Genomic DNA, 57,317 nt, shown 5'->3' on the forward strand with positions numbered 1-57,317 from the left:
CCGGGCCATTACCGACGAAGAGGTTGAACGCCTGTTCCAGTTGCTGGGTGACGGCAAGATCGACAACCACCAGAACTGGAAGGGGCGCTTCAAGGACAACTCCGACAAGATGCGCACCGGCTCCATCTACGACATGGCCGATGTGCTGAAGAGCCTGACGTTCCTGGCCAAGTCGAAGAGCCTGTCGTTCCGCGAAAAGCGCATGCTCGACCGCGCCAAGGCGCTGATCGTGTCGGAAATCTCCGAGGTGATGCGCACCACGGCGGCCGACATCGAGGAGCGGGTCAACACCGCGCTCGAGAAGTGCTTCGTCCAGAAGGCGCGCTCGGCGCAGCGGGCCGCGACCCGCGCGACCAAGGCGGCCCCGGCGAAAGCGGCGGCCCGCGTGACGCCCGTGGCAGCACCCGCTCGCCGCCAGGCGCGCGCGTCCTAGCACCGTATTGACGTTATACTGACGGCGGCATGAACATGTTCATTGCCGCCGTCAGGTCTGTACTCACCTACATCGTCGTCTCCCTTTACCTACTGATTGCCGGTCCCATCGGGCTCGGCATTGCCGTGCCCCTGAAACTGCAGGGCATGCTCTATTGGCTCGGCCACGTGGGCGTCGGGTTGGCGCTGGGCATGGCGGGCATTCGCTACCGCGTGACCGGCGCGGCCAAGGTGCCGGCCGGCCGTGCCGTCGTCTTCTGCTCGAACCACGAGAGCAACGTCGATCCGCCGGTGCTCTTCCGCGCCCTGCATCCGCGGCTGCACGTGCTGTTCAAGGCGGAACTGAAGAAGCTGCCGATCCTCGGCAAGGTGATGCTGGCCGGCGGGTTCGTGGCCGTGGAGCGGGAACGCCGCGAGGCGTCGATGGCCTCGATCGAGGTGGCCGCCGCGTCCATTCGCGAGGGCAACTCGTTCCTGATCTTCCCCGAAGGCACGCGCAGCCGCACGTCCGAACTCTTGCCATTCAAGAAGGGTGGCTTCATCATGGCCATCAAGGCGCAGGCGCCGATCGTCCCGGTGGCGATTTCCGGGGGGCGTGACGCCATGAAGAAGGGCAGTTGGTTCGTGCGGCCGGTGCTGTGCCGCATTCGCATTGGTGAGCCGATCGAGACGGCTGGGATGTCGGTCGACGATCGCGATGACGTGATCGAAGTCGTCCGGACGCGGATAAAGGACTTACTCAAGACATAGGAGCTCGTCGGTGGAACTCCTCGCCACTCTCGGACGCACGCTCGGGTTCTCCCTCGCCGCCGGCGTGAACCTCTACGCCACCGTGGCCGTGCTCGGCCTGGCCGCGCGCTATGGCTGGGTGCAGCTGCCTGAACAGTTCCAGGTCTTCAACCACCCCTGGGTCATCGGGATTGCGGGCGTGCTCTACGTGATCGAATTCGTGGCCGACAAGATCCCGTGGGTCGATTCGATCTGGGATTCGGTCCACACGGTGATCCGGCCGGTCGGCGGCGCCTTGATCGCGGTCGCCGCGCTGGGCGAAGCGTCGCCCGTCATGGTCGGCATGATCGCGTTGCTGGGCGGCAGCGCCGCCGCCGGCAGCCACATGACCAAGGCCGGCGCGCGCGTGGCCATCAACACCAGCCCGGAGCCGTTCACCAACTGGATTGCGAGCCTCGCGGAAGACGCGTTCGTGATCGGGCTGAGCCTGCTGACCTTGAAGTTCCCGCTGCTGGCGCTCCTGGTCAGCGTGACGATCGTCGTGATGATCGTGTGGCTGGCGCGCCGGATCTGGCATTGGCTAAGGCCCGCCACCGCCGCTCAAACGCCGTCCACCTAGCGCGCGCGTCCTAAGGCAGCCGCAGATTCCGCAGATTACGCAGATGTGAGGTCCGGCTCACACCGGCCTTCGGCCGGCAGCGATCACGACTACGACGCGCGGACAAGAGCTCCAGAACGCCGGGAAGAGTCGGCAGCAGCTCTTGTCCGCGCGTCGTAGTCGTGATCGCGTGACGCCAGGCGAAGCCTGGCGTCGTGAGCCGGACCGAGTCTCGCGGGCGCGCCTGCGCCGAACAGAATCGGCGTCATCTGCGTCATCTGCGGCCCTGGTTTCTGTGCCTTAGATCGCGGCGCGAAGCCGCGTCAGGATGGCGGCGGGTATACCGTCGAACTTCGCGCCTGTTTACCCGGGTGCCGGTCTTGACGCAATGTGGGACGAGAAGACAATCCGTGACGGGACCAGACGCAGTAAAGTGACGGGATGCGCATTCGGCTGACCGTGCTCGGCATGCTGGCAGCGTCGCTCGTCCTTGGCATCGCCCAGGAACGCCCACCCGACGGGCAATTACCGCGGTTTCGCGCCGGCGCGAACCTGGTCCGCGTTGACGCCTATGTGTCACTCGACGGCAAGGCGGTCACCGACCTCAAGCCGGAAGATCTCCTGGTGTTCGAGGATGACAAGCCGCAGCGCATCGAAGATTTCAAGCTGATCGAGGCACGCGTTCCGAATCCGCAATCGGAGCGGACCGATCCCACCAACGCCCGTGACATGCGCCAGGAAGCCAACGATGCGGCGCGCGTGTTCACGCTGTTCTTCGATCGGCCCCATGTCTCGCTGAGCGGTTCGTATCACGCGAAGAAGCCGATCGTCGAGACGCTCGACCGTGTGATTGGCCCGGACGATCTGGTCGGCGTCATGACGCCCGAGATGTCGCCGTCGGCCATCACCTACAGCCGCCGGACCTCGAGCATCGAGCGGATGGTCACCGACACCTGGCACTGGGGCGTCAAGGATCGGATTACCGCCGAGACACCGCGTGAGCGCGCGATCAGGGAATGCTATCCGGGCTCGTCGATCGCCGACGAGATGATCGCCCGGCTGCGGGAGCGCGACACGCTCGACGCGCTCGATCACCTCGTGACGCACCTCGAAGGCCTGCGCCCCGAGCGCAAGTTCGTGATGGTGTTCACGGAAGGCTGGCCGCTCTACAAGCAGAGCGACACGCTGGCGGCCGGCAATGCACCCAGCCCGGGAGGCGTGGGCATCGATCCGCGGACCGGCCGGGTTTCGGGTTCGACGCCGATCGATTCGTCGCGCGACGACAGCCGGTCGCTCGAGTCGTGCGATCGCGAGCGCGTGATGCTGGCGTTCATCGACCACGAGATGCAGTTCCGCGAACTGCTGCAGCGCGCCAACCGCGCCAACGTCAGTTTTTACCCCATTGACGCGCGTGGGCTGATCGTCTTCGACCAGCCCACCCGGTTCGACGTGCCGCCCAGCGTGGACGCGGCCTGGTTGCGCGACCGGCACGAGGACCTCCGCATGATGGCCACGCAGACCGACGGCGTCGCCGTGCTCGACAACACCAACGACATTGCCGGCGCGATGCAGAAGATCTTCGCCGACGTCGGTTCGTACTATCTGTTCAGCTACTACTCCTCCAATCCGAAGCTGGATGGCCGCTTCCGCCGGATCCGGGTCGAGGTGAAGCGCGACAACGTGGACGTACGCGCGCGTCCCGGGTACCTGGCGCCGACTGAAGCGGAGGCGCGTGCCGCCGGGGCGACACCGGAACGGCCAGCGGGTAGTCGCCCGGCACCGCCGCCGTCGGTCACCCGCGCGCTCGACGCCATTGCGCCAGGCCGCGGCAACCTGCCCGTCCGCATCCAGGCCGCCGGCGGCCGCGGACTGATCCGCGCCGTCGTCGAACTCGATGCGGCCACCGCCAAACTGCCGGAGTGGCTGACGGGTGGGACGCTGCGGTTGACCGTCGAGCCCGAGCGCGGCAGCGGTTCCACCCCCGGCTCGCCGCCGCAGACCATGACCGTGGCGATCGAGCCCGGCCAACGGAGCATTCCCGTGGACGCGACCAACTCGCCGCTGGTGGCCGGACGCTATTCGGTGCGCGCGGAGTTGACGCCGCGGGCCGGGCGCATGCCGATCCAGGTGACGACGTTCGTGACCGTGCCGCCCGACACGGCGGTGGTGGGCACGGGCGCCCTGGCCCTTCGCCGCGGCCCGAGCACGGGGTTGGCCTACGTGCCGACCGCCGACCCCCGCTTCCGCCGCACCGAACGGCTGCGCATCGAAGTCCCGCTGGCCGACGCCGCCATCGAGGGAACCGGCCGCATGCTGACGCGCGAAGGCGCGGCCATGCCGCTGGTGGTCACCTATTCCACTCGCGTGGACGACGCGACCAGGCAGGCGTTGGGCGTGGCGGAGGTGGTGCTGGCGCCGCTGGCGGCGGGCGAGTACGTGCTGGAACTATCGCTGAAGAAGCCCGGCACGCCCGAGATCATCACCTACGGATTCCGCCTCGTTCCGTAAAAGTGAAGCAGGTTCGCTTTACGACCCGCCGGTCGTGAACGTCAGCGTGAACGGCGCCATGGCGCCGCCGTCGGTACCCTTGATGCCCTCGAGGAATTCGATCTTCACCAGCCGGAACGGTTCCCATGGCTCGACCGGCTTGATCTCGAGCGCACGATTCTCCTTCGCGTAGGTGGCCGCGAACGCGAGGCTGTCCATCGACGTCGCCTTGGCGTAGGTGATGCGCACGTGGTCCTTCAGCGAGGCGGGATCCAGGTCGCGCGACAGCTGCATGCGGATGCGCTCGCCCAGGCGCACGTCGGTCTCGCCCTCGGCCGGCGCCGTGAACAGCACCTCGATCGCCGGCGGAGGCGGCGGGGCAATCTCCACTTCGGTCACTGACTCTGCCGGCGCCTGGGCCAACTCGATGGCGGTGCCCTCGAGCCACGTCAAGCCCTTCCCGGTCCGCACGGTGCCCTGCACCTTCACCCAGCGGCCCGAGTCGATGCGCTTGGCCGGATCGAAGTTGAACGTCTTGCCCTTCGGCTGCAGGCCCATCACCCACAACGCGGCATCGGTTGAGCGCAGCACGAACTGCCACTTCGCCGGCGCGGGCGCCTCCGGCAAGTCGCCGTAGAGATTGCGTCCGCGGAACTGCCCAAGAATCGTGATGCGCTGGCCTTCGAAGCGGGCGGGTTCCATCGCCACCGTGCGAAGCGGCGGGGCCGCGGCCGCCGCGGCCGGCGGCGGCGGGGTGGTGCCGCTCAGCAGGAGGATCAACTCTTCGCCCGGCCGCGGCCAGCGTTCCGGATACATCGTGCGCATGCGGTCGAGCAGGTTGAAGGGAATCAGGCGCGGGTCGTCCTGCGACATCCGGCCAACATCGAGGAACTGGCCACGAGCCTCGAGCTTGCCCTCCCGCGGCAACTCACGGGCGATCAGCCGGATGCTCGCCTCGTCGCTCGCGATGGTGGCGCTCTCCGGGCTGTCGGCCTTGACCGCGCCGACGACCATCACGGTTTGCTGGTGATAGAAGCCGGGATAGCTGCGCAGGGCGGCAAGCGTCGTCGCGCGCCGGGCCGCCGGCTGGGCCGCGGCCTGAGCGAACATCAGGATGCAGGCAATCGCAAGGGCGAAGGCAGGCCGTCGCATGGTCAAGTCCATGCTAGCAAATCACCAACTCACCAACTCACCAACTCACCAAATCAGCCGCCCCCCGCCCCCCGCCCTCAGACCTTGCGTTGCGCGAAGCGCGTCAGGATCACCGCGAGCCCCAGGAACAGCAGCGCGCCGGCGATCTGTCCAAACGCGTCTTCGCCGCGCAGTGCCGGCAGCATTTCGCCCACGACCTGGAACGGCCGCAACCAGTCGGCGCCGACCAGGATGGCGTAGAGGATGCCGGCGAGCGAGCCGCCGGCGATCAGGCCCGAGCTGAACAGCGTGCCGGAACTGAGGTCCGACTCGCTGGTTTCGCCGGTCTTACGCTCGACCCACCAGCGCACGAGACCACCGATGAAGATCGGCGCGGTGGTCGCAATCGGCAGGTAGGCGCCGACCGCGAACGACAGCGAGTGAATGCCGCACAACTCGAGCGTGACCGCCACGAAGACGCCCACCAGCACCAGGCCCCAGGGCAGGTTCTGCGACAGCAGGCCCTTGATCAGCGTGGCCATGAGTGTGGCCTGTGGCGCCGGCACGTCGGCCGAGCCGATGCCGAACACCTGGTGCATATAGAGCACCGTCATGCCGATGACGAAAGCCGAGGTGACGACGCCGATGGCCAGGCCCATCTGCTGGTAGATGGGGGTGGCGCCCACGATGTAGCCGGTCTTGAGGTCCTGTGACGTGTTGCCGGCGTTGGCGGCGGCAATGCAGACGATGGCGCCCACCGAGAGGGCGACCGGGCCGTAGACATCGCCGGTCCAGCCGAGCGCGACGAAGATCATGCAGGTGATGATCAGCGTGGCGATGGTCATGCCGGAGATGGGGTTCGACGAGGACCCGATGAGGCCGGTGATGCGGGACGAGACGGTCGCGAAGAAGAAGCCGAACAGGATGATCAACACCGACACCAGCACGTTGCCCTGGGTCGGCAGCCCCGGCGTCACCGCCAGGAAGATGGCCAGCAGCAACGAGCCGCCCAGCACGATCGCCATCGGCATGTCGCGCTCGGTGCGCAGTTGCTCGCCGCCCGCCCCCGTGCCGAAGCCCTTCAGCCCTTCGCGCGCCGACGAGATGATCGTCGGCAGGGTGCGGGCCAGCGTGATCAACCCGGCCGCCAGCACGGCGCCGGCGCCGATGTAGCGGATGTAGGCGCTCCAGATCTGCCCCGGGCTCATCTCCGAGATCAGGAACGGCAGGCCCGTCGCCGGGTTATTGGCGAAGTTCGGATGGATGGGCGGGAACGGCGTGGTGATGGCCGCGCCCAGCAGCGAGAGCAGCGGCAGCAGCACCAGCCACGACAGCACGCCGCCGGCGAACATGGTACCGGCGATGCGCGGGCCGATGACGTAGCCAACGCCCATGTACTCGGGCGAGATGTCCACGTTCAGCGTCGCATTCGGAAACTGGCTGGTGCGGGCCAGCGAGTGGCCAATCTCCTGCCGGAAGAGGTTGAAGGTCCACGACAGCGACTTCCACAACGCGCCGATGCCCAGGCCGCTGAACACCAGCGTCGCCAGTTGCCCGCCCCGCTCGCCGGCGACGAGGACCTCGGCGCAGGCCGTGCCTTCGGGGTAGGGCAGCACGCCGTGCTCCTTCACGATCAGGGCGCGGCGCAGCGGCACCATCATCAGGACGCCGAGAATGCCGCCGGCAAACGCCAGCATGGTGATTTGCGTGTAGCTGAAGAACTTGGGTCCGTCCGGCAGCAGGAAGATCAGCGCCGGAATGGTGAACACGACGCCGCCGGCCACCGATTCGCCGGCCGAGCCGATGGTCTGGACGATGTTGTTTTCGAGGATCGTCGAGCCGCCAAGCTTCTTGAGCACCGAAATGGCGAGCACCGCGATCGGAATCGACGCGCTCACGGTGAGGCCGGCGCGCAGGCCGAGGTACACGGTGGAGGCGCCGAAGAGCAAGCCGAACAGCACGCCCAGCACGATGGCTTTGGCGGTGAATTCGGCGGGGGACTGTGAGGCGGGAACGTAGGGCTGAAAGGCTTTCGACGGGTCGGCCATGGGCGGGATGATACTCGCTTCGCCGCGTGGATTGCGGTATTCTGCAAATTGCTTGTGAATTCACCGAACAAGCGGAGGGCGGCGGCCGAGCCGGTTTCCGAACTCACCACGAATCGGCTGTCCGTCTACCTCCGCTGCCTCAGTCAACTCGAGTCGGCCGGGGTCAACACCATTTCGTCGCAGGCGCTCGCCGAGCAGTTCCACCTGAACGCCGCGCAGATCCGCAAGGACCTCGCCTACTTCGGCGAGTTCGGCGTCCGTGGCGTCGGGTATTACGTCAAGGACCTCAAGCGCAACCTCCGCCAGATTCTCGGCCTCGATCGCAAGCTGCGCGTCGCCGTGATGGGCGCCGGCAATCTGGGCCTCGCCCTGGCCGACTACCCGGGCTTCAGGCGCGAGGGCTTCGAGATTGTCGCGATGTTCGACGTCGCCGACGCAAAAATCGGGGACGAATCGCGGAGCGGCGTCCCCATCAACGACCTGAAGGACCTCAAGAAGGTGGTGCGGAAGGAACACATCGACATTGCCGTGATTGCCGTGCCGGCCGAGTCGGCGCAGCACGTGCTCGACCAGGTGGTGGCGGCCGGCATCAAGGCGGTGTTGAACTTCTCGCCCGGATCGTTGAAAGTTCCCCCCGGGGTGAAGATGAAGGGCGTGGACCTGACCGTGTCGCTCGAAAGCCTGTCGTTCTACCTGGCGCAGGGCATTGATGGCGAAGAATAAGAAACCAGCCGCGCTGACGCATGTCGATGCGAAAGGGCGCATCCGCATGGTGGACGTGGGCGACAAGCCCGTCACGTCCCGCGAGGCGGTGGCGCGCGGGTCGATCGCGATGTCGGCCGTGGCGCGCAAGCTGATTCGCTCCGGTGCGGTGAAGAAAGGCGACCCGCTCCAGGCCGCCCGCCTGGCCGGCATCATGGCGGCGAAGAAGACCAGCGAGCTGATTCCGCTGTGCCATCCGCTGGTGTTGAGCCACGTCTCGATCGAACTCACGCCCACGCGCGCCGGCTATGCCATCGAAGGCCGGGTTCGCACGTCCGGTCAGACCGGCGTTGAGATGGAAGCGCTCACCGCCGTGTCGGTCGCCGCGCTCACGCTCTACGACATGGTCAAGGCGGTGGACAAGGCCATGACCATCAGCGACATCGAGCTCGTGGAAAAGCGGGGCGGCCGGTCCGGTCACTACGTGAGGAAGTCGAAGGCCTGACGGATTCCATGAGAATCCTCGTCTCCATCCAGCAGCCGGTCAGGCAGTGGCAGATCCCCGCTGAAGGCGTGGCCACCCTCCGTGCCCGGTTCCCGCACATCGAATTCATCTACGCCACCGCCGCCGACGAACGCGCCCGCGGTCTTGCCGACTGCGACGTCGCTTACACCTGGATCCTGACGGCGTCCGAGCTCGCCACCGCGACGAAGCTGCGCTGGCTGCATACCTCCGCCGTGGCGGTGGAAACGCTGTGCCTGCCCGAGCTGTTCGCCGGCGGCGTCACCGTCACCAACACGCGCGGCGTCCAGGCCATCCCGATTGCGGAGCACACCATGGCGGTCGTGCTCGCCCTGGCGAAGCAGCTTCCGCTCGTGCTCGAGCGCCAGCGAACCGCGCAATGGGCGCAGAACGAATTCATGGGACCGCGCCTGCCGTGGCTGTTGAGCGGCCGCACGCTCGGGCTGATCGGCGTCGGCACCATCGGCGCGGAGATCGCGAGCCGGGCCCGGGCCTTCGGCATGCGCGTCGTCGCCATGCGGCGGCGGGCCGGCCACCCAGGCGTGGCCGCGGTGGATCAGGTCTTCGGACCCGCACAGCTCGACGAACTGCTGCGGCAGACCGACGTGCTGGTGATTGCCGCGCCGCTCACGCCGCAGACGGTCGGACTGATCGGCGAGGCGCAACTGGCGCGACTGCCGAAGGGCGCGGTGGTCGTCAACGTCGGCCGCGCGAACATCATCGACACCGGCGCGCTGATCGCGGCGCTCCATTCGGGCCATCTGGGCGGGGCGTCGCTGGACGTGTATCCGCAGGAGCCGCTGCCGGCCGGGCATCCGCTGTGGACGTGCCCGAACGTCATCCTTACGCCCCACACCTCCGGCTTCCGGACGGGCCATTGGGAAGAAGTGGTCGATCTGTTCGCGCAGAACATCGAGCGCTTCGAACGGGGAGAGGCGCTGCGTTTCCGGGTCGAGCCGGAGCTGGGGTACTGAGGGGTCAGACCCCTCGGAACTGCTTGCTCGGGGTCAGACCCCTTGCGTCACCGCCGGCTCGGGATCAGACCCCGATTTCCGGCGGCGGTTCGATGTGAATGATGGCGTCCTTGATTTGCGGGAAGCGCGCCATCAACCGATCCTTCACCACGTGCGACAGCCGGTGCGCCTCGTCCAGGCGCATGTCGCGGTCCATCCAGACATGGAGATCGAGGAAGACGAAGTCGTTCGAGCCGCGCGTGCGGATGTGATGGCACCCGAACACCTCGGGCACGCTGCGCACGACCTCGCGAATCGCCTCTTCCGGAATGACGAAGCGGTCGGCCAGGATCCCAGACGTGGACTGGAAGATCTCCCAGCAGGCCAAGCCGATGAACGCCGCAATCACCAGCGCCGCCACCGGGTCGAGCCACAGGTAGCCCAACCGCACGCCAATCAACGCCGCGATCACCGCCGCCGACGTGAACAGATCGCTCGTCGTGTGATGGGCGTCGGCCATCAGCACTTCGCTCTCGAACCGGCGGCCCGCGGCCCGCTCGTAGATCACGACGCCGACGTTGACGAGAAACGTGCCGGCCATCACCACGAACGTCAGCGGCGTGATGATCGGCGCGCCGCCGGATTGCAGCCGCGCCACCGCTGCCGACAGCACTTCGAACAGCACCAGCAGCAGGAAGATGAGGATGCCGACCGACGCCATGGTCTCGAACTTGCGATGCCCGTACGGGTGGTCGTCGTCCGGCGGATGGCTGGCAATGCGCACGCCGACCAGGGCGACGACGTTCGAGGCGGTGTCGGTGAGGGAGTGAAAGCCGTCGGACAAGACGCTGACCGCGCCGGACGAGAGCCCGAGCGCGATCTTGGCCGCGGCTACGACCAGGTTAAGGAAGAAGACCCGCCAGAGGACTTGCGCGACCTGGCCGTAACGGGCCTGCACGATAACCGGAACTTAGAAGACGCGCGCCTGGGGAACCGGCCACCAGCGAATCTGGACCTTGCCGATGATGTACTTCTTGGGCACGAAGCCCCAGTGGCGGCTGTCGGAGCTGTTGTTCCGGTGGTCGCCCATCACGAAGTAGTAGCCCTCGGGAATGACCTGCGGGCCCCAGTCGTCGTGGCTGCGATATTCCGCGGGCACGAAGTCGTCGCGGACCGGCACGTCGTTGACGTAGACGCGGCCGTCCACCACGCGCACGGTGTCGCCCTCTTCGGCAATCACGCGCTTGACGAACGACTTGTCGGGGTTGAGCGGGTAGTACAGCATCACGATGTCGCCGCGCTGCGGCGCGGTGAGGCGATAGCGGAGCTTGTTGACGATCAGGCGATCCTGATCGGCGAGCGTGGGCGCCATGCTCTGGCCCTCGACGCGCGCCACCTGGAAACCGAACGTCACGATCAGGGTGGCGTAGACGGCGGCCGAGGCCAGGGTGCGGACCCAGGCAAAGAACTCGTCGCGCCACACCTCGAGCCGGCGCATCACCTGCGCCGCGTCCTGGTCGATGGCCAGCGGCAGCGGCGCCTGGGGTTCGAGCGCCTCGGTCACGACCATCGGCACCGGTGTCGTTTCATCGCCGGGGTCGGCGAACAACACTACAGCTTCAGGTAGTCCCGAAGACGGCGGGTCTGCGAACGGCTGACCGGAATTTCCGTCGCCTTCGCGTCTTTCATCCTCAGGATGTAGTTCCGGCTGAACCAAGGCACGATCTCCTTCACCTTGTTAATGTTGACCAGGTGCGAACGGTGCACGCGCCAGAACAGTTCCGGATCGAGCCTCGCGTGCAGCTCGTCCAGTGTTCGGTCGTTCGACGTCCCCGAGACCTGGCTTGTCACAATACTAATCGAATCCTCGACGAGCGACGCATGGATGATGTCGTCGGCCTGGACCAGCACGAACCGGTCCAGTACTTTGACGGCCACCTGGTCCCGGCGGTCTTTCTGGCCGGCCATCATTCGCACCAACCGGTCCAATTGGCCCGCCAGGGGCTCGGATTGGGCCTTCCGGCTGCGCGCGCGTCCTACCGCCGTCTCGAGCCGCCTCGCGTCAACCGGCTTCAGGAGGTAGTCCACGGCGTTCACCTCGAACGCCTCGATCGCGCGCTGGTCAAAGGCTGTGACGAAGATCACACCCGGTCCGGTTCCCCGGTCGAGCAGCCGCTTCGCCACCTCGAACCCGGTGAGCCCCGGCATCTGCACGTCGAGAAACACCACGTCGGGCGAATGCCGGGCGATTTCCTCGAGCGCTTCCACGCCGTTGGACGCCACCCCGACGACGTCCACGCCGTCCACCGCCTGCAGCAGGAAGCACAACTCGTCCCGCGCGAGCTGTTCATCGTCGGCGACGACGGCGGTCAGGGTGATGGATGTGGGTGTCATGCGGTAACTCGCTCCGCCGAGAGGTCGAGGGGAATCTCGACGCGCGCGCACGCGCCCTTGCCCGGGGAGCCGGTCAGCACCAGGCGGCCGGTGGTCCCATAGAGCACGCGCAGGCGTTCGTTGACGTTGCTCAGCCCGATGCCGCTCGACAGCGCGTGGGCCAGCCGCTCCTGGGAAATACCCAGGCCATCGTCGGCCACCTCGATGACGGCGGTGCCGCCGTTGCGCCAGCTGCGCAGCGTGATGGTGCCGGGGCCGACCTTGCGGGCGAAGCCGTGCTTGATGCAGTTTTCCACCAGCGGCTGGAGCAGGAGGCTGGGCACGATGATGTCGAGCGTATCAGGTGCGATGGCCTTGTGGACGGCGAGCCGCGTGCCGAAGCGGATGACCTCGATGTCCAGGTATTCGTCGATGGCGGCCAGTTCCTCGCGCAGGGTGACGAACTGCTGCTGGTTGCTCATCAGCTTGCGGAGCAGGCCCGACAACTTCTGGATCACCTGGCGGGCGGTTTCGGGCTGCGACCGGATCAGCGACGACACCGAGGCCAGGGTGTTGAACAGGAAGTGGGGGTTGATCTGGCTCTTGAGGGCCTCGACCTTCGCGGCCAGCAGCAGTTTCTCCTGCTCCTGCAGCCGATGCTCGATGCGGGCGTTGTTCCAGATCTTGATTGGCGTCGATACCGTGATGATGGTCGCGAGGTAGACCAGCAGCGAGAGCCAGGGCGACGGATCCGACAGCTGGAACAGACGCAACGGGTAGCGCGCCCCCACCGTTTGCCGGATGGCCTCGAGGCCGATGATCGCGAGCAGCAGGACGACCTGCCAGTTCACCTCGACGCGGCGAATCATGCGCCACACGTAGCGCGGGATGCTCAGCAGCTCGAACGGCGAGAAGCTCCAGATCTCTTCCTTCGGGCACGCCTCGCGCAGGCCGCCGCCGGCAAAACCGCAGCCCACGGCAAAGAACGGCGCGGCGTACTCACCGGCCGCCAGCGCCGGCATGGCCATGGCCAGGCCGACCAGCGCGCCGGTGTAGGGGCCGGCGATGAGCCCGGCGAGAAAGGCGCCTTCCAGCGTCAAGTCGGCGGCGTCGTAGTTGAGCAGCACACGGGCGGCGACGCCGGCGGTCAGCGGCACGCCCAGGCCGAGCGCGAAGATCAGCCGGTCCGGCCAGTTGCGCTGCTCGAAAATCAGGATGTGGCGGAAGCGCCGGTAGCGGGCGAGCATCGTCGCCAGCGCGGCCATGGCTGCGAGTTTGACGACCAGGGTCGTCAGCAGGAACTGCCCGGCGGAGAGAAATTTAGGGTCTTGCATGGGCGAACGTTCAGCGAAGAGCGCCCTCGAAATGGTATCATTTCCCCTATGATCGGTCCGCTCGCGAAAGGCTTTGCGCTCACTTTCAAGCACCTGTTCCGCCGTCCCATCACGGTGAACTATCCCGACCAGAAGGTCCCCATGTTTCCGCGGTATCGCGGCAAACAGGTCCTGATGCGCGACGAAGCCGGGCTGGAAAAGTGCGTGGCGTGCGGGTTGTGCGCGGTGGCGTGCCCGGCCGATGCCATTTACCTTGAAGCCGCGGAGAACGACGGCACGGTCATGGCGGGCCCGCGCTACGCGTCCACCTACCAGATTCACAAGACGCGCTGCATCTTCTGCGGCTACTGCGAAGAGGCCTGCCCGGTGTCGGCCATCTTTATGGGCAAGGACTACGAGCTGGCCGTCTACAGCAAAGACGACTTCATCTGGGACAAGACCGAGCTGCTTGTGCCCGCCGCGGCGGATCAAAAGGCGCCGATGCCGGCGCGCTAGGCTGCACCGGCAGCCTGCAGACCAGGCGGGGGCCGCCGGCGAACCCCGCCTCGGCAATTGCCGTCTGTAGAAGTGTTACCAACAGTGAAGCCCTTTCTTGAAGCGTTGGATGAGCGTGTGCTCGTGTGCGATGGCGCCATGGGCACGATGCTGTACGCGAAGGGCGTGTTCATCAATCGCTGCTTCGAGTCGCTGAACCAGACCCAGCCCGACATGGTGGTGGACGTCCACTGCGATTACCTGAAGGCGGGCGCCGACATCATCGAGACCAACACCTTCGGCGCCAACCGCATGAAGCTGCGCGGTTTCGGGCTCGGCGACCAGGTCCGCGATCTCAACCTCGCCGGCGCCACGCTCGCGCGGCGCGCGGTGGAGAAGTCGGGGCAACCCGCCTACGTGGCCGGCGCCATCGGCCCGCTCGGCGTGCGCATCGAGCCGTGGGGCAAGACCGGCCTCGATGAGGCCGAGGCCATGTTCCGTGAGCAGGCGCAGGCGCTGTTCGACGGCAAGGTGGACCTCTTCATTCTCGAGACCTTCCGCGACCTCAACGAGATCGGCGCGGCGATCGCGGCCGTGCGCAGCGTGTGCGACCTGCCGATCGTGGCGCAGATGACCACCGAGGAAGACGGCGCCAGCCTCGACGGCGCGCCGCCCGAGCAGTTCGCGCCCGACCTGATCGCGCGCGGCGCCAGCATCGTCGGCGTCAACTGCAGCGTCGGCCCGGCGCCGATGCTCGAGACCATCGAGCGCATCAGCGAGGTGACCGACGTGTGGCTGTCGGCGCAGCCCAACGCCGGCAGGCCGCGCGACATCGAGGGCCGCAACCTCTACCTGTGCTCGCCGGAATACATGGCGTCGTACGCGCGGCGGTTCATCGCCTCCGGCGTGCGGCTGGTGGGCGGCTGCTGCGGCACCACGCCGGAGCACATCCGCCAGATCGCGCTGGCGGCGAAGTCGCTGGCCCCGGGCCTGGCGCGGCACGCGGGCACCGCCGAGGTGCGGACGCCGGTGGCCAGCCAGCCCAACGCCCGCCCGGCCCTCCCGCGCGAGGCGAAGTCGGTGATGGGCCGCAAGCTCGCCAACGGCGGTTTCATCCGCGCCATCGAACTGGTGCCGCCCCGCGGCCATTCCGCCGACGCGGCGCTGGCCGACGCCACGCGCCTGGCCCGGCGCGGCGTCGACGTCGTCACCATTCCCGACGGCCCCCGCTCCGGAGCGCGCATGAGCGCGCTGTCGCTGGCCGTGCTCGTGCAGCAGCACGCGGCGGTGGAAGTGTTGCTGCAGTACTCGTGTCGCGATCGCAACCTGCTGGGCATCCAGTCGGATCTGCTTGGCGCGCACGCCATGGGCGTGCGGAACCTGCTCGGCATCACCGGCGATGTGCGAAGCCTTGGTGACATCCCCGATGCCACGGCGGTGTTCGACGTGGACTCGATCGGACTGACCAACGTCATTACTCGTCTCAACCATGGACTGGACATCGGCGGCCAGTCGATCGGCGAGCCGACGGCGTTCCATACCGGCGTGATGGTGAACCCGTCACGCGATCTCGACCGGGAAGTACGGCGGCTCGAATTCAAGGTGGAAGCCGGCGCCGAGTTCGCGGTGACCAGACCGGTGTTCGATGTGGCGGCCTTCGAACGGTTCCTGGCTCGCGTGGCGCCGCTGGGCGTGCCTATCATCGTCGGCATCTGGCCGTTTGAAAGCGCGCTCAATGCTGAATTCATGGCCAACGAAGTGCCCGGCGTAACCGTTCCGGATGCACTGGTGGAGCGGATGCGACGGACGACCAGCGCCGAGGCCGCGGCCGCGGAAGGCGTAAAAGTGGCGAGGGAACTCGTCGAAGCCATCAAGGGGATGGCCGCGGGCATCCAGATCTCGACGCCGTCGGGCCGGCTCGACGCCGCCCTCGACGTGCTCGACGTGGTATAGTCCGGACCGGTTGGAGCTGGTTGGAGAAAGTGTAAATATGGCCCTATTTGATACGGAGACTCGGCGTTCGGGCGACGCGGCCACCAGGGCGCTGTCGGTTACCACGGTCGAGACCGACTTCGTAGAAAAGGTCTACCAGAACATTGCCAAGGTGTACGACTACACCTACGGTCCCACCCTCCATCCCGGCCGACTCGAAGCCATCGAGAAGATGGCGATCCACCCCGGTACCAACGTGCTCGAAGTGGGCGTCGGCACCGGCATCAACCTGTCCCTGTATCCGCGCACCTGCCGCGTCACCGGTATCGACCTGTCGAGCCGCATGCTCGAACGGGCGCAGGAGCGCATCGACAACAAGGGTCTGCATCACTGCGAAGTCGCCGAAATGGACGCCACCAAGCTGACGTTCGCCGACAACTCCTTCGACGTCGTCTACGCACCCTACGTGATCAGCGTGGTGCCGGACCCGGTCGCGGTCGCGCGCGAGATGTACCGCGTGTGCCGTCCCGGCGGCCGCGTCATCATCCTCAACCACTTCAAGAGCGCGAACCCGATCATGGGCCGCATCGAAAGGGCGATCTCGCCGATGACCGTGCACATCGGCTTCACCGCCGACCTCGACATGCATGCATTCCTGGCCCAGGCCGACCTGCGCCCGGTGTCGATCGAGAAGGTGAACGTCCCGAAGATGTGGTCGCTCATCACGGTCGTCAAGAACTAGTTGCCACCACCCGTTACACCCGAGCCCGGCTGGACCTCGGTCCAGCCGTTCCCGCAACTCGATCCCCATTCATTTCTCGTCGCCAACCCGTCCGGCGAAAGCGTGCGCATTGCCTACTTTCGCGGTCCCGAGCCCGGCGTGCTCTACGCGAAGGCCTGGTTCGGCCGCGAGACGCAGGGCCCGCCGGGCTACGTCCACGGCGGCGCGATGGCGGCGGTGCTTGACGAGAGCATGGGCGGCGCCTGCTGGATGAACGGCCACCCCACGGTGGCCGCGAAGATCTCGGTGTCGTTCCTGGAAATGCTGCGGCTGGAGTCGGAGACGACCGTCGAGGCCCGGGTCGACCGGACGGACGGGCGCAAGATCTACGTCAGCGCCAAGCTGATCGATGCGTCGGGCACTGTCGTCGCCGAATCCGACGGGCTCTTCATCGTCCTGCGCGAAGATCAACTGAAATCGATGTAAGGAGTTCAGAAGATCAGAAGAAACGAATTGGTTTCTTCTGATCTCCTAATCTCCTGTCAATTCAGTTATCAGTCGTGCCGCAATCTCTGCCCCATTAGTCGCCGGTTTCTCCTGTGGAGCCGGCTGTGCGAGCAGCGCATCGAGATGCGGCCCCCAGGCACCCCCAAACAGAGCAGCCTGATCGATGAACGCCGCCCGCAGGAAGCGGGGCATGGCCGTCACCAGCACGTCGTACTCGGCGAACTGTCCGCGTGACGTGTAGAGCAGGGCGGTCTCGTTCGCCAGGCACTCCGAGATGATGCCGTAACCGGGCTTGGTGACGACCACGTCCGCGGCGCGCACCAGGTCTTCGTAGCGGAGGCCGCGCGCGTACAGCGCCGGCTCGTCGACATCGCCCGGCAGCAGGATGCGGTATCCGGCCAGTTGCCTGAGCGCCTCCACGTTCAAGCCGTCAAGGCCGTAGCCGCCGAACGACACCAGCACCAAGCGTTCACCGTGCGGCAGGCCGAGCGCCTCGCGGGCTGCCGCGGGATCGCGTTCGGAACGCCGCGCGACGAAGGGGATATTGACGACGGCCGGCATGGTGGCGAAGCCGCCCGACATCGGCAGCCGCAGGGCGAGGGTGGTGTCGGCGTAGACCCGCCCGATCGCGTCCGCGAGATCGGCGCCGCCCTCGTAGCCGGCATAGATCCAGTCCCAGGTGAAGTTGCCGAACGCCACGCCCGGAATGCCGGCGGCGCTGGCCGCGGCGATGCCGAGCGGCGGGATGTCGGCGACGACCAGCGTGGCGCCGGCGCGGCCCAGCCACGCGGCCTCGGCGGCCACGCGATCCGAAAAAGCGGCCATGAACTGCCGCCCGCGCTCGATGGTCGCGCGCGCGTCCGGCCGGAGGCTGTCAACCTGGACCACGCCGGTATCGCACTGAGCCGGCTCGAGCGTGACACCCGGCCTGACCGTGCGCTGCACCAGCCACGGCGCCACGTCCGAGCGAATGATGACGCGGAGGTCCGGCCGCCGATCGGCCAGCGCGTTGATCACCTCGATCGAGCGCGAAGCGTGGCCGAATCCGTGTCCCGATATGTAGAAAGCGATGGTCACAGACAGGCATTATCTTGTGATCTCGTGAGGTGGTGATCTGGTGATCTGATCGGCAGATCTGGTGATCTGGTGATTTGGAGGCCGCCGGACCGCGGCCAGGATCACCACATAGATCAACCGATCGCCCGCTCACCAGATCAACCGCTCGCTCACCAGATCACCACCTCACGAGATCACAAGATCGGGGCTACAATAACCGTGTGGCATTCGACGAGCGAGCATTCTTCAGCGAGCGGCCCGAAACGCGCCCGGCGAAGTACCCGTGCCCGCGCTGCAAGCGGATCAACGAGTACAGCATCCGCTGGGTGAAGCGCACCAAGAAGGGCGCGCCGCAGAACGCCGACGACCGGGCGAAGTTCGACAAGTTGCGCGATCACCTGCTGCGCCTGGACGATGAGGTGACGTGCAAGACCTGTGGGAAGAAGTTCGAGATCCCGTCGATGCATTCGATGATGTTCATCGATCAGCTCGACGGCCTGCCGAAGGACGAAGAGGCCGACGAGGCTGAAGCGACCCAGGCGCCGGGCAAGCCCATGGACGCCACGACCAAGGCGGCGTTGCCGGCCCGCTTCACGCGGCCGACCAAAGGCTGGCGCGGCTAGGCCACAGATTGAACGCAGATTGCGCAGGCCGGGCTCCTGGCTACCAGACCCCGGGCACCAGTCGCGACCGCACCTGGCGTTGGTAGGCGCGGTACTTCTCACCAAACGCCTGCACGAGTGAGGCTTCCTCCAGCGGAATCGCCACGACCAGGTAGGCGGAACTGACCACCGCGAACAGCAGCCGGCTGCAGGTCATCTCCGGCGTGCCGAACACAATCAGCAGCCAGCCGAAATAGATCGGATGCCGGACCAGGCCGAATGGGCCGGTCACCTTGAACTCCACCGGCTGGTCGCGACGCGCCTGCCGCACGCCGGCCAGCTCCCACACCCCGATGATCCCTGAGGCGCGTTCGGTCAGCGCGAGCCCGGCCAATTGGACGCCAAAGCCCAGCCACTGCAGCGGCCCCTCGAGCGCCCATGCGATTCCCGGCAGCGGCCGCCACAGCCAGCACACGGCGATGAAGAGCAGGCTGGCGATCCAGACGTAGACGCTGCGCTCGAGCTCCGGCGACACGATCCGGCTGATCCAGGCCTTGGCGCCGGTCCGCGCCATCACGCTGTGGTGCAACGCGAAGATGGTGAAGAGCGTGACGTCGAAGAGCACCGCGGGCCAGATCGGCGCGCCGGTCGCCGGCGCCGGGAGGCGAAGGAGGTTGCCGTAGACCACGACGAACGAGAGGAGCGACGCGGCGAACAAGAGCGCGCCGATCCACGCGAACATTGTGCGCACGAACAGTATTATGGTCGGAACCATTCAGAACGGTTCAGAACGATTCGGATAGGTTCAGAAAGGTTCAGTGAACTCACCACGAGTTGCCATTACCGGCATCGGAGCCGTTTCGGCGTTTGGCGTCGGGCGCGAGGTGTTTTGGGATGCGATCCGCCGGGGCCAAAGCGGCACGCGGGCCATCACCGAGTTCGACGTCTCCTCGTATCCCTGCCAGGTGGCGGCCCCGGTTCCGCCGGTGGACATGACCGCGGCCGAGCCGCTGGCCGGCGAGCGCGGGCCGCGGGACTCGCGCGCCGATCCCAAGCGCTACTCCCGCGCCGCGCTGTTCGGCGTGGTGGCGGCTCGTGAGGCCTGGAACGACGCCGGTCTCGCGTTTGGCCAGGCCAACGCCGGCGTGATCATCGGCAGCGGCGGCGGCGGCATCGACGTGGGCGAGCGTCAATACCAGGATTTCTTCACCACCGGCGGCAAGAACGTCACGCCCTACGCGATTGCCGTCGGCATTTGCGGCATGGTCTCGAGCGAGATCTCGATTGCGCTGGGCGTGCGCGGCATCAGCCACGTGCTGTCCACCGGCTGCACCAGTTCCACCGACGCCCTTGGTTACGCCTGCATGCTGCTGCGCCAGGGCGACTGCGACGTGCTGCTGTCGGGCGGCACCGACGGCTGCGTGCTGCCGGGCATGATCTTCGGCTTCTCCCGCATGCGCGCCGTCTCGACGCACTACAACGATCGCGGCGCCGAGGCGTCGCGGCCGTTCGATCGCGGACGCGACGGCTTCGTGCTGGGCGAGGGCGCGTGGATGCTGACGCTGGAGCTGGAGGACCGCGCCCGCGCCCGCGGCGCCACCGTCTACGCCACGATCGACGGCTACGCATCGACGTGCGACGCCTACCACCGCGTCCAGATGGATCCGGACGGCGAACAGATTGTCCACTGCATGCGCCAGGCGATCGAGCGATCCGGGCGCGCCGCCGAGGAGATCGGCTACATCAACTACCACGGCACCTCCACGGTGCTGAACGACGCCATCGAGGCGCGCTGCACGCGGCTGGCCTTCGGCGCGCTGGCCGACCGCATTCCCGGGTCGTCCACCAAGTCGATGATCGGCCACCCGCAGGGCGCCAGCGGCGCCGCCGGCGTGGTCGCCACCGCACTGGCGCTGTCGCGCGGCTTCCTGCCGCCCACCATCAACCTCACCACTCCCGATCCGCAATGCGACCTGGACTTCATCCCGAACGAGGGCCGCGCCGCGCAGCCGGAGGCGGCGTTGTGCAACTGCCTCGGATTCGGATCGAAGAACAGCGCACTGGTCATCGGCCGCGCGCATGGATGACGTCGTCATCGTCGGCGGCGGTCCGGCGGGGGCGTTGGCGGCCCTCATCCTGGCGCGCGCCGGCGCGAGGGTCCGTGTGTTCGAGCGCGCGCGCTTTCCGAGGCACAAGCTGTGCGGCGACACCTTGAATCCCGGGGCGTTGGCGGTGTTGGCGCGGCACCTGGACGTCACCTGGCTGGCGGCGAACAGCAATGACATCCACGGCATGCTGATCACGGGCCCCGGCGGTATCGCGGTGCGGGCCGTGTACGGCGCCGGCATTGCCGGCCGCGCCGTGACGCGCCAGGTGTTCGACGAGTGGCTCCTGCGGCAGGCCGGGGAGGCGGGCGCGCACGTGGAAGAGGGCGGGGCCGTGAAAGGCGCGCTGGTCTCCGGCGGCCGGGTGAGCGGCGTGATCGCGATGTGCGGCGGCGGCGGGGAAGCGGCGCATGCGGGCCGCCTCGTCATTGCCGCCGACGGACGCCGGTCGACGCTGGCCTTTTCGCGCGGCCTGGCGCGCCAGCCGGCGCGTCCCCGGCGATGGGCGATCGGCGGTTACTTTACCGACGTCACTGGATGCGGCACCGTCGGCGAGATGCACGTGCGCCGGGGACACTACATCGGCGTGGCGCCGGTGCCGGGCGGCCTGACCAACGTCTGCGTGGTGATGCCGCATGCCACCGGTGACCAGCCCATCGGGCCCCCGGCGGAGGTGATTCGCACGCGGCTCGACGGCGATCCGTCACTGCGCGACCGGTTTGCCGCCGCACGCCTGGTGGGCGATCCGGTGATGCTGGGCCCCATGGCCATCGACACCGACACGGCCGGCGAGCCGGGCCTGCTGCTGGCCGGTGACGCCGCGGGATTCATCGACCCCATGACCGGGGATGGCATGCGCCTCGCCCTGGCGGGCGCCGAACTCGCCGCGGCCGCGGCGCTGGATGTGCTCGCCGGCCGGCTGTCGCCCGCCATCGCGCACCTGGAACTGACGCGCCGCCGCCGCGCGGCCTTCGCCTCGAAGTGGCGATTCAACCGGACCTTGCGGACGCTGGTGGCCTCGCCACGGGGTGTTTCGGCGGCCGCCGTCGCGGCGCGGGCGGTGCCGTCGCTGTTTGCCGGGATCATCCGTTACGCGGGAGACTGTCCATCGTGACGCCAACCCCAGCGACCGCGATTGCCGTGCTCACCGTCGTGGCCGCGTTCCTGATGATGGGCGGCGAGCTGGTGCTGTCGGTGTTCAACGAGCGCCAGTTGCGCGCGAAGGGCGCGGTGGAGCCGCCGGGTGATGTCATCGCGATCATGCGATGGACCTACCCCGCGTCGTTTGTGGCGATGGGCGTGGAAGGCGCGCTGGTCGGGCCGTCGCCCAGTTCCATCCTGTTGGGGGGGCTGGTGCTGTTCGGCCTCGCCAAGGCGCTCAAGGTCTGGGCCATCGCATCGCTCGGTCCGCGGTGGAGCTACCGCGTGCTGGTCCTGCCGGACGCGCCGCTGGTCACCTCCGGTCCGTACCGCTACCTGTCGCATCCCAATTACCTCGCCGTGGTCGGCGAGTTGGTGAGCGTCGCCTGCATCGTGGCCGCGCCGATCACCGGGGTCCTGGCGGCGATTGCATTCGGCCTGCTGATGCGCGCACGCATCCGCATCGAAGACCGCGCGCTAGGCAGAGTGGCCCCGCCGAAGCCATGACAGAATAGGCGCGTGAAACTGCCGAAGTGGGCGACGGCGCTCGACGTCCTCGCCGTCGTGATGGCCATCATCGCGCTGTCGGTCGTCGTGGCCGGCGGCTTCCGTCTCGTGATCTTCGGCACCCGGCTCTCGGTCACGGATTGGTGGCGTCCCGCGCTGTGGAGCGTGGTGGCGCTGGTCATTCGCCACGCCATCGTCCGGCATCAGCCGCTGCCGCAGCGCGTGGTGCAGGCGGTGGTCCGCTGGTGGCGCAATCCCGACACCAGAACCGTGCTGCCGATCCACCTGGCGACGCGCGGCGGCGTGCTCGCTGTCGGCTTCCTCGCGGTGATCCTGATCGGATTTCCGCCGGAGGCGGCCTCGCGCTGGCGCATCTACTCCAACGATTTTCTCGACCTGCCGGCACGGTGGGACGCCGGCTGGTACCTCGGCATTGCGATGGAGGGGTATCGCTACCTCCCCAACGCGCCGGCCGACGTCCAGCAGAACATCGCGTTCTTCCCGGCGTTCCCCATGACCGTGCGGTACTTGTCCACGGTGCTCGGCCATCAGCCGTTGTGGACCGGCGTGGGCGTGTCGCTGGTCGCGTTCTTCCTGGCGCTCGGCTACTTCCTCCGGCTGGCGCGGGACGAACTGCGCGACGAGGACCAGGCGGTTACGGCCGTCATGCTGCTGGCGGCCTATCCGTTCGCGGTGTTCTTCAGCGCGGCCTATACCGAGGGGCTGTTCCTGCTGACGCTGGTCGGCGCCGTGTACCACTTCCGCCACGATCAGCTGTGGCGCGCGGCCGGGTGGGGATTCCTGTGCGGGCTGACGCGGCCCAACGGGTCGTTCCTGTCGATCGTGCTCGGCCTGATGGCCGTCGCCCCGGTGTGGGGGATGTGGCGTCCGGCTTCAGCCGGACCAGGCCCTTCAGATGAAACAACCGGCTGGCCCCGCGTCGGCAAGCGGCTGCTGTCGGCGTCCGCGCCCGGCTTCGGGATGCTGGCGTTCTCCGCCTACATCTACCAGCTCACCGGCCATCCCTTCCGCTGGACCATGCAGAATGCGGCGTGGGGCCGGGTGTATCGCGGCCTCGACTCGCTGGTGTCGGATCGCGTGGACTTCATCGCCAACAACGGCCTCTACAACTACGCCTCCACCCAGACGATTGACTTCTTCTATCTGCTCGCCGTGTTGTTCGCGCTCGGGTCCGTCTGGCCGGTGTATCGCCGGTTCGGCCTCCCGTACGCGGTGCTGCTGCTGGTGAACGTGCTGCCGCCGATGGCGGCGGGCGGTTTGCTGTCGATGGGCCGCGTCACGTCGGTGCTGTTTCCGGCGTTCCTGTGGATGGGCGGCGCCATCCCGGCCCGGCACCGCACGGCGTGGATCGCCTGCTTCGCGTGCCTGCAGGGATTTGTCGCGGTGATGTTCTTCACCTGGCGCCCGCTGTTCTAGCTAGACCGACGTAATCCACTGGCGCACCACCGCTTGAATCGCGGCCTCGTGCGCCCTCACGTCTTCGACCCCGGCGAAGTTGACCAGCGCCCGGTCCCTGGCCAGCCACTTGATGAGGCCCTGCGGATCGTCGATCTGGAACGACGGCCGCTCGCGAACCTTCGCGCCCACGTGCAGGATGATGCCGATGCCGTCTTTCTCGCGGAGGTGCGTGGTGGCGAAATACTCCGTGGTGCGAAAGCTCGGCGCATTCCACTTCACGCCCTCGGCGATCGAGGGATCGGCGCCGCAGATGATCTGACGCAGCAACTCGATGGCCGCCTTGTGCGGATGCTCCAGGCGCGTCATGAACTGATCAACGGCCTCCGAGGTGTCGGCAGCAATTGCTGTGCGAGCGGGTCGCGGCACAGATGTCGTCATGCCAGTTCCTCGGCAGCCGCCAGTTGCGGCCAGATGTCTCCAACTGTGAATCGCATCGCCCCTCCATGCTAGACGGAATCCGCCTCCGGCCTGCACGCCGCTTCGGGCGTCCAAATCACATGCGCGGAGGCTATACTCGACCCAAGACCATGTCTCGCCGCGTTTGGCTGCTCCTGGCTTCGGTCGTGCTAACCATTGGGCTCGCGCCGTTCGTCACGGCCGAGCAGGCGTCAAACGTCGCGGCGGCACGGGCCAACGCCGAGAAGTCATGGCGCGGCGGCCGTCTCGACGAGATCGAGAAGTTCGCCGACGCCTTCCCGAAAGACGAAACCCTCGCCGTGCTGCGCGCCAGGGCCGGCGCCGCGCGCGGCGACTACCTGCGCGCCGAGTCGGTGCTGCAGCCGTTTGCGGCGGCCAACCCAGCCGGCGACGCCGCCCTCGAAGCCGGCTTGCTCCAGCAATTAATGGGCCGCCGGGTCGAGGCGCGCCGATCCCTCCAGCTGGTGATGATGGGTGACCAGCGCACGCCCACCGCGCGCGACCACGTGCGCGCCGCCCGTGCCGCCCGCGCCCTCGGACGGTTCGACGATGCCAACGCGTTCTTCCGCGACGCCGACGGGCTGACGCCCAACGACGCGGCGATCAACACGGAGTGGGGCGACCTGTTCGTCGAGAAATACAACAACAAGGACGCCGCCCGGTCGTTCCAGGAGGCGTTGAAGGCCGACCCCGTGTACGGTCCGGCGCTGCTCGGCATGGCCCGCGCGCTGGCCGACCAGAATCCGGCACAGGCGGCGGCGCTGGCCGAGCAGGCGCTCAAGCTGAATCCGCTCGACTTCGGGGCGCACCTGTTCCTCGCCGACATGGCGATCTACCAGGACAAGAAGAAGGACGCGCTGGCGTCGATCGATCGCGTGCTGGCGGTGAACCCGAAACACCTCGAAGCCCTGTCGATGCAGGCGGCTCTCGCCTATGTCGATGGCCGCGACCAGGACTATCAGGCCGCGCTCGCGGCGGCGCTCAAGATCCATCCCACCTACGGCGAGATCCATCGCGTGGTCGGGTCGATGACCGCGCACTACTACCGCTTCGACGAGGCGGCCGAGCACGTGCGCAAGGCGATTGCCCTCGACCGCGACAACGTCCGCGCCTACGCCGACCTGGGCGCGCACCTGATGCGGACCGGCGACGAACGCAACGCCCGCCGCGCGCTGGAAACCGCCTTCAAGGTCGATCCCTGGAACGTCGTCACGTTCAACCTGCTCGCGCTGCTCGACACGCTCGAACCCTTCGACACCGTGCGCGAAGGCGACATGGTCATTCGCCTCCATCCGGACGAAGCGGCGGTGTTGCGGCAGTACGTGCCGCAGCTCGCCAAGGAGGCGATGGCGTCGTTGAGCAAGCAGTGGGAGTTCACGCCCAAGGGCCCCATCCTGATCGAGATGTTCCCGAAGCACGACGACTTCGCGGTGCGGACGCTCGGCCTGCCCGGCATGATCGGCGCTCTCGGCGCCTGCTTCGGCCGCGTCGTCACCGTCGACTCGCCGAAGGCGCGCGACCCCGGCACCTTCAACTGGGCCGAGACGCTGTGGCACGAGATCGCCCACGTCATCACCCTGCAGCTGTCCGACAACCGCCTGCCACGGTGGCTGAGCGAAGGCGCGTCCGTGTACGAAGAGCGCCGCGCCCGCCCGGAGTGGGGCCGCGAGATGGACATCCCGTTCGCGCGGGCGATGGATCGCGGCAAGTTGATCAAGCTGCGCGACCTCAACTCCGGATTCAGCAACCCGGAAACCATCTCGCTCTCGTATTACCAGGCCTCGCTGGTCGTCGAGCACATCGCCGACGTCTATGGCCAGGCGAAGCTGCGCGCGCTGGTACGGGCGTACGCCGACGGCTCCGACACGGAGGCCGCGATTCGCAAGGCGCTCGGCGTGGAGATTGACGCGCTGCAGACCACGTTCGATCGCTTTCTCGAACAGCGGTATGCGGGGATGCGCACGGCGCTCGCCGTTCCCGAAGGGCTGACGGCGGACATGCCGCTCGATGCGGTGAAGTCGGTCGCCTCCGCCCACCCGGGCAGCTATGCCGCGCAGATGGCTCTCGGCGAGGCGCTGACGGAAGGGAATCCCGACGGCGCCATTGCCGCCTTCGAACGCGCCGCGCAACTGATCCCGAACGTGACCGGCGAAGACAGCCCGTACGCGCTGATTGCGGCGGTCGCCCTCAAGAAGGGCGACAAGGCCCGCGCCGCCACTGCCCTCGAGACGCTGACCGGCAAGGGGCAGACCGACATTGTCTCGGCGCGGCTGATGTCCACGCTGGTCGATGGCGCGCGCGAGCCGGCGCGGATGCAAGTGGCCCTCAAGCGCGTGGTCGCCGTCGACCCGTTCGATGCCGCATCGCATTCGATACTGGGCCGGATCGACCTGAACGCGAAGCGCGTGGACGAGGCCATCCGGATGTTCCGCGTCGCGCTGGCGGCCAAGCCGCTCGACCGCGCCAGCGCGCACGCCGACCTGGCCGAGGCGCTCGCCGAGGCCGGTCAGCGCGATGAGGCCAAAAAGCAGGCGCTGGCCGCGCTCGAGATCGCGCCGACGTTCACACGGGCGCAGGATCTGCTCCTGAGGCTCGCACAAGGAAGTCGTTGATGCGCCAGCCCCGATGGGTCCTCGCTGTTGCCGCGCTCGTGGGAATGGTGTGGGTCGCATCCGAGGTGAGCGCGCAGATTCCGGTCATTGGCGGCGACAAGTTCCAGGGATTGAAGTGGACCTTCGTCCGCATCAAGTACGGCTCCTACGAAAACGAGGGCGCCGCGCGGAACTCGCAGTTGAGCTATTGGGACGACCCGTGGGCCATCGACGCGCCGGCGGCGGAGCAGAACCTGTCGCGCCGGATCAAGTCGGTGACCGCCATCGAGGTGGGCGAGCCGCTGGTCCTGACCCTGGACGACGAGAAGCTCTGGCAATACCCGTGGATCTACATCGTCGAGCCCAGCAACCTCGTGCTGTCGGAGAAAGAGGTGCCGATCCTCCGCGAGTTCCTGCTGCGCGGCGGCACGCTGACCCTCGACGACTTTCACGGCCCCTACGAATGGGACCTGACCATGCGCCAGCTGAAGCGCGTGTTTCCCGATCGCGAGATCGTCGAGATCGCGCCGCCCCATCCCATCTACAGCTGCTTCTACCGCATCGAGAAGTATCCGCAGATCCCCGGCCTCGGATCGTTCCTGAGCGGGCGGACCTGGGAAAAGGGCGGCTTCGTCGCGCGGCTGCGCGGCATCGTCGATGACGCCGGCCGGCCCATGGTGTTGATCAACTGGAACACCGACATGGGCGATGGCGTGGAGTGGTCGAACGCGCAGGAATACCAGGGCTACATCAAGTGGACCGCGCAGGCCTACCAGATGCTCATCAACGAAGTGATCTATTCGCTGACACACTGAGGTTTCATGAATCGCACGACGGACGTGGCCGTTGAAGGCCTGGCGGAACGCGTCGCCGGGAGCCGGCAGAAGATCCTAACGGAGTTACGCAAGGTGATCGTCGGCCAGGACGAGGTGGTCGACGAAGTGCTGATGGCGCTGTTCTGCGGCGGCCATTGCCTGATCACCGGCGTGCCCGGCCTGGCCAAGACGCTGCTGGTCAAGACGCTGGCGCAGATCCTGGACCTCAAGTTCAAGCGCATCCAGTTCACGCCGGACCTGATGCCAGCCGACATCACCGGCACCGAGGTGCTCGACGAAGAGAACGGGCACCGCGCCCTGCGCTTCGTGCACGGGCCGATCTTCGCGCAGATCATCCTGGCCGACGAGATCAACCGCACGCCGCCGAAGACGCAGGCGGCGTTGCTCGAGGCCATGCAGGAGTACCACGTCACGGCCGCGGGCCACACCTATCCGCTCGAGCGGCCGTTCTTCGTGCTGGCGACGCAGAATCCGATCGAGCTCGAAGGCACCTATCCGCTGCCGGAGGCGCAGCTCGATCGCTTCCTGTTCAACGTGGTGATGACCTATCTGTCGGAAGACGACGAGGTGCAGGTGGTGACCGACACCACGGGCACCAAGCGGGCGGAGCCGGCGAAGGTCCTCGACGGCGCCGAGATTCTCGCCATCCAGCACTACGTGCGGCAGGTGCTGGTCGCCGAAGACGTGGTCCGTTACGCGGTCCGCCTCGCCGACAGTTCGCGTCCGGGCCGTGGTGAAAAGCTCGACTTCATCGACAAGTGGGTGAAGTGGGGCGCCGGGCTGCGCGCTTCTCATGCCCTGGTGATTGGCGCCAAGGCGCGGGCGCTGCTTCACGGCCGCCATCACGTCTCGGTGAAGGACATCCAGGCGCTGGCCAAGCCCATCCTGCGGCATCGCGTGCTCCCGAACTTCTACGCCGAGGCCGAAGGCATCACGCCCGATCGCATTGTCGATCAGCTGGTGGCCGCCGTGCCGGTGCCCGCCAGCGGGTTGTAGGCCATGGCTGGGGCGGCGCGGTTCCTCGACCCGGCGATCGTGGCGCGGCTCGGCACGATTGACCTGAAGGCGCGAACCATCGTCGAAGGGTTCCTGACCGGATTGCATCGCAGTCCGTACAAGGGGTTCAGCGTCGAGTTTGCCGAGTATCGCCAGTACCTGCCCGGGGACGACCTGGCGACGCTGGACTGGAAGGTCTACGCGCGTTCCGATCGGCACTTCGTCAAGAAGTACGAAGAGGAGACCAACCTCACCTGCCACCTGCTGCTCGACGTCAGCGCGTCGATGGGCTACGCGTCGGGCTCCGTCACCAAGCTGCAATACGGGTCGTACCTGGCCGGGGCGCTCGCCTACCTGATGAACCGGCAGCGCGACGCGTTCGGGCTGATTGCGTTCGACGACAAGATTGCCTCGCTGGTGCCGGCCAACGCGCGCACCGGCCACCTGCGCGCGGTGCTGCTCGCGCTCGAGCGACTGCAGCTGGGCGCGCACACCAACGTCGCCAAGCCGTTGCACGACCTGGCGGCCGCGGTTCGCAAGCGTGGCCTCGTCGTGCTGGTCTCGGACTTGTTGGACGACCCGCAGCAGGTACTCGACGGCCTGAAGCACTTCCGCTATCGCGGTACCGACGTCGTCGTGTTTCACGTGCTCGACCCGTACGAACTAGAGTTCCCGTTCGAGCGAGCCGCGCGCTTTCGCGACATGGAAACGGCGGACGAAGTAGTGGCCGTGCCGGCCACGGTCCGCAAGGATTACATCGAGCGGATGCAGGCGATGATCGCGCACTACAAGCGCGAGCTGGGACTGGTCGGCATCGACTACTGCCTGCTCGACACGTCGCAGCCGCTCGAGCACGGGCTGATGGCGTACTTGATGACGCGCCGCAGAGTGATCTGATGTTCGGCATCTCGTTTCTCTCGCCGCTGTTCCTGATTGGCGCGCTGGCCGCGGCCGTGCCCATCCTGCTGCACCTGCTCCATCGCAAGACCGAAGTCGTGATCGATTTCCCGTCGGTGAGGCTGCTGACTCGCGCGCCCGTGCAGCAGCAGCGGCGGCGGCGGTTGCGGGAGCTGATCCTCCTGGCCCTGCGGGTGGCGGCGCTGATCCTGCTCGCCGTGTCGTTCGCGCGGCCCTACGTCGCGGGCGCGGTGGCGCCGCTGTCAGCGCCGGTGACCGTGGTCGCGCTCGATACCTCGATGAGCCTGTCGGCACCGGGCCAGTTCGCGAAGGCGCAGCAAGCCGCGTCGCAGGCCGTGGATGCCGCACCCGCGTCTCACGCCGTGGCGCTGATCACGTTTGCGGATTCCGCGTCGGTGGCCGTTCAGCCCACCTCCGACCGCGGAGCGGTGCGTGCCGCCATTGCCGCGGCGTCCGCCGGGCCCGGCGGCACTCGATACCGCACGGTACTCGCCAGCGCGAGCGAAGTGGTGGGCGCCCGCGAAGGGCGCGTGGTGATGGTCACGGACCTCCAGCAATCGGGGTGGGAAGCCAACGACGATGGCGGGCTGCCTGATGGCGTTGAGGTGACCGTGGTCGGCGTGGCCCCGCCGCGGACCAACCTCGCCGTGACGTCGGCGGTGCGCCGCGCCCGCATGGTGGCGGCGACGGTGCAGAACTACGGCAGCGAAGAGGCGAGCGCCGCGGTGCGGCTGGTGGTTGAGGGCAAGGAAGTGGCGCGGGCGAACGTGACGATGGCGCCGCTGGCGGCGGCCGACGCCGAGTTACCGGGCGCCTTCGGAAGTGGCGGCGCCGCGCAGGTGGTGATCGACGATGTGGATGGCTACCAGCCTGACAACACCCGCTACGTCGTGCTGGACCCGCGCCCGTCGGTGTCGATTGCCGCGCTGGTCGCCGATCCGACGGGAGCAACCGGCGGCATCTATGTGGAACGGGCGCTGTCGGTGGCCGGTGACGGCCGTGAGTTTGCCGTCACGGTGGCCGATGGCCGCGTGCTGTCGAAATGGACCGCCGCCGAGATGGCGAACCATGCGGCCCTGGTCGTGCTGGGCACGCGCACGCTCGATCGCTCCGGGCGTGAGCTGGTGAAGACCTACCTTGCCGGCGGCGGCCAGGTGTTGCTTACCTTGGGGCCGGACGTCGATCCGGGGACCCTGGCCGACGTCATCGGCACCGACCTCGGCGTGGTGCCGGCACCGGTGCGCACGCCCGGCGCGACGCTGGTGGCCAGCGACAGCCGTCATCCCATCTTTCGCCCGTTTCTCATCCCATCGGGCGCCCTGGGCGACGTCCAGGTGGACCAGCACCGGCGTCTAAACGATCAGGCCGACCGGACCGTGCTGGCCCGACTGTCCGGCGGCGACGCGGCGCTCACGGAACAGGCGGTCGGGGAGGGGCGGTTGCTGGTGTTCACCTCGGACCTCGACAACCAATGGAGCCGCTTCCCGTTGCACCCGTCGTTTGTCCCGTTCGCGGTGGAAACGGCACGCTACCTGACGCGCGGACGGCAGCAGCGGCAGGAGTGGACGTTGCCGGAAGTGCCGGCGGGAGCGCCGCCGGCGCCGGGCGTGGTGGTGACCGGCGCGGGCGCCGCCGCTCGCGCGATGGTGGTCAACGTGGACGTGCGCGAATCGAGTCCCGCGGCCACCAGCGTTGACGAGTTCACGAAGAGCATCGTCAGGACCAACCGATCCGATGCGCGCGAGCCGATCAACGCGGCGCGGGAGGTCGAGGACCAGCAGCGATGGTGGCAGGTGGGCCTGCTCGTGATGCTGGTGGCTCTGGCTGGCGAAGCGCTCGTCGGGCGCCGCGCGGCGTGAGCTAGGATGGACACAGAGCAGCGCATGAGCGATCGCTTCGTCGAGCTTCGAACGATTCTCGCGGACGTGCGGGCGCGCTGGACGCGCCGCGCGCTCCTCAGCGCGTGGGCGCTCGGGGCCGCCACCGCCGCGTCGATGTTGCTCGTCGGCCTGCTGGCGGTGTGGCTGGTGGCGCGTGAGGGCCTGCCGCTGGTGCTGGCCGTGGGCGCCGTCACGATCGTCGCCGTCACCTCACTGGTCTTCGCGCTGCTGCCGCTGCGGCAGCCGCCCACCGACAAGCAGATGGCCCGCTTCATCGAGGAGCAGGCCGGCGGCCTGGACGACGTGCTGGTGACCGCGGTGGAGAAGGGCGGCCTCGGCTCCTCGCCGATCGGCGACCTGCTGGTCGCGGATGCCATCCGCGCCGCGCGCGCGCTGGACTTCGACGCCCTGGTCAGCCGTGACACGCGGCGGCGCGCCGCGGCCGGCGCCGCGCTGGCGAGCCTCGGGCTCCTCGCGGCCGCGGGTGTCTTCGCGCCATCGGCGGGCCGTGCCGCCGACGTGGTGGGCGCGTACCTGTTTCCCAAGCACTATGCGATCGCGGTGGTCCCTGGCTCCACCAAGGTCAGGGCCGGGCAGCCGCTCACCGTGGTGGCGCGGATTCCGGGCCTCGACGGCGGCCTCATCCCGTCCATCACCGTGGGTGAGGGCGACGCGGCACGCTCCGCGCGGATGTCGCCCGGCGCGGCGTCCGGCGAATTCACCATCACCCTGAACAACATCGAAACGTCGTTCCCGTATTCGGTGTCCCTTGGCGCCGCGCACTCCGATGCGTTCCAGGTGGACGTGATCCGGCCGGTTCGCGTGGCGCGGGTGGACGTGCGCTACGAGTATCCGAACGGCGTCGGCCTGCCGCCGCAGACGGAGGAAGACAGCGGCGACATCTACGCGCCGGCGGGGACCAGGGCACACCTCACCATTACCACCGACAAGCCCGTGAAGCAGGGACAGCTCGCACTCTCGGATGGCACCGCGGTGACGCTGTCTGGAAGCGACACGGTGTTGTCGGCCGAGCTGACGGTGGCGAAGGACGGCTCGTACCGCATTGCGCTCAAGGATGTTGACGACCTGTCGAGCGAGGGCACGGAGTATTTCATCCGCATGCTGAACGACCGGCCGCCCGACGTCCGCATCCTGCGCCCGGCCGGCGACAAGCAGGTGTCGCCGCTCGAAGAAGTGGCCATCGAGGCGCGCGCCGACGACGACTACGGCGTGCAGTCGCTGGAACTGGTGATCAAGACGTCCGGCGGAAAAGAGACCGTCGTCCCGCTCGGCCAGCCGATCACCGGCTCGGCGGCCGCCGGCGAGCACACGGTGTATCTCGAGGATCTGCGCGTGGCGCCCGGTGATTTCGTGACCTACCACGCGCGGGCGCGTGACGTCGGCCGCGGTCGCCGTTCGACCGAGGCGAGAAGCGACATCTTCTTCCTCGAGGTGAAGCCGTACGAAGAGGAATTCACGGCGTCGGAAAGCCAGGCCATGGGCGGCATGCAGGGCGAGCAGACCGGCCTCGAGGATCTGATTGCCCAGGAGAAGGACATCATCGCCGCCACCTGGAAGCTCGACGCCCGCGCCCGTCGCGCGCGTGATGCGCGATCGGCAGGCGACATCAGGACCGTCGCCGACGCCCAGACCGGCGTGAAGGAAAAGGCCGAATCGATTGCCGGCGACCTGTCGGCGGCCGCGTTTGCGCAGCAGCGGCGGCGGCGCGGCGCGCAGCCCGGCCTGACGCGGGCCGGCACCGACGACCCGATCGCCAAGGCCGTGGCAGCCATGGGCCGGGCCGTCACCGAACTCCAGCGCCTCAACACCGCGCAGTCGCTGCCCCACGAGGAAGACGCGCTCGGTAATTTGCTGAAGGCGCAGGCCGAGATTCGCCGGCGCCAGGTGGCCATGCAGCAGGCGCGCGGCGGCGGCGGCAACGGCAACCGCCAGACCCTCGACCTGTCGACGCTGTTCGAGCAGGAGCTGCGCAAGCGGCAGCAGACCAACTACGAGACGCCATCGACGAGCGACGCGCGCGCGGATGAGGCCAAGAAGGCTGACGACCCGCTGGCCGGCATCCGCGAGCTGGCCCGCCGCCAGGAAGCGTTGGCCCGGCAGCAGCGTGACCTGGCGAAGAACCAGGGCGCGCTGACCGCGGAAGAGATCAAGCGTCAGCTCGAACGGCTCACTCGGGACCAGAACGAGTTGCGCAAGCAGGCTGAGGAGTTGTCGCAGCAGCTGCAGCAGCAGTCACCGGCCGCTCGCAGCCCGGATTCGTCGCGGCAACAACAGCAGCAGGGCGGCGGCCAGAGCCAGGGCGCGCAGGGTGGGCAGGGGTCCCAGGCCGACAGCCAGAAGCTGCGCGAGATTTCCGAAGAGATGCGCAACGCCGAAGGTGACCTGCGCCGGCAGGATCCGCAGCAGGCCAGCGCGCGCGGGGATCGCGCCTCGCAGCAACTGCGCAACCTCGAGCAGCAGATGCAGGGCTCGCGTCCGGACGAGCGCCGCCGTGCTATTGGCGACCTGCAGATGGAGGCGCGGCAGCTCGCCGATGCCGAGCGGCGGCTGGGCAACGAAGCAACCAGAACAGCCCCTGGCAGCGCCGGGGAAGACGCCAGGCGCCGGCTGGCAGCCGAGCAGGAGCGGCTGGCGGATCGCACCGAGCGGCTGGGCGAGTCCGTGCGTCAGCTCGCGAAGGACGCGCCGGAGGCGGAAGCGGATGATCGCCAGGCCATGTCGGAGGCCGCGCGTGAACTCGTTCGCGGGAAGATCGCCGAACGCATGCGCCAGTCCGCGCAATCGATGCGACAGGCGCCGCCGGAGGGCGGCGACGGGCCCGGCAAGCCGGACGAACTCGCGCGCGTACTCGACAAGGTGGCCGAGCGTCTCGGTTCGGCTACCGGCGCGCAAGACAGCGAGGCCGCGAAGCTATCGGAGCAGTTGGCCCGCACCCAGGAATTGCGCGATCGGCTGAGCGAACTGCAGCGGACCATGGACACGTTGGCGCGGGCGGGCGAGTCGCGCGACGGCCAGCCGCAAGGGCAACCGGCCGGCGAGCGTGGTCAACAGGCGCAGCCAGGCCAGCAACCGGGCCAGCCGGGTGCTCAGGGACAGCCGGGTGCGAAAGGCCGCCAGGGCGCGAGCGGCCAGCCGGGGACGGCGGCAGGCGGTCGCGCCGAATCGGTGGCGCGTCTGCAGCGCGATGCCGACAACCAGATGCGCGAAGCGCAGAAGCTGGCCGAAGGCGTGCAGCGCGAGAACCCGGGCATGCCGCGCGGCACCACGCCGGAGCAATGGCAGCGCAGCGTGTCGGCGCCGGGCACCGAAGCGTTCAAGCAGGACTTCGCCAACTGGGAAACGCTCAAGAAGAACCTGCTGGTCGCGCTCGAGCGCACCGAGTCACAGTTGTCGGAACAGCTGCGCGCGCGCGAGAACAACGAGCGCTTGAACGCCGGCCGGCATGACGCGGTGTCCGAGACCTATCGGGCGCTGGTCGATCGCTACTACCAGTCGCTGGCCGCGCCGCGAAAGCCCAACCGGTAGGCAGGCCATTCCGGTGAAACGCCCATGAGGTTCGCGGTTCTCCTCCCCTGGTGGGGCTACGCGCTGGTGTTCGGCACCGCGCTGGTTCTCGCCTGGCTGGCCTACGCGCGCGTGCCGGTCGCGCTGACCCGTTCCATGCGCCTGCTGCTGGCCGGGTTGCGCGCACTCACGCTGATGCTGCTGATCGCGATCCTGCTGCGGCCCGTCGTGCTGGTGCCGCCGGCGGCCGCGCGCAACAGCCTGCTGCCCGTGCTCGTGGACGTGTCCCGTAGCATGCGGCTGACCGACGCTGATGGGCCGTCGCGGCTCGATCGCGCCCGCGAGATTGTCCGCGACCTCGAGGCGCGCCTCTCGGGCGAATACCGCCTCGAGGTCCTGACCTTCGGCGAAGCGCTCGCGCCCGGCCACATCGATCACATGGCCGCCACCGCCCGGCGCAGCGATCTCAGCGGCGCGCTGGCCGACCTCGCCGATCGGCATCGCCGCGATCGGGTGGCCGGCGTGATTGTGCTATCGGACGGTGGTGACACGGCGCCGCAGGAGCGAGACGCGTCCGCCCGCCTCGTGGACGCGCCGGTGCTCGCCGTGGGCATCGGCGCCACGGCGCCGCCGCGCGATCGCGAGGTCGGCAACCTCACCGCGGGAGAGCCCCTGCTGCCCGGCGCCTCGATCGACCTCAGCGTGTCGGCGACCAGCACCGGCTTCGGCAAGGACCCCGTTGAGCTCCGCGTCAGCGCCAATGGCCGCCCCATCGAGGTGAGACGCGTGAACCCGCCGGCCGACGGCGCGCCCATCCACGAAGTGTTCACCGTGTCGCCGGCGGCGGACGCGGCCACCGTCTACTCGGTCGAAATCCCGATGGCCGACGGCGAGCTGGCGGCCGAGAACAACCTGCGCAGCGTGCTGGTGCCCGCCCAAACCGGACGCCGCAAGATCCTGATCGTCGAAGGCGCCCCTGGCTACGAGCACACGTTTCTCAAGCGCGCCCTCGCCCAGGACCCGGGCCTCGACGTCGACGCGGTGGTGCGCAAGGGCCAGAGCGACGATGGCCGCGACACGTTCTACGTGCAGGCCGCGGCCGGCCGGGTGGCGGCGCTGGCCGGCGGCTACCCGTCGAAGCGGTCCGAGCTGTTCGCCTACGACGCGGTGATCTTCGGCAACATCGAGGCCGACTTCTTCACGCGCGATCAGCTGGAGTTGACCGCGGCCTTCGTCGCCGAACGGGGCGGCGGCCTGCTGGTGCTCGGCGCGCGGTCCTTCGATCGGCAAGGCTTGTCCGGCACGCCGCTCGAAGAGGTGCTGCCGATCGATCTGACTGATCGCCGCGCGAGCGTGGCGCTGGCCGCGAATACGTTCGCGCCGGCGCTGCCCAACACCGCGGCGTTGACGCCGGATGGCGCGCTGCATCCGGCGACCCGCCTGGCCGTGACGGAGGCGGACAGCCGGCAGCGGTGGGCGCAGCTGCCCGCGCTCGCGTCGGTCGCGCCGCTCGGCGGTCCGCGGCCGGGCGCCCAGGTGCTGGTGGTCGCGATGAGCGCGGGTGGGTCGCCGCAGCCGCTGATCGCCGCGCAGCGCTACGGACAGGGCCGGTCGATGGTATTTGCCGGCGAGGCGTCGTGGCGCTGGCGGATGCTGCGGCCGGCGACGGATCAGAGTTACGAGACGATCTGGCGGCAACTGGCCCGCTGGATCACGGCCGGCGCGGCGGCTCCGGTGTCGATTGCGGCGATGACGCCGACCGTGCCGGGCGTCACCGAACGGATCGCGGTCACGGTCAGGAACGGGGATTTCGCGCCGGTCGCCGACGCTGAAGTGTCGCTGGCCGTGACGGCGCCGAATGGCGAATCCAGGCTGCTGACGCCGGCGCTGCTGAGCCCGCAAGAAGGGCGCTACGCGGTGGCGGCCCGCTTCGACCAGCCGGGCGTGTATCGGCTCGATGCCACGGCGGCCCGCGCCGGCACCCGCATCGGCACCGCCTCGCGGCAGGTCCTGGTGGGCGGCGCGGATCTCGAGATGGCACAGCCGCGGTTGAACGAGGCGGTGTTGCGGCGGCTGGCCGCCGAAACCAGGGGCCGCTACCTGCCGGCCGCGGAAGCGGGCCGGTTGCCGGCGTTGCTCCGCGAATCCCGCGTTGACGCCGGCACGCCGGAGCAGCGCGACCTCTGGCACAATGGCTGGAGCCTGCTCGCCGTCATTGGCTTGCTCGCCGCCGAATGGGTATCACGCAGGAGAGCGGGACTGGCGTGACGCCGATGACGCAGACGAAGACACCAGGGCCGCAGATGACACAGATGGCACAGATCAAATACGGGTGGGTGCTTCTCGCCATGTTCGCCGTGCTGTGGCCGGTGTCAGCGGGTGCAGAAACTCGTTGGGCGGTAATCGTCTCGGGTGCGTCCGGCGGCGAGAAGTACGCGGAGCAGATGAAGGAGTGGCGCGACGGTTTGCGCTCTGCCATGGTCGACCGCTACGGCTTCAAGGCCGAGCACGTTCGCCTGCTGGTGGATGAAACCGCGGCCGCGGCGGAGAAGGGTTCAGCGGAGAACGTCCGCAAGGTGTTCGCCGACATCAAGAAGGGCGGGACCAGGGACGACTTCGTCCTGGTCGTCCTGCTCGGCCACGGCACCTACGACGGCGACGTCGCCAAGTTCAACCTGGTCGGCCCGGACCTGACGGCGAAGGACTGGACGGACCTGCTGGCCGGCGTCCAGGGCCGGCTGGCGGTGGTCAACACGACCGAGGCCAGCTTTCCGTTTCTCGAATCGCTCACGGCGAAGGGCCGCGTGGTGATCACCGCCACCGATTCGGCGGCGCAGAAATACGCCACGGTGTTCCCCGAGTACTTCGTGAAGGCGATGCGTGAAGCCTCGACCGACCTCGACAAGAACGGCCGCACCTCCATCTTCGAGGTGTTTGCCGCCGCCAGCGCCGCGGTGAAGCAGCACTACGAGCAGCGGGGTCAGCTCGCGACCGAGCGGGCGGTGATCGACGACAACGGCGACGGCAAGGGCCGCGAGGCGAGCGCCGAGGGTCCTGACGGCGGCATCGCGCGCATCGCCTACCTGGACGCGGAGAATGCCGCCGAGAGCGCGACGCCGGAGATGGCGGCGTTGGTGAAGCGCCGCCGCACGCTCGAAGCGCAGGCCGAAGAGCACAAGCAGTTGAAGGGTGTCATGCCCGAGGCCGAGTGGAACGCGCAGTTCGAGAAACTGATGCTGGAACTGGCGCAGGTGTCGGCTGAGATACGAAAGAAATCATGATTTAGTGATCTGGTGAGTTGGTGACCTCGTGAGTTGCAGTCACGAGATCGCGAGATCTCCAAGTCACCAAATCAGAGCGTGTGAGTATCCCACCAGTCGACGTCCATCCGCTCGCGGCGGCGCATGGGGCGCACCAGCGCGAGGCCGCAGGCGAAGCCCGCCACGTGGGCCCAGAACGCCACCCCGCCTGAGACTTGGTTCGCCTGGACGATGGTCAGCGAGCCGAGGCCGCTCAGGAACTGCACCAGGAACCAGAATCCGAGAAAGAAACCGGCCGGCAGTTCGAACAGGATCGGCGGGAACGGGAAGAGCATCAGCACGCGCGAGTGCGGATAGAGCACGAGATACGCGCCCATCACGCCGGCAATCGCGCCGCTGGCGCCAATCATCGGCACGTTCGAGTCCGGGTAGAGCAGGGTTTGCGCGAGCGCCGCCACGAACCCGCAGAACAAATAGAACACGGCGTAGCGGCCGTGCCCCAGCCGGTCTTCGACGTTGTCGCCGAAAATCCACAGGAACAGCAGGTTGCCCGCGAGGTGGGCGACGCCGGCATGCACGAACATCGACGTGAACGCGTCGACGAACGAGAAGTGCGCCGGCACCAGCGCGAACGTGCCGACGAAGGCCGCGGCGGTCCGTTCCGGCAGCGCCGACTGGAACAGGAAGATGACGAGGTTGACGACGATCAATCCGATCGTGACGCCGGGCGTGGTGCGGGACGGAATGACGTCGCGAAGCGGAATCATCGCAGGGAGCCTTCAGCTAGAATAGCGAATAACGATGAAATGTCGCTCGTGCGGAGCGGAAATCGCGGCCAACGCGCTGATCTGCTACAAGTGCGGCGCCGCCACCGCGGAGCCGCGAATCACCCCACCCGCGTCGCGTCCGCGGCGCTCGCGGCTGCCCTGGGTGGGCCTCGTGCTGCTGGGCCTGGCCCTGGCCGCGGTCGCCCGCGAGGTCGCCTGCGGAAGCCTGTTATGATGAGGCGTTCGGGCCCCCGTGGCGGCGCCCGCTCGTCCCTATGGCAAATGCGCGGCTCGAAGTAAACGACGGCCTCGGCCAACGGATCGTCGCGATCACGAAGGCCCAGTTGCTGATCGGCCGGCGTACGGAAAGCGACCTCCGCCTGGTGGGCAGCGACGTCTCCCGCGAACACGCGGAGATCGTCGAAGTGGACGGCACGTGGGTGCTGCGCGACAAGGGCTCGCGCTACGGCACGTTCGTCAACGGCGAGTCGGTCACCGAGCACACCCTTGCGCATGGTGACAAGGTCCAGTTCGGCCGCGCCAGTGGCGCCGACGTCGTATTCCTGACCGGCGACGCGCCCGCGCACACCGACCGCTCGCACGCCAGCGCCGTCAACGACCTGCGGCAACTGGCCGCGCTGCTCGAAGGCCTGCGCGCCCTCGGCTCGGGCCGCGTGCTCGACGAGGTGCTCGCCCTGGTGCTCGATGCCGCCATCGACGTGGCCGGCGCCGAACGCGGTTTCATCATGCTGGCGGCCACCGGCCAGCCGCTCGAGATGAAGCTGGCGCGGGCCAAGGGCCGCATCACCCTGCCGGCGACCGGATTCAACACCAGCCGCAAGATTCCCGAAGAGGTGTTCGCCACCGGCGAACTCAAGATCGTCGCCGACCTCCTGGATGGCGACCTCGCCAACGTGCACATGGGCACCGTCGCGCTCGGCATCCGCCACGTCGCCTGCATTCCGCTCCGCATGGTCCGCTACCTGGACCGCGCCGACATGGCCAGCGAGACCAAGAACATCGGCGTGCTCTATCTCGACAGCCGCGAGAAGGGCAGCCTGCTGGCGCCGCACACCCGCACCGCGCTCGACACCCTGGCCACCGAGGCCGGCGTCGCCATTGAGAACGCGCGGCTCTACCGCGAGACCCTCGAGAAAGCCCGCATCGAGCACGAACTGAAGATCGCTGCGGAAATCCAGCGCGCGCTGCTGCCGGAGGGCACGCACTCCGGCTCGTTCTTCGAGGCCGCCGGCACCTCGCTCCAGGCCCGCTCGATTGGCGGCGACTTCTTCGACCTCATCGACACGCCCGACGGCATGTTCGGCTTCCTGGTCGGCGACGTCGCCGGCAAGGGGCCGGCCGCAGCCCTGCTCACCTCCAAGATCATGGGGATTTTCTCCGCGTTCGCATCGATTGGCGACGACCCGGCGCAGACCGTGGACGGCATCAACAAGGTGCTGACCCGCCGCCAGATCGACGCGCGGTACGCGACGCTGCTCTACGGCCAACTCGCCCCGACCGGCAAGCTGGTGTTCTGTAACGGTGGCCACAATCCGCCGTTCGTCTACGGCGTCGATGGCCTGAAGCGGATCGAGGCCGGCGGCATGCCGGTCGGCCTGTTCGATATGGCCCAGTACTCGGCCGACACGATCGACCTGAAGCCCGGCGACACCATGGTCCTTTATAGTGACGGCGTCACCGAGGCGCACAACGTCGCCGGCGAGGAGTTCGGCGAGCAGCGCATGGCCGAGGTGCTCGAGCGCCACCACCAGGAGCCCGCCACGGTCGTCCTCGAGAAGCTGATGGAAGCCGTCGGCGTGTTCGCGCTTGGCGCCGAGCAATACGACGACGTGACGGCGGTCATCGTGAAGTACACCGGCGCGTGATGACACAACGGGTTCGCCTGGCGGCCGGGCTGTGGGCCGTGCTCGCCATCGTCGTCTTCAACGTCACCTTCGACTGGCAGACGCGCGCGGCGGGCCATGCGTTTGCCAGCAGCCAGGTCCTCCGGCACGCCGGCGGCCTGCCGGTGACGACCATCAACGACGGCTTCCGGCCCATGGTGCGGTCGGCCGCGCGCCGGTCGGGCGTGTGGCTGGGTCTCATCCTCGGCTCCGGCATCGCCGCGACCGCCGTGGCCTCACGAGCGTCCAAGAAGTAGATGTTGGCTTCCCTGATTTACGACTGGAACAAGATCGGCGCGCCGGCGGTGCCCAAGCGCGTGATGCTGGACGACGAGACGCTGCGCGACGGCCTGCAGTCGCCGTCGGTGAAGACGCCGACCATCGGCCAGAAGATCACCATCCTGCACCTGATCGACCAGCTCGGCATCGACACGGCCGACATCGGCCTGCCGGGCGCCGGCCCGCACGTGGCGCAGGACGTCGAGCGCCTGGCGCGCGAGATTGTCGGGGCGCGGCTGAAGGTGCGCGCCAACTGCGCGGCGCGGACGACGATCAGCGACATCCGGCCGATCGCGGAGATCACGCAGCGCACCGGCCTGCCGATCGAGGTCGGCACCTTCATCGGCTCGTCGCCCATCCGCCAGTACACCGAAGGGTGGACGCTCGACTGGCTGCTCAAGAGCACCGAAGAGGCGATCAAGTTCGCCGTGGCCGAAGGCCTCGAGGTGATGTACGTCACCGAAGACACCACGCGCGCGGATCCGGAAACACTGAAGAAACTCTACGTCTGCGCGATTCGGTCCGGCGCCAAGCGCATTTGCCTGGCCGATACCGTGGGACATGCCACGCCGTGGGGCGCCAGCGCCGTGGTCAAGTTTGCCGCGCAGGTGATCAAGGACGAAGGCGCCGACGTCGGCATCGACTGGCACGGCCACCGCGACCGCGACCTGGCGATCGTCAACAGCATTGCCGCGCTCGAGGCCGGCGCCTCACGCGTGCACGCCGCCGCCCTGGGCATTGGCGAGCGCGTCGGCAACACGCCCATGGACCTGCTGCTGGTCAACCTCGTGTTGATGGGTTTCCTGCAGCGCGACCTGACGCCGCTGATGCCTTACTGCGCAGCGGTGTCGGCGGCCTGCGGCGTCCCCATTCCCGACAACTATCCGGTGGTGGGCAGGGACGCGTTCCGCACGGCCACCGGGGTGCACGCCGCGGCCGTGGTCAAGGCGTGGCGCAAGGGCGATCGCGAATTGATGGACGCGGTCTACTCGGCCATCCCCGCCAGCCTGGTCGGCCGGCACCAGGAGATCGAGGTCGGCCCGATGTCAGGGAAGTCGAACGTGTTGTTCTGGCTGGAGCAGCACGGCATCGTGGCCAGCGACCCGGTGGTCGATCGGGTCTTCGCGAAGGCTAAAGAGTCGACGACGGTGCTGACCGAAGCCGAGATCCTCGCTGAAGTGTACCGGTAGGCCGCGGAGGGGTCAGACCCCCTCGCTGTGTCTTGCTCGGGGTCAGACCCCTTTGAGCAAACGCTGTTCGATCTCGGGCAGCGCCGCGACCACCACCTCACCGACAATTTGCAGGCTGCGGGCGGACACCGCGTCGAGCGTGTCTTGCGCGGTGTGCCACGCCGGGTAATCGAGATCGATGAGGTCGAGCGACGGCACGCCGGCCTTCAGGAAGTGCAGGTGGTCGTCTTCGACCGCCATGGCCTCGCTGATGAAGCTGGCCTGGTGGCCGAGCCGCCGCGCCACCCCCCACACGATGTCGGTCAGCCACGGCGTCGAGTTGGTCTCGCGGCGGATGTTCAACTGGCGGTCGCCGATCATGTCGAGCAGGATCATCGCCCGCAGCGACTTCAGCGTGCCGGTCTTGCGCGCCACCTCCACGTAGTGGCGGCTGCCGTAGGTGTTGTCGGGGTCACGCCACTCGCCGGTGGCCTCCTCGCCGTCGAGGAACAGCAGTTCGATGGTGAAGGGGAGCTGCGGCCGGGCCTTGAGCACGCGCGCGAGCTCGAGCAGGGCCGCGGTGCTGGAGGCGCCGTCGCTGGCGCCCACGAACCGGAATTCCCTGAACAGCTTGGTGTCGAAGTGGCTGGCCAGCACGATGCGCTCGGCGCGCTGGCCGGGAATGGTCGCGATCAGGTTGACCATCTTGATCGGGCCAATCGGCGTGGTCGCGGTCCACGCCTGCTCGACGGCCTTGATGCCGATGGCGGCGAGCGTCCTGGTGATGTATTCGCGGTTCTTGAGGTTGCCGGCCGAGCCGGAAGGCCGCGGCCCGATCGCCACCTGCTGGCGCAGGTGTTCCCAGGCTTTGGAGCTGTCAAACGCAACGGCGCCCTGACCGTGCGCGCCGGACACGGCGAGCACCACCAGGGCGCCAATGGCAAGAGTCAGTCTTTGGATCACGAGATCACCAACTCACCAAATCACGAAATCATCGATTCGACATCGGGATGTACTCCCGCGTCGTGGCGCCCTCGTAGAGCTGCTTGGGGCGCGCGATCTTCGTCTCCGGGTCGAGCAGCATCTCTTCCCACTGCGCGACCCAGCCCACCGTGCGGGCAATCGCGAACAGCACCGCGAACATCTCCACCGGGAAGCCCATCGCCTGGTAGATGAGGCCGGAGTAGAAGTCGACATTCGGGTAGAGCTTGCGGCTGACGAAGTACTCGTCCTCGAGGGCAATCCGCTCCAGCTCGAGCGCGATCTCGAGCAGCGGGTTCTTGCCGGTGACCTCGAACACTTCGTACGCCGTCCGCTTGATGATCTTGGCGCGGGGGTCGTACGACTTGTAGACGCGGTGACCGAAGCCCATCAGGCGGCCTTCGCCGGCCTTGACCTTCTTGATGAAGGCGGGGATGTGGTCGACCGAGCCGATCTCCTTCAGCATGCGCAGCACGGCTTCGTTGGCGCCGCCGTGCAGCGGGCCGTAGAGGGCGGCGGCCGCCCCGGCCAGGGCCGAGAACGGATCGACGTTGGAGCTGCCGATGGCGCGCATGGCGCTGGTCGAACAGTTCTGCTCGTGATCGGCGTGCAGGATGAACAGCACGTCGAGCGCGCGCTCGAGCGCCGGGTCCGGCGCGTACTTCACCTCGGTCATCTTGAACAGCATGTTCAGGAAGTTGCCGGTGAAGCTGAGGTCGTTGTCGGGGTAGACGTAGGGCCGCCCGATGCTGTGGCGGTAGGCGTAGGCGGCAATCGTCGGCGTCTTCGCGATCAGGCGGCGAATCTGCTTCTGTCGCGACTCGGCGTTGAAGATCTGCTTGCCGTCCGGGTAGAACGTCGACATCGCGCCGACGGTGCTGATGAACACGCCCATCGGATGGGCGTCGTAGGTAAAGCCCTCCATGAACTTCTTGATGTTCTCGTGCACCATCGTGTGCATGGTGATGGAGTGCGTCCACGCGTCGAGCTGGCCCTTGGTGGGGAGCTCGCCGAACAGGATCAGGTATGCCGTCTCGAGGTAGGTGCTCTTCTCGGCGAGCTGTTCGATGGGGTATCCCCGGTACATCAGGATGCCCTTGTCGCCGTCGATGTACGTGATCTTGCTCTTGCAGGCGGCGGTGTTCATGAACGCCGGGTCATAGGTGCACAGCCCCGGGTCTTCGCCGCCGGTCGTGATCTTCTTCAGGTCGGTGGCGCGGATGGCGCCTTCGGTGATCGGGACTTCGTAGGTCTTCCCGGTCCGGTTGTCGGTAATGGAGAGCGTCTCAGGCATAGGGTGATCCGATTCATTCTAGATCACCCGCCGATTGCCGTCACGGACTGAGTGAGCCGGGCCGGGGTGGGGGCGGGCTTATTCGGTCTTGACGACCCCGGACATCGGGTGGCGGACGTCCTTGGCCGAGAGGATGAAGATGACGTCCTCGGCCACGTTGGTGGCATGGTCGCCAATGCGCTCCAGGTGGCGGGAAATCAGGATCAGGTCCAGGGCCGGCTCGATGGTGCCCGGGGCCTGCAGCATGTGGGTGAGCAGCTCGCGGAAGATCTGGGTCTTGAGGGAGTCCAGGGTGTCGTCTTTCCGCAGGACGGCCTCGGCGAGGGCCATGTCGCGGCGGACGAAGGCGTCCAGCGAGTCGCGCAGCATCTCCTGCGCCAGTTCGCCCATGCGCGGGATATCGATGAGCGGCTTGACCGGCGCGTGGCGCAGGTAGCGCTTGCCGGCCTCGGCGATGTTCACGGCCAGGTCGCCGACCCGCTCCAGGTCGGTGTTGATCTTGACGGCGGCCACGATCACGCGGAGGTCGGCGGCCATCGGCTGGTGCAGCGCCAGGAGCTTGAAGCAGCGGTCGTCCACTTCGATGTGGAGGTCGTTGATCGGCTGGTCGCCGCCGAGCACGGCGTCGAGCGCGTCGCCGTCGCGGTCCATCAGCCCGCGCACCGACTCGCGCACCCGCTCCTCGGCGAGGCCGCCCATGGCCAGCAGCCGCTGCTTGAGGGCGTCGAGGTCGTCCTGGAAGTGCCGAAACACGCGTTCCATCAGCCGCACCTGCCTGTGACGTAGTCTTCGGTCAGTTTCTCCGCCGGCGCCGTGAAGATCCGATCGGTCCGGTCGAACTCGACGAGCCGCCCGAGCCAGAAGAACGCGGTGAAGTCCGACACCCGCGCCGCCTGCTGCATGTTATGCGTGACGATGACGATCGTGTACTTTTTCTTGAGCTCGTAGATCAGCTCCTCGATGCGCTGGGTGGCGATCGGGTCGAGGGCCGACGCCGGTTCGTCCATCAGCAGGATCTCCGGGCGGATGGCCAGGGCGCGGGCAATGCACAGCCGCTGCTGCTGGCCGCCCGACAGGGCGAGCGCCGATTCGTGCAACCGGTCCTTGACCTCATCCCAGATCGCCGCCTGGCGCAGGCTTTCTTCGACGCGATCCGACATCTCGGCCTTGGACTTCACCAGGCCGTTGATGTGCAGCCCGTAGGCGACGTTCTCGAAGATCGACTTCGGAAACGGGTTGGACTTCTGGAACACCATGCCGACCCGGCGCCGCAACAGGACGACGTCAACCCCCGCGTCGTAGATGGATTCGCCGTCGATCTGGACGCGGCCCTCGACGCGGGTGGCCGGGATGATGTCGTTCATCCGGTTGAGCGTGCGGAGGAAGGTGCTCTTGCCGCAGCCCGACGGCCCGATGAACGCCGTCACCAGGTTGGCGCGGATCTGGATGGTGATGCCGTCGAGCGCCCGCTTCGGCCCGTAGTAGAAGTTCAGGCCCTCGACGTCGATCTTCACCGGCGCTTCGAGCGAGGCGGCGGTTTGCCCGGGCCGGCTGGCGACGCTGGCCAGGCTGGCGGGCACGGTGCTGTTGGCCACGCTCATACGCGCCCCCGGCGCTGGTGCCGATCGCGGACGATAATGGCAATCGCGTTCATCGACAGGAGCAGCACCATCAGCACAAGGATACCAGCGGCGGCGTTCGCCTTGAATTCGGGTTGTGGCCGCGACACCCAGTTGAAGACCTGGATGGGCAGCACCGTGAACTTCGACCAGATGCCGTCAGGCGCAAACGGGATGTAGGTGAGTGCGCCGATCGTGATGAGCGGCGCCGTCTCGCCGATGGCGCGCGACAAGGCCAGGATGAGCCCGGTCAGCACGCCCGGCAGGGCCATGGGCAGCACCTGGTGCCAGATGGTCTGCCACTTGGTGGCGCCGAGGGCATACGAGCCTTCGCGAATCGAGCTGGGTACCGTGCGCAGGGCCTCGCGGGTGGACATGATCACCACCGGCAGCGCCAGCAGCGCCAGGGTCGCCGCGCCGGCCATCACGCTTTGCCCCATCCCCATCAGCCGGACGAAGAGGCCGAGGCCGAGCAGGCCGTAGATGATCGAGGGCACGGCCGCGAGGTTGGAGATGTTGAGCTCGATGAAGCCCGCCATCCGGCTGTGCGAGCCGTACTCCTCGAGGTAGAGGGCCGCGGCGACGCCAATCGGCAGCGCCAGGGCGGCGGTGAGCAGGATCACCCAGATGCTGCCCATCAGCGCGTGGTAGACGCCCGCCTCTTCGGCGTTGCGGGACGCGATGTTGGTCAGGAACTGGAAGCTCAACCGCGAGGCGCCGTCCGAGACAATGTCGAAGACCAGCGCGGCGAGGGCCACCAGCGCGACCACCAGGGCGCCCAGCGAGACGAACTGGAAGAACAGGTCCGCATGCTTCCTCATGCGTACTCCTCGCGGAACCGGTTGCGCAGCCACGTGCTGATCAGGTTCAGGCCGAAGGTCATCACGAACAGCAGCATGCCGACCGCGAAGATGGTGCGGTACTCGATGGTGCCTTGCGGCGTGTCGCCGAGCGACACCTGCACGATGTAGGCGGTCATCGTTTCAATGGGCACGAACGGATTGCCGGTGAGGCGGGGCTGCTGGCCCGCGGCAATCGCCACGATCATGGTCTCGCCGATCGCCCGCGACACCGCGAGGATGAACGCGGCGGTGATGCCTGAAAACGCCGCCGGCACTACGACCCGCAGGGCTGTCTGCATCCGCGTGGCGCCGAGGGCATACGAGCCTTCGCGCAGGCCCTGCGGCACGGCCCGCATCGCGTCTTCAGACAGCGACGAGACCAGCGGCAGGATCATCAGCCCCATCACCAGCCCGGGGCTCAGCGCGTTGAAACCGGACAGCGTGGGGAAGACCACCTGCAGGAGTGGGGTGACGAAGGTGAGCGCGAAGTAGCCGTAGACGACGGTGGGCACGCCGGCCAGGATCTCGAGCACCGGCTTGACGACCCGGCGGAAGCCGCTGGGCGAGTACTCGCTCAAGTAGATGGCCGAGAGCAGGCCCATCGGCATGGCCACCACCATCGCGATGGCCGACACCAGCATGGTGCCCACCACCAGGGGCAGGACGCCGAACTTCTGGTTCGAGAACAGCGGCGTCCACTCGGTGCCGGTCAGGAAGTCGAGGACCGGCACCACCCGCAGGAACTCATAGGTCTCGAACGCCAACACGGCAATGATGCCGGCCGTGGTGAGCACCGAGAGCGCGGCGCAGAGAAACAGCACCCGCTCGATGATCCATTCGAGCGTCCGAGTGGACATGTGATCGCGCTACTGCGCGCGTTCCTTGCTCAGCAACTGGTCGATGGTCACGCCGATCGTGTTCTGCCCGGAGAACACCGACCCGGTGGTGCGCTTGGCGAAGCGGTCGGTGACCATGCCGTAGATGTCGGCGCCCAGGCCGACGTAGTTCACCTCGCGGACGAGGGCCTCGGCGTTCTTCAGGTAGAAGTCCACGAAGCGCTGCACTTCGGGGCGCTCCGCCGCCTTCTTCGAGACGTAGATGAACACCGGCCGCGACAGCGGCTGATAGGTGCCGGTCCGGATGGTGTCGGGGCCCGCCAGGATCGGGCCGGCGCCGTTGTCGGCCTTCTCGTCGTCCACGGGCACCAGCTTCAGGCGCGCCGCGTTCTCTTCGTAGTAGGCGAAGGGGAGGAAGCCGAGCGCCAGTTCGTCGTTGCTGATGCCCTGCACCAGCACGTTGTCGTCTTCGCTCGAGGTGAAGTCGCCGCGGCTGGCCTTGGCCTTGCCGTTGACGGCTTCGGTGAAGTAGTCGTAAGTGCCGGAGTCAACGCCGGCGCCGAACAGGTGGATTTCGCGGTCCGGCCAGGAGGCACGAACCTGGTTCCACTTGGTGACCTTGCCCTGCGCATCCGGCGCCCACATCGTTTTCAACTCGGCCACCGTGATCTTGTCGGCCCAGGTGGCCTTGGGGTGCACGGCGATGGCAATGCCGTCGTAGGCAATCGGCAGCTCGACGTATTCGACGCCCGACTTGGCGCAGGCGGCCACTTCGGTGGCGCTGATCGGACGCGAGGCGTCGCTGATGTCGATTTCGCCGCGGCAGAACTTCTGAAAGCCGCCGCCGGTGCCGGAGATACCCACGGTCACGCGCGCGGACTTGTCGGCCTTCTGGAATTCTTCCGCGACCGCCTCGCTGATCGGAAAGACCGTGCTGGACCCATCGAGGGACACAAGGGCAGGGCCGGCCGCCGGCGTGCCGGTTGAGGTGGAACCGCCGCCGCCACAGGCGGCCAGCGTGAGAGTCAGCACCACGACGGGTGCCATGTGTCGAATGGGTAACAGCAACATGGTCCCTAGCGTACACGCCGGGGGTTTCGCGGTAGTTTCTGGCGTGTTAACTCTGTGTTAACGGCCTTGAGGCCCTTCCGGTAGGGGATCTTCTCGATGCGGATCTTCCGGTCGAGCGCGTCTTCGAGCGCCCGCGCCTGCTTGCGCGCGGCCCAGACCTCCAGCTCGGCATCACCGACCGCCTGCACGTTGATGCGCAGTTCGCCCAGCCGCTCGCGCACTTCGAGGCCCCGGACGACGCCGTGGCGGCTGCGGTCGAGGGTCTCGGCGAGGCGGAGAAACGCCGACAGCACCTCGACTGTGTGCCGGCGCGGCTTACTGAGATCCTGCTGACCGACGTGGTCGTCCTTGGGCGTGGCGCGGCGGTGATAGCGCGCCACCAGCGCCATGATGTCGATCTCCTCCGGCTCGAACCCGCGCAGGTCGCCGTTCTTGATCAGGTAGTACGAGTGCCGATGGTGCTTCTCGTAGCTGATGTGGTTGCCGATGTCGTGGAGGAAGCCGGCATACTCCAGCCACTCGCGCTCGCGATCGCCCAGGCCATGAATCCGCTTGGTGAAGTCGAACATCGTCAGGGCCAGCGCGGCCACCTGGCGCGAGTGTTCCGCTTCCCATCGGCAGCGTTCGGCGAGTTCGACCACCGACCGGCGGCGGACATCCGGATACGAATCCACGCGCGCGATGTGCCGGCGGTGGCCGTGGATGTAGTCCAGCAGCACGCCTTCGCGGAGCGCGAGGTCGCACAGCGTGATCTCGTCGGCGCCCAGCTTCTTGAGCACCGTGTCGAGCAGGATGACGCCGGCCACCATCAGATCCGCGCGGCGGGGATCCTGGCCGAGCAGGTGCATCCGCTCTTCCAAATCCATGTCGAGGGCGGTCTTCCGAAGGCGCCGTAAGCTCTTGGCCGGCACCCGCAGGTTGCGCACTTCCTGCGGCGGCGTGCCGCGGTCCATCGCCGTGGCTACGGTGCCGAGCGACAGGATGGTGCCCGACGTGCCGATCACGCGGTCGTAGCCGGCCTCGACAATGGTCTCGAGGTAGCGGTCCACTTGTTCGCCGATGAACTCGGTCATCTTGCGCTCGTCGCGGGTCGAAATCGGATCGGAGTCCACGAACCGCTCGGTCAGGCGGATGACGCCGATCTTGAAGCTGCGCGCGAACTCGACCTCGCGGCCGCTGCCGCGCGTGATCTCGACGCTGCCGCCGCCGATGTCGATCACCACCGCCGGCTTCGGCGTATCGACGCCGTAGACCGCCGCCAGGTGGATCAGCCGCGCTTCTTCGGTGCCGGTGATGAGGCGGGCGCGGATGCCGGTCTTCCGCTCGATCTCCTTGAGGAAGGCGCCGCCATTCTCCGCCTCGCGCGTGGCGCTGGTCGCCACCGCGAGAATCTCATCGACCTGGTGCGAGGTGGCCAGGCGCTGGAACTTCGACAACGCCTGGAGCGCCGCGTTCATCGATTCGGGCGTCAGCTTCTTGCCGTCGAGGCCGCCGGCACCCAGCCGGACCATTTCCTTTTCGCGGTCCACGACCTCGAACGAGAAGTCCGGCCGTACGCGAACCACAATCATGTGGACCGAATTGGTGCCGATGTCGATGGCAGCTAGGCGCATGGGCAAAGGGGATAGTGGTGGACCTGCCCTGAGCGAGGAGCCGCCCCGGCTTGCCGGCTCGACTCCGAGTCGAAGGGTATAATCGGAAGTTCATCCTAGCATGGAGCGTTCAGCCCTCTCCGTCGCCATGGTCCGCCAACGCCTGGTGTCGCTGCTCACCGCGATGCCCGCGGCGCAGTCAGGCGACGAGACGTCGGTGCACCAGGCCCGCGTGGCGTCGCGACGGTTGCGCGAGGTCCTGCCGGTGCTGGGCGCCAGTGCCGACGGCCAGGCGCTGGACCGCGTTGATCGCCGTGTCCGCCGCATTACCCGCGCGCTGGGCCCGGTCCGCGAACTGGATGTCGCCCTCCTGCTGCTGGCCGAGCTCGAAGGCCGCGGCGACGCGGCGGCCCGCGCCATCAACCGAGTCCGCGCCGCGGTGGTTGCCGAGCGCCTGGAGCGACGGCGGGAGATGCTCGACGAAATCACCCCGTCCCGCCTCGACACACTGCGCAAGCGGCTGGTCGATGTCGCCGCCCCGGACACCCATCCCGCGGTGCCCGCCGACGCGGTGGCCGAAGCCGCGGAGCGGTCCGCCACCCGCGCGCGGCGGATGGGCGCCGCCATCGAGCACGCCGGCGGCATCTACCTGCCGGACCGGTTGCATCGCGTCCGCATCGCCGCCAAGAAGCTGCGATACGCCATCGAGATCCAGCGCGAGCTGATGCACTCGCGATCCCGGGCGCACCTTGGCCGGTTGCGCACGCTGCAGGATCTGCTGGGCCGCATGCACGACCTCGAGACCCTGATCGAGCGGGCCCGCGCCGTGCAGGCGTCGCTCGCCGCGCGCGACCGTCGCGGCATGGCCGAACTCGATTCGCTCATTCGCGTGCTGGAGGATGAGTGCCGCGAAGGGCACGCCGCCTACATGCACGCGCGGCCGCACCTCATCAAGATGTGTGAGGCCGTCATCGACACCGCCGGGCAATCCCGCTCGACTGCGGCGTAACCCCAAGGATGTCATGGCCGCTACTATCGAGCTCTACCTCGTTCGGCACGGCGTTGCCGCCGAGCGCGGGCCGAAGTATCCCGACGACCGCCTGCGTCCGCTGACGCCAGCCGGCGTCAAGAAGTTCGCCGCGTCCGTCCCCGGCCTCCTCGAACTCGACGTCGTCATCGACTTCGTGCTGACCAGCCCCCTGGTGCGTGCGCGCGAGACGGCCACCTTGCTGGCGTCGGGGCTCAAGCCGAAGCCCGCCATCGCGGAGGTGGAGGCGTTGGCGCCGGGCGGCCGGTATCAGGCGGTGGTGGAAGCCATCAAGACCCACGCCAAGCAGCACCGCCGGCTGGCGCTGGTGGGCCACGAGCCCGACCTGGGTGAGCTGGCCGCGCGCCTGCTCGGCGCACGAGGCACCATCGCGTTCAAGAAGGGCGCGATTTGCGCCATCGACGTGGACGGCGCCACGCCCGGCGGGCCCGGCACGCTGCGCTGGTTCCTCACGCCCCGCGCCCTCCGCGCCCTCGCCCCTTGATGAACGCGACCGTCGTCATCAACCCGATTGCCGGGCCGGGCCGCGTGCGCACCCTCGACTCGTGTATTGCGCTCGCCAAGGAGGCGCTGGCCCGCGGCGGGTTCGCGGCCGACGTGCGCATCACCGCCGGACCGGCTGATGCCGAACGGTTTGCGACCGAGGCTCTCACGGCCGGTCATCAACTGGTTGTGGCGTGGGGCGGCGACGGAACGGTGAACGGCGTGGGTGCCGCCCTGGCAGGCACGCGCGTGCCCCTGGCCATCATCCCGGGCGGTTCGGGCAACGGCCTCGCGCGTGACCTCGGGGTGCCGCTCGATGTCGCCGCGGCGTTCCGGGTCGCGGCGTCAGGTGCGAACCGCGCCATCGATGCCGGCGACCTGGACGGCTCGCTGTTTTTCAACGTGGCCGGCATCGGCTTGGATGCGCGCATTGCGGTTCGACTGGCCGAGCCGGGCGCACGACGCGGGCTGCTCGGTTACGTCGTGGCCACGGTCCGCGAGGTGTCAACCTACCGCGCCAGCGAGTACTCGATCGCCGTGTCAGACGGCAGGAGTCCGGCCGTGTTCTCGACGCCGGCGCTGTTCATCGCCATGGCCAACTCCCGCCAGTACGGCAACGGCGCGCAAATCGCGCCGCATGCCCGTCTCGACGATGGCCAACTGGACGTGGTCGTCGTGAAGCCGCAATCGGTGCTGAGCATGGCGTCACGCATACCGGCGTTCTTTCGCGGGACGCTGCAGGCCGACGACAAGGTGCTGATGCGAACCGCTGCCGCGGTGGACATCTCGTCGGACCAAGCGATCTCATTTCATGTCGACGGGGAGCCGCGAAACGGCTCAACCACGGTCGAGCTTCGGACGCGGCCGCTAGCCCTGCTAGTTCGCGTTAAACCCTGACTTATCAATTAGTTCTCGCATTTGACCGAGAACTTGTCGCCTAGAATTTACACCCGCGCTGCCGGACTTCAGGTCAGCATGGTAAGAGCCATGGACGCTTTTACCAAGAAGCTTCAATTCCACGAACACACGCGCCGGTATTCGATTCTCATGACGACTGATGGCTGGGAGGTTCGCGAAGAGCGCGACAGCCAGGTCGTGCGCCAGGCGCACTACCAGGACTGGCACCGCGTGGAGCGCGCGCAGCGATCGATCTCGATCGAGCTGGACGAGCTCCGCACCAAGGGCTGGGCCGAGGTGAACTGAGAAGTGTCTACTTCTCGGTTTCGATGAATCGATAGCCCAGGCCGACGACGGTTTCGATTTGCTTGCCGGCGGCGCCGAGCTTGCTGCGCAGCCGGCCGACGTGTACATCCACCGACCGTGTCTCGATCATGCGGTCGTAGCCCCACACCCGTTCAAGCAGGCGATCGCGCGAGAGCACGCGATTGCGGTTCTCTACGAGGTACCGCAGCAGTTCGTATTCGCGCCGGGTCAACCGCACTGGAACGCCGTCCACGGCAATCGAGATCGCGTCGAAATCGGCGACGAGGTGTTGTCCCCGATAGATGGGTGGCGGGCCCGCTTCTTCCGGCCGGCCGCGGCGGAGCACCGCGCGGACACGGGCGGCGAGCTCGCGCGGGCTGAAGGGCTTGGTGACGTAGTCGTCGGCGCCGGCATCGAGCCCGACGACGCGGTCGCCTTCGCTGCTCCGGGCCGTGAGCATGATGATGGGGGTCCTGGCGGTCGCGGGCCGGCCTCGGAGGAGGCGGCACACTTCGAGGCCGCCCAGCACGGGCAGGTTGAGGTCCAGGATGATCAGGTCCACCGGCTGCTCGCCGGCCAGCTTCAATGCCTGGTCGCCGCTCTCCGCCACCTCGACGATTGCGTCACCGCTGCGCTCGAGCGTGTGCTTGACCAGGCCGGCAATGTCTTTTTCGTCTTCGACCACCAGCACGCGGGTCTTCTCGGTCGCGCGTCCTGATGCCGTGGTCCGAGAGCGGCTGGTCATCTGAGTTGCCGGTTCCATTGCCCTCAACGGTAACGGTTGGAGATTTCTAGCCGGTGACGGAGGCGTTAATTCTGAGTTACCAATCCGGCCGTCCGGTGATCGTGGACCGCGGTCGTAATTCACGGCGGCGTTACCCGCCCGTGATCGCCGCGTCATGGCGGCGCCGTACCCTGTGGTTCCAGCATGACCATCAGCGTCATCGTCTGCGCCTACAACGAAGAGGGCTACATCGCCCCGTGCCTGCAGTCGCTGCGATCGCAGAGCCGGCTGCCTGACGAAATCATCGTCATCGACAACGCGAGCTCGGATCGGACGGGGCAGGTGGCCCGCCAGGTGCGCGGCGTGCGCGTGGTCGACGAGCCGCGGAAGGGCCTGGTCATCGCCCGCGAGCGCGGCCGGCAAGAGGCGCGCGGCGACGTGCTCGTGTATGTCGATGCCGATTGCCGGGCGCCGCGGACCTGGCTGGAGCGGATCGCGCGGCGCTTCGCCGGCGATCCCGGCCTGATCGCGCTGTCGGGCAACTACCGCTTCTACGATTGGGACTGGTTGGGACGGACGCTGCTGCGCGCCTACGATTTCACTCTGGGCCCGGCCACCCACGTCCTCGTGAAATACGTGCTGCGGATCGGCGTGGTGTTCTACGGCGGCAACTTCGCGGTGAGGCGCGAGGCGCTCGACGGTATTGGCGGGTTCGACACCACGATCGAGTTTCACGGCGAAGACACCAACCTCGGCCGCCGGCTGTCGCGTATCGGTCGCGTCGAGCTGCGCTACGACTGCTACCTCGAGACCTCGGCGCGGCGCTACAACGCGATGGGGAAGGGCGCCGTGTTCCGGCTGTATGCGCGGAACTTCGTGTCGGAGCTGTTGCATCACCGCCCCAAAGATAGGGCGCACCTCGACGTCCGCCCGTAGAGTTTGCCGGAACGACAAGGCCAGGCCACAGGTTCGTCATGCGCTTGAGGCATTCTGCCTTTCAAGAGCAGTGACGGAAGGACTGATGGATCCAGTTAGCGGAGGTGAGCGGTGAAACTCGACACACACGTCCACACATTCCACTCCGGCCGCGCGACCGTGTTCCCCTTCAACCATTTCATGCGCGAGTGTTACAACACGCCCGAGAGCGTGCACGACACCGCCAAGCGGCGCGGCATGGATCTGGTCACCGTGACCGACCATGACCAAATCAGCGGCGCCCTCGCGATTGCCGACCGGCCGGATGTGCTGGTCGGCTGCGAGGTGACGGCAGAGTTCGCGGATGCGGACCTGTGCGTTCACCTCAACGTTCTTGACATCACCCCGGCTCAGCACGACGAGATCCAGCGGCTCAGGAACGACGTGCGGCAGTTGATGCCGTACCTCAGCCAACAAGGTGTCTACACGTCTCTCAACCACGTGGCCTCAGGCATCAACGGCCCGCTCACGGCCGGCCACCTGGCGGCAATTCTGCCGTGGGTCGATGGCCTCGAAGTGATCAACGGCACCCGCCTCCCCTCGCAGAACCGCACGGCGATGTGCCTGGCGCGGGCCACCGGCAAGCACGTGCTCGGTGGCGGCGACTCCCACACCGGTCGCGGCATCGGACTGACCTGGACCGAAGTGCCGGGTGCGCGCACCCGTGAGGAGTTCATGGCGGGTCTCCGCGCCGGTCGGGCGATCGCCGGTGGTGACCACGGCGGCCACCGCACGATGCTCTCCGACATGTGGCGCTTCGCCGGCAACTTCATGACCGAAGCGGTGGCGACCACCGTCACGCGTCCGGCCGACTGGCGCGGTTACGCCTGCACGTTCGGCGGCATCCTGGGGCTGCCGGTCATGCCGCTGGTGATGGCCGGCGCGTTCATGCATTTCATCCACGAACAGCGGTTCAACCGGGATCTGCTGTATGACTTGCTCGCGAAGCCCGCGGAAGCGGCGCGGGTCGCGGGTGTGCTCGCGGCGTAGGGTGGGCGCGGTCGCGTCGCGACCGCGTGGGGCTCGCGCCTTCGGCGCTCGTCGGGCTCGCGGCTCCGCCGCTCGTCGGGGTCGCTCGCTCCTGGGGAAAAGGCATTTCCCCACGAGGCGCGCAGCGCCGAGCCCCACGAGGTCCGAAGGACCGAGCCCTACGAAGGCGCGCGCCCTACCACAACCCCAGCCATTTCCACCACGCCGCGCCCGCGGTGAGCCAGATCACGATGTTCGCCACCGAGGTGACGAAGCCGACCTTCCACCAGTCGCTGCGCGACACGTAGCCCACCCCAAACAGGATCGGCCCGGTCGTGGTCCCGTAGTGGGTGAGGCCGGCGGTGAGGTTGGCGGTGCACAGCAGGCTGTAGACCGCCAGCGGCGGCGGCACGCCGATGCCGATCAGCACCGCCACGAACGGCGGGAACATCGCCAGCATGTGCGCGGTGATGCTGGCGAAGAAGTAATGCGCGTAGAAGTAGATGATCAGGATGCCGACGAGCACGATGGCCCACGGGATGCCGACGAAGAGGCCGCCGACGTGTTCGGCCAGCACGCGCGTGGATCCGGTGTCGTTGAGCAGCTCGCCCATGCGCAGCATGCCGCCGTACCAGACGAACACGTCCCACGCCGACCGTTCGCTGGCGGCGGTCTGCCAGCTCAGGGTGCCCGACGAGAGCAGCACGGCGATGCCGACCAGCGCCACGAACGTGACATCCAGGCGATGCCAGGCGGAGGTGATCCACATGACGCCAACGCCGCTGAACACCAGGAGCGTCACCCATTCGTCGCGGCTGAGCGGCCCCATCTTCTTGAGCTCGGCGGCGGCGAAGATCGGCGCCTCCGGCGTGCGGGTGACCTCTGGTGTGAGTATGCGATACGCGATCCACGGCACCACGGCGCACGACAGCAGGCCCGGCACAATGGCGGCGACGAACCAGCTCGCCCAGGTCACCTCGACGTTGGCCAGCTTCAGCGCGAGGTTGGCGCCCAGCAGGTTGCTGGCCTGGCCGGTGAGGAACATCGCGCACGCCACCGCCGAGCCCTGATACATGGCGGCGATCAGGAATGCGCCCAGCCGCTTGGCGCTCGGACCGGGGTGGGAATCGAACAGCTCAGCGATGCTGCGCGCGATCGGCAGCACCATGCCGGCGCTCCGCGCGGTGATCGAGGGCACGCCGGAGGCGAGCGTGACGTCGGTCATCTGCAGCGCGTAGGCGACGCCCAGCGACGTGCGCCCGACCGCGCGCACGAACAGCAGGGCGATGCGGCGCGCCAGGCCGC

The 57,317-nt window shown here is 67.8% G+C and carries 54 protein-coding genes (1 of these 54 running past the window's edge); 34 read left to right on the forward strand and 20 right to left on the reverse strand.

The features are described 5' to 3' along the window. The 4 genes from WC815_00005 to WC815_00020 all read left to right on the forward strand — a co-directional run. The coding region (locus WC815_00005) for a hypothetical protein (protein MFA5907136.1) at positions 1-433 on the forward strand (433 nt) is incomplete at its 5' end. A 29-nt stretch (positions 434-462) separates the two neighbouring features. Beyond that, the gene (locus tag WC815_00010) at positions 463-1,182 is read left to right on the forward strand and encodes a lysophospholipid acyltransferase family protein (GenBank protein MFA5907137.1); all 720 of its coding nucleotides are present in this window, start codon (positions 463-465) and stop codon (positions 1,180-1,182) included. 10 nt (positions 1,183-1,192) lie between these two features. Then, positions 1,193-1,780: a DUF4126 domain-containing protein gene (locus WC815_00015; GenBank protein ID MFA5907138.1), complete on the forward strand. Its 588-nt coding sequence runs from the start codon at positions 1,193-1,195 to the stop codon at positions 1,778-1,780. A 420-nt stretch (positions 1,781-2,200) separates the two neighbouring features. Then, entirely contained in the window at positions 2,201-4,267 is a 2,067-nt protein-coding gene (locus WC815_00020; protein ID MFA5907139.1) for a VWA domain-containing protein, read from the forward strand. Positions 4,268-4,285: 18 nt separating this feature from the next. Here WC815_00020 and WC815_00025 read toward each other — a convergent pair whose 3' ends face one another. Beyond that, positions 4,286-5,398, reverse strand: coding sequence for an Ig-like domain-containing protein (locus WC815_00025; GenBank protein MFA5907140.1), 1,113 nt, complete (start codon positions 5,396-5,398; stop codon positions 4,286-4,288). A 77-nt stretch (positions 5,399-5,475) separates the two neighbouring features. Continuing rightward, the gene (locus WC815_00030) at positions 5,476-7,425 is read right to left on the reverse strand and encodes an oligopeptide transporter, OPT family (GenBank protein MFA5907141.1); all 1,950 of its coding nucleotides are present in this window, start codon (positions 7,423-7,425) and stop codon (positions 5,476-5,478) included. A 54-nt stretch (positions 7,426-7,479) separates the two neighbouring features. Between WC815_00030 and WC815_00035 the strand changes: the two genes are divergently transcribed. The 3 genes from WC815_00035 to WC815_00045 are packed head-to-tail and all read left to right on the forward strand — an operon-like array spanning position 7,480 to position 9,624. Further along, positions 7,480-8,148, forward strand: coding sequence for a redox-sensing transcriptional repressor Rex (locus tag WC815_00035; protein ID MFA5907142.1), 669 nt, complete (start codon positions 7,480-7,482; stop codon positions 8,146-8,148). Further along, positions 8,135-8,632: a cyclic pyranopterin monophosphate synthase MoaC gene (gene moaC, locus WC815_00040; GenBank protein MFA5907143.1), complete on the forward strand. Its 498-nt coding sequence runs from the start codon at positions 8,135-8,137 to the stop codon at positions 8,630-8,632. The genes WC815_00035 and moaC overlap by 14 nt, the downstream gene beginning before the upstream one ends. Before the next feature lie 8 nt (positions 8,633-8,640). Further along, positions 8,641-9,624 carry a D-2-hydroxyacid dehydrogenase gene (locus tag WC815_00045; protein ID MFA5907144.1) on the forward strand — a complete coding sequence of 328 codons (984 nt, stop codon included), beginning with the start codon at positions 8,641-8,643 and terminating at the stop codon, positions 9,622-9,624. Between the two features lie 64 nt (positions 9,625-9,688). Here WC815_00045 and WC815_00050 read toward each other — a convergent pair whose 3' ends face one another. From WC815_00050 to WC815_00065, 4 genes are read right to left on the reverse strand one after another with little or no spacing between them, the layout of a single operon-like run. Further along, a complete protein-coding gene (locus WC815_00050; protein ID MFA5907145.1) occupies positions 9,689-10,561 on the reverse strand; it encodes a cation diffusion facilitator family transporter in 873 nt (290 codons plus the stop codon). Positions 10,562-10,573: 12 nt separating this feature from the next. Beyond that, positions 10,574-11,215, reverse strand: coding sequence for a signal peptidase I (gene lepB / locus WC815_00055; GenBank protein ID MFA5907146.1), 642 nt, complete (start codon positions 11,213-11,215; stop codon positions 10,574-10,576). Beyond that, positions 11,215-11,997 carry a LytTR family DNA-binding domain-containing protein gene (locus WC815_00060; GenBank protein ID MFA5907147.1) on the reverse strand — a complete coding sequence of 261 codons (783 nt, stop codon included), beginning with the start codon at positions 11,995-11,997 and terminating at the stop codon, positions 11,215-11,217. The genes lepB and WC815_00060 overlap by 1 nt, the downstream gene beginning before the upstream one ends. Continuing rightward, the gene (locus WC815_00065; protein MFA5907148.1) at positions 11,994-13,310 is read right to left on the reverse strand and encodes a sensor histidine kinase; all 1,317 of its coding nucleotides are present in this window, start codon (positions 13,308-13,310) and stop codon (positions 11,994-11,996) included. Before WC815_00065 ends, WC815_00060 begins: the two co-directional genes overlap by 4 nt. 48 nt (positions 13,311-13,358) lie before the next feature. On the opposite strand from WC815_00065, the gene nuoI reads away from it, so the two are divergent. From nuoI to WC815_00085, 4 genes are all read left to right on the forward strand, one after another. Then, entirely contained in the window at positions 13,359-13,805 is a 447-nt protein-coding gene (nuoI, locus tag WC815_00070; GenBank protein ID MFA5907149.1) for an NADH-quinone oxidoreductase subunit NuoI, read from the forward strand. Between the two features lie 84 nt (positions 13,806-13,889). Next, positions 13,890-15,737: a bifunctional homocysteine S-methyltransferase/methylenetetrahydrofolate reductase gene (locus tag WC815_00075; GenBank protein ID MFA5907150.1), complete on the forward strand. Its 1,848-nt coding sequence runs from the start codon at positions 13,890-13,892 to the stop codon at positions 15,735-15,737. Positions 15,738-15,774: 37 nt separating this feature from the next. Further along, positions 15,775-16,458, forward strand: coding sequence for a methyltransferase domain-containing protein (locus WC815_00080; GenBank protein ID MFA5907151.1), 684 nt, complete (start codon positions 15,775-15,777; stop codon positions 16,456-16,458). Continuing rightward, the gene (locus WC815_00085; protein MFA5907152.1) at positions 16,459-16,923 is read left to right on the forward strand and encodes a PaaI family thioesterase; all 465 of its coding nucleotides are present in this window, start codon (positions 16,459-16,461) and stop codon (positions 16,921-16,923) included. Positions 16,924-16,968: 45 nt separating this feature from the next. On the opposite strand, the gene WC815_00090 is transcribed toward WC815_00085, so the two are convergent. Next, positions 16,969-18,021, reverse strand: coding sequence for a hypothetical protein (locus WC815_00090; protein ID MFA5907153.1), 1,053 nt, complete (start codon positions 18,019-18,021; stop codon positions 16,969-16,971). Between the two features lie 200 nt (positions 18,022-18,221). Here WC815_00090 and WC815_00095 point away from each other — a divergent pair, with 200 nt between their 5' ends. Next, on the forward strand, positions 18,222-18,623 hold the full coding sequence (locus WC815_00095) for a hypothetical protein (GenBank protein ID MFA5907154.1): 402 nt from the start codon (positions 18,222-18,224) through the stop codon (positions 18,621-18,623). A 40-nt stretch (positions 18,624-18,663) separates the two neighbouring features. On the opposite strand, the gene WC815_00100 is transcribed toward WC815_00095, so the two are convergent. Further along, positions 18,664-19,353, reverse strand: coding sequence for an isoprenylcysteine carboxylmethyltransferase family protein (locus WC815_00100; protein ID MFA5907155.1), 690 nt, complete (start codon positions 19,351-19,353; stop codon positions 18,664-18,666). A gap of 67 nt (positions 19,354-19,420) precedes the next feature. On the opposite strand from WC815_00100, the gene WC815_00105 reads away from it, so the two are divergent. From WC815_00105 to WC815_00120, 4 genes are read left to right on the forward strand one after another with little or no spacing between them, the layout of a single operon-like run. Continuing rightward, positions 19,421-20,689: a beta-ketoacyl-[acyl-carrier-protein] synthase family protein gene (locus tag WC815_00105; protein MFA5907156.1), complete on the forward strand. Its 1,269-nt coding sequence runs from the start codon at positions 19,421-19,423 to the stop codon at positions 20,687-20,689. Further along, entirely contained in the window at positions 20,682-21,821 is a 1,140-nt protein-coding gene (locus WC815_00110; GenBank protein MFA5907157.1) for an FAD-dependent monooxygenase, read from the forward strand. Before WC815_00105 ends, WC815_00110 begins: the two co-directional genes overlap by 8 nt. Further along, complete coding sequence (locus WC815_00115; GenBank protein ID MFA5907158.1) at positions 21,818-22,354, forward strand: isoprenylcysteine carboxylmethyltransferase family protein; 537 nt, start codon at positions 21,818-21,820, stop codon at positions 22,352-22,354. Before WC815_00110 ends, WC815_00115 begins: the two co-directional genes overlap by 4 nt. A 12-nt stretch (positions 22,355-22,366) precedes the next feature. Beyond that, positions 22,367-23,791, forward strand: coding sequence for a mannosyltransferase family protein (locus tag WC815_00120; protein MFA5907159.1), 1,425 nt, complete (start codon positions 22,367-22,369; stop codon positions 23,789-23,791). Here WC815_00120 and WC815_00125 read toward each other — a convergent pair whose 3' ends face one another. After that, positions 23,792-24,139, reverse strand: coding sequence for a DUF1801 domain-containing protein (locus WC815_00125; GenBank protein MFA5907160.1), 348 nt, complete (start codon positions 24,137-24,139; stop codon positions 23,792-23,794). A 221-nt stretch (positions 24,140-24,360) separates the two neighbouring features. Here WC815_00125 and WC815_00130 point away from each other — a divergent pair, with 221 nt between their 5' ends. From WC815_00130 to WC815_00165, 8 genes are read left to right on the forward strand one after another with little or no spacing between them, the layout of a single operon-like run. Then, on the forward strand, positions 24,361-26,862 hold the full coding sequence (locus tag WC815_00130; protein MFA5907161.1) for a tetratricopeptide repeat protein: 2,502 nt from the start codon (positions 24,361-24,363) through the stop codon (positions 26,860-26,862). Beyond that, on the forward strand, positions 26,862-27,656 hold the full coding sequence (locus WC815_00135; GenBank protein ID MFA5907162.1) for a DUF4159 domain-containing protein: 795 nt from the start codon (positions 26,862-26,864) through the stop codon (positions 27,654-27,656). Before WC815_00130 ends, WC815_00135 begins: the two co-directional genes overlap by 1 nt. A gap of 6 nt (positions 27,657-27,662) precedes the next feature. Continuing rightward, complete coding sequence (locus tag WC815_00140; GenBank protein MFA5907163.1) at positions 27,663-28,673, forward strand: AAA family ATPase; 1,011 nt, start codon at positions 27,663-27,665, stop codon at positions 28,671-28,673. A gap of 3 nt (positions 28,674-28,676) precedes the next feature. Continuing rightward, positions 28,677-29,570, forward strand: coding sequence for a DUF58 domain-containing protein (locus WC815_00145; protein MFA5907164.1), 894 nt, complete (start codon positions 28,677-28,679; stop codon positions 29,568-29,570). Further along, positions 29,570-31,450 (forward strand): BatA domain-containing protein, encoded by a 1,881-nt coding sequence (locus WC815_00150; protein ID MFA5907165.1) that lies wholly within the window; start codon positions 29,570-29,572, stop codon positions 31,448-31,450. The genes WC815_00145 and WC815_00150 overlap by 1 nt, the downstream gene beginning before the upstream one ends. A 24-nt stretch (positions 31,451-31,474) precedes the next feature. Next, positions 31,475-35,017, forward strand: a complete 3,543-nt coding sequence (locus WC815_00155) for a DUF4175 family protein (GenBank protein ID MFA5907166.1) — start codon at positions 31,475-31,477, stop codon at positions 35,015-35,017. A 24-nt stretch (positions 35,018-35,041) separates the two neighbouring features. Continuing rightward, positions 35,042-37,264, forward strand: a complete 2,223-nt coding sequence (locus WC815_00160; GenBank protein ID MFA5907167.1) for a glutamine amidotransferase — start codon at positions 35,042-35,044, stop codon at positions 37,262-37,264. Between the two features lie 44 nt (positions 37,265-37,308). Then, on the forward strand, positions 37,309-38,277 hold the full coding sequence (locus WC815_00165) for a hypothetical protein (GenBank protein MFA5907168.1): 969 nt from the start codon (positions 37,309-37,311) through the stop codon (positions 38,275-38,277). Positions 38,278-38,348: 71 nt separating this feature from the next. Here WC815_00165 and WC815_00170 read toward each other — a convergent pair whose 3' ends face one another. Continuing rightward, entirely contained in the window at positions 38,349-39,023 is a 675-nt protein-coding gene (locus tag WC815_00170) for a rhomboid family intramembrane serine protease (protein ID MFA5907169.1), read from the reverse strand. Positions 39,024-39,057: 34 nt separating this feature from the next. Between WC815_00170 and WC815_00175 the strand changes: the two genes are divergently transcribed. The 4 genes from WC815_00175 to WC815_00190 are packed head-to-tail and all read left to right on the forward strand — an operon-like array spanning position 39,058 to position 42,396. Next, positions 39,058-39,258: a zinc-ribbon domain-containing protein gene (locus WC815_00175; protein MFA5907170.1), complete on the forward strand. Its 201-nt coding sequence runs from the start codon at positions 39,058-39,060 to the stop codon at positions 39,256-39,258. 40 nt (positions 39,259-39,298) lie between these two features. Further along, the gene (locus WC815_00180) at positions 39,299-40,909 is read left to right on the forward strand and encodes a SpoIIE family protein phosphatase (protein MFA5907171.1); all 1,611 of its coding nucleotides are present in this window, start codon (positions 39,299-39,301) and stop codon (positions 40,907-40,909) included. Next, positions 40,909-41,184, forward strand: a complete 276-nt coding sequence (locus WC815_00185) for a hypothetical protein (GenBank protein ID MFA5907172.1) — start codon at positions 40,909-40,911, stop codon at positions 41,182-41,184. Before WC815_00180 ends, WC815_00185 begins: the two co-directional genes overlap by 1 nt. After that, complete coding sequence (locus WC815_00190) at positions 41,185-42,396, forward strand: LeuA family protein (GenBank protein MFA5907173.1); 1,212 nt, start codon at positions 41,185-41,187, stop codon at positions 42,394-42,396. It abuts the gene before it with no gap. Between the two features lie 42 nt (positions 42,397-42,438). On the opposite strand, the gene WC815_00195 is transcribed toward WC815_00190, so the two are convergent. From WC815_00195 to WC815_00230, 8 genes are all read right to left on the reverse strand, one after another. Then, the gene (locus tag WC815_00195) at positions 42,439-43,338 is read right to left on the reverse strand and encodes a M28 family peptidase (GenBank protein MFA5907174.1); all 900 of its coding nucleotides are present in this window, start codon (positions 43,336-43,338) and stop codon (positions 42,439-42,441) included. Positions 43,339-43,366: 28 nt separating this feature from the next. After that, positions 43,367-44,650, reverse strand: a complete 1,284-nt coding sequence (locus WC815_00200; protein ID MFA5907175.1) for a citrate synthase — start codon at positions 44,648-44,650, stop codon at positions 43,367-43,369. 78 nt (positions 44,651-44,728) lie between these two features. Then, positions 44,729-45,412, reverse strand: coding sequence for a phosphate signaling complex protein PhoU (gene phoU / locus WC815_00205; protein ID MFA5907176.1), 684 nt, complete (start codon positions 45,410-45,412; stop codon positions 44,729-44,731). Further along, the gene (gene pstB / locus WC815_00210; GenBank protein ID MFA5907177.1) at positions 45,412-46,245 is read right to left on the reverse strand and encodes a phosphate ABC transporter ATP-binding protein PstB; all 834 of its coding nucleotides are present in this window, start codon (positions 46,243-46,245) and stop codon (positions 45,412-45,414) included. The genes phoU and pstB overlap by 1 nt, the downstream gene beginning before the upstream one ends. A gap of 2 nt (positions 46,246-46,247) precedes the next feature. Then, entirely contained in the window at positions 46,248-47,090 is an 843-nt protein-coding gene (pstA, locus tag WC815_00215) for a phosphate ABC transporter permease PstA (protein MFA5907178.1), read from the reverse strand. Next, complete coding sequence (gene pstC / locus WC815_00220) at positions 47,087-47,968, reverse strand: phosphate ABC transporter permease subunit PstC (protein ID MFA5907179.1); 882 nt, start codon at positions 47,966-47,968, stop codon at positions 47,087-47,089. The genes pstA and pstC overlap by 4 nt, the downstream gene beginning before the upstream one ends. 9 nt (positions 47,969-47,977) lie before the next feature. Further along, positions 47,978-49,018 (reverse strand): PstS family phosphate ABC transporter substrate-binding protein, encoded by a 1,041-nt coding sequence (locus tag WC815_00225; GenBank protein MFA5907180.1) that lies wholly within the window; start codon positions 49,016-49,018, stop codon positions 47,978-47,980. A 5-nt stretch (positions 49,019-49,023) separates the two neighbouring features. Then, positions 49,024-50,631: a Ppx/GppA phosphatase family protein gene (locus WC815_00230; protein ID MFA5907181.1), complete on the reverse strand. Its 1,608-nt coding sequence runs from the start codon at positions 50,629-50,631 to the stop codon at positions 49,024-49,026. A gap of 100 nt (positions 50,632-50,731) precedes the next feature. On the opposite strand from WC815_00230, the gene WC815_00235 reads away from it, so the two are divergent. The 4 genes from WC815_00235 to WC815_00250 all read left to right on the forward strand — a co-directional run bounded on the left by WC815_00235 (position 50,732) and on the right by WC815_00250 (position 53,344). After that, positions 50,732-51,619, forward strand: a complete 888-nt coding sequence (locus WC815_00235) for a CHAD domain-containing protein (protein ID MFA5907182.1) — start codon at positions 50,732-50,734, stop codon at positions 51,617-51,619. 13 nt (positions 51,620-51,632) lie between these two features. After that, positions 51,633-52,142: a phosphohistidine phosphatase SixA gene (gene sixA / locus WC815_00240; protein MFA5907183.1), complete on the forward strand. Its 510-nt coding sequence runs from the start codon at positions 51,633-51,635 to the stop codon at positions 52,140-52,142. Continuing rightward, positions 52,142-53,038 (forward strand): diacylglycerol kinase family protein, encoded by an 897-nt coding sequence (locus WC815_00245; protein MFA5907184.1) that lies wholly within the window; start codon positions 52,142-52,144, stop codon positions 53,036-53,038. The genes sixA and WC815_00245 overlap by 1 nt, the downstream gene beginning before the upstream one ends. A gap of 90 nt (positions 53,039-53,128) precedes the next feature. Continuing rightward, complete coding sequence (locus tag WC815_00250) at positions 53,129-53,344, forward strand: hypothetical protein (GenBank protein MFA5907185.1); 216 nt, start codon at positions 53,129-53,131, stop codon at positions 53,342-53,344. A gap of 7 nt (positions 53,345-53,351) precedes the next feature. Here the strand turns inward: WC815_00250 and WC815_00255 are convergent, their stop codons facing one another. After that, a complete protein-coding gene (locus tag WC815_00255) occupies positions 53,352-54,089 on the reverse strand; it encodes a response regulator transcription factor (GenBank protein ID MFA5907186.1) in 738 nt (245 codons plus the stop codon). 183 nt (positions 54,090-54,272) lie between these two features. Here WC815_00255 and WC815_00260 point away from each other — a divergent pair, with 183 nt between their 5' ends. Together WC815_00260 and WC815_00265 are read left to right on the forward strand one after the other, a co-directional pair. Next, positions 54,273-55,004 (forward strand): glycosyltransferase family A protein, encoded by a 732-nt coding sequence (locus tag WC815_00260; protein ID MFA5907187.1) that lies wholly within the window; start codon positions 54,273-54,275, stop codon positions 55,002-55,004. 111 nt (positions 55,005-55,115) lie between these two features. Beyond that, positions 55,116-56,033, forward strand: a complete 918-nt coding sequence (locus WC815_00265) for a PHP-associated domain-containing protein (protein MFA5907188.1) — start codon at positions 55,116-55,118, stop codon at positions 56,031-56,033. Positions 56,034-56,208: 175 nt separating this feature from the next. On the opposite strand, the gene WC815_00270 is transcribed toward WC815_00265, so the two are convergent. Further along, positions 56,209-57,317 carry the 3' portion of a DASS family sodium-coupled anion symporter gene (locus tag WC815_00270; protein ID MFA5907189.1) on the reverse strand. It continues 292 nt past the right edge of the window, so only the last 1,109 of its 1,401 coding nucleotides appear in the window; the start codon falls outside the window, past its right edge — the gene reads right to left on this strand; it ends in the stop codon at positions 56,209-56,211.

It is taken from the genome of Vicinamibacterales bacterium (assembly GCA_041659285.1).
GTDB lineage: Bacteria > Acidobacteriota > Vicinamibacteria > Vicinamibacterales > UBA2999 > 12-FULL-67-14b.

Coding starts and splice junctions, on each gene's coding strand:
- WC815_00150 (MFA5907165.1), top strand. CDS start 29,570: ATGTTCGGCATCTCGTTTCTCTCGCCGCTGTTCCTGATTGGCGCGCTG.
- WC815_00125 (MFA5907160.1), bottom strand. CDS start 24,139: ATGACGCGCCTGGAGCATCCGCACAAGGCGGCCATCGAGTTGCTGCGT.
- WC815_00060 (MFA5907147.1), bottom strand. CDS start 11,997: ATGACACCCACATCCATCACCCTGACCGCCGTCGTCGCCGACGATGAA.
- moaC (MFA5907143.1), top strand. CDS start 8,135: ATGGCGAAGAATAAGAAACCAGCCGCGCTGACGCATGTCGATGCGAAA.
- WC815_00175 (MFA5907170.1), top strand. CDS start 39,058: ATGAAATGTCGCTCGTGCGGAGCGGAAATCGCGGCCAACGCGCTGATC.
- pstC (MFA5907179.1), bottom strand. CDS start 47,968: ATGTCCACTCGGACGCTCGAATGGATCATCGAGCGGGTGCTGTTTCTC.
- WC815_00190 (MFA5907173.1), top strand. CDS start 41,185: ATGTTGGCTTCCCTGATTTACGACTGGAACAAGATCGGCGCGCCGGCG.
- WC815_00010 (MFA5907137.1), top strand. CDS start 463: ATGAACATGTTCATTGCCGCCGTCAGGTCTGTACTCACCTACATCGTC.
- WC815_00135 (MFA5907162.1), top strand. CDS start 26,862: ATGCGCCAGCCCCGATGGGTCCTCGCTGTTGCCGCGCTCGTGGGAATG.
- WC815_00245 (MFA5907184.1), top strand. CDS start 52,142: ATGAACGCGACCGTCGTCATCAACCCGATTGCCGGGCCGGGCCGCGTG.
- WC815_00170 (MFA5907169.1), bottom strand. CDS start 39,023: ATGATTCCGCTTCGCGACGTCATTCCGTCCCGCACCACGCCCGGCGTC.
- WC815_00030 (MFA5907141.1), bottom strand. CDS start 7,425: ATGGCCGACCCGTCGAAAGCCTTTCAGCCCTACGTTCCCGCCTCACAG.
- WC815_00200 (MFA5907175.1), bottom strand. CDS start 44,650: ATGCCTGAGACGCTCTCCATTACCGACAACCGGACCGGGAAGACCTAC.
- WC815_00180 (MFA5907171.1), top strand. CDS start 39,299: ATGGCAAATGCGCGGCTCGAAGTAAACGACGGCCTCGGCCAACGGATC.
- WC815_00235 (MFA5907182.1), top strand. CDS start 50,732: ATGGAGCGTTCAGCCCTCTCCGTCGCCATGGTCCGCCAACGCCTGGTG.
- phoU (MFA5907176.1), bottom strand. CDS start 45,412: ATGGAACGCGTGTTTCGGCACTTCCAGGACGACCTCGACGCCCTCAAG.
- WC815_00020 (MFA5907139.1), top strand. CDS start 2,201: ATGCGCATTCGGCTGACCGTGCTCGGCATGCTGGCAGCGTCGCTCGTC.
- WC815_00065 (MFA5907148.1), bottom strand. CDS start 13,310: ATGCAAGACCCTAAATTTCTCTCCGCCGGGCAGTTCCTGCTGACGACC.
- WC815_00230 (MFA5907181.1), bottom strand. CDS start 50,631: ATGCGCCTAGCTGCCATCGACATCGGCACCAATTCGGTCCACATGATT.
- WC815_00045 (MFA5907144.1), top strand. CDS start 8,641: ATGAGAATCCTCGTCTCCATCCAGCAGCCGGTCAGGCAGTGGCAGATC.
- WC815_00025 (MFA5907140.1), bottom strand. CDS start 5,398: ATGCGACGGCCTGCCTTCGCCCTTGCGATTGCCTGCATCCTGATGTTC.
- WC815_00080 (MFA5907151.1), top strand. CDS start 15,775: ATGGCCCTATTTGATACGGAGACTCGGCGTTCGGGCGACGCGGCCACC.
- sixA (MFA5907183.1), top strand. CDS start 51,633: ATGGCCGCTACTATCGAGCTCTACCTCGTTCGGCACGGCGTTGCCGCC.
- WC815_00165 (MFA5907168.1), top strand. CDS start 37,309: ATGGCACAGATCAAATACGGGTGGGTGCTTCTCGCCATGTTCGCCGTG.
- WC815_00225 (MFA5907180.1), bottom strand. CDS start 49,018: ATGTTGCTGTTACCCATTCGACACATGGCACCCGTCGTGGTGCTGACT.
- WC815_00110 (MFA5907157.1), top strand. CDS start 20,682: ATGGATGACGTCGTCATCGTCGGCGGCGGTCCGGCGGGGGCGTTGGCG.
- WC815_00260 (MFA5907187.1), top strand. CDS start 54,273: ATGACCATCAGCGTCATCGTCTGCGCCTACAACGAAGAGGGCTACATC.
- nuoI (MFA5907149.1), top strand. CDS start 13,359: ATGATCGGTCCGCTCGCGAAAGGCTTTGCGCTCACTTTCAAGCACCTG.
- pstA (MFA5907178.1), bottom strand. CDS start 47,090: ATGAGGAAGCATGCGGACCTGTTCTTCCAGTTCGTCTCGCTGGGCGCC.
- WC815_00250 (MFA5907185.1), top strand. CDS start 53,129: ATGGACGCTTTTACCAAGAAGCTTCAATTCCACGAACACACGCGCCGG.
- WC815_00160 (MFA5907167.1), top strand. CDS start 35,042: ATGAGGTTCGCGGTTCTCCTCCCCTGGTGGGGCTACGCGCTGGTGTTC.
- WC815_00255 (MFA5907186.1), bottom strand. CDS start 54,089: ATGACCAGCCGCTCTCGGACCACGGCATCAGGACGCGCGACCGAGAAG.
- WC815_00130 (MFA5907161.1), top strand. CDS start 24,361: ATGTCTCGCCGCGTTTGGCTGCTCCTGGCTTCGGTCGTGCTAACCATT.
- WC815_00145 (MFA5907164.1), top strand. CDS start 28,677: ATGGCTGGGGCGGCGCGGTTCCTCGACCCGGCGATCGTGGCGCGGCTC.
- WC815_00185 (MFA5907172.1), top strand. CDS start 40,909: ATGACACAACGGGTTCGCCTGGCGGCCGGGCTGTGGGCCGTGCTCGCC.
- WC815_00140 (MFA5907163.1), top strand. CDS start 27,663: ATGAATCGCACGACGGACGTGGCCGTTGAAGGCCTGGCGGAACGCGTC.
- WC815_00155 (MFA5907166.1), top strand. CDS start 31,475: ATGAGCGATCGCTTCGTCGAGCTTCGAACGATTCTCGCGGACGTGCGG.